Raw genomic sequence first — 57247 nt, forward strand, 5'->3', positions numbered from 1 at the left:
CAGCTGTCGATGAGCATTTGCGTCAGCTCGCGTTGCGCGCGCCAGCCCAGTTCGCGCCCGGCCTTGCTCGCATCGGCGCGGCACTCGGCGACATCACCGGCGCGGCGCGGGGCGAAGCGGTAGGGAATGCGCAGGCCGGTGACGTCTTCGAAAGCGCTGATGATCTGCAACACGCTATAGCCGCTGCCGGTGCCGAGGTTCCATACGTGCAGGCCATGTTCATCGTCCTGCAAAACCTGTAGGGCCTTGAGATGACCTTCGGCCAGATCCAGCACATGGATGTAGTCGCGAATACAGGTGCCGTCGACGGTTGGATAGTCGTTGCCGTAAACAGTCAACGCCGCGCGCTGGCCGCTGGCAACTTCGCTCAGGCACGGCAGCAGGTTGTTAGGTCGACCATTGGGCGCTTCACCGATCAATCCACTTTGGTGCGCGCCGATCGGGTTGAAGTACCGCAGCACGGCGATGTTCCAGCGCGCATCCGCGAGGGCGAGGTCGCTGAGCAGTTCTTCGATCACCAGCTTCGAGCGCCCGTACGGGTTAGCCGGTTTGCCGGTGCCATGCGATTCCACGATCGGCATCACAGTCGGCTCGCCATAGACAGTGGCCGAGGAACTGAACACCAGATTGAACACCTGCGCGCGCGCCATCGCCTGACACAGGTTCAGCGTGCCGAACACATTGTTGGCGTAGTAATCCATCGGCCGGCGCACGCTTTGCGCAACGGCTTTGAGCCCGGCGAAATGCAGCACGGCGTCGATCGCGTAGGTGCTGAAAATCTCGTCCAGCAGTGCGGCGTCGCGGATATCGCCCTCGATGAAATCGACGTGCGAATGACTCAACAGCTCCAGCCGTGCGATTGCTTCGCGGCTGCTGTTGCACAGATTGTCGAGGATCAGTACCGAGTGTCCGGACTCGATCAGTTGCAATGCCGTGTGCGAACCGATGTAGCCGGCACCGCCCGTGATCAATGTGGTTTTGCGCATGACGACGTGCTCCATTGCGAGGAAATGCAGCTCAGCGGGCGGTAAACACCAACTTGAATTCTTGCGGCCAGCGCGGGTGCAGCAGGCTGTAGGCCAAGGCGTAGGTCAGCGCGCCGATGGCAATATCGCCGGCCAGGTGCGCGTATCCGGACAGGCTCGTTTGCCGCGACGTCCACATCACCACGACGACCATCAGCAGCGAGGCGAACAGGCTGCGGTAACTGGACTGAAAGAAGCTGCGCCAGTCGTAACCGATCGCGGCGTGCAGGCCGCGTACCTGCAACGGCGTGATCAGCAGCATGCGCAGCAGCAATGCCAGCGCCGCCGCCATGCCGCCGTAGGTCGCGCCGAGCAGATAGACCAGCGCCAGCGCGAGCAGAGTGGTGGCAACTTCGGCCTTGAGCGTCAGGTGCGTGCGATTGACCGCCACCAGCGCGGTGGTCGCGTACAGCGCCAGATTGCCCAGCGCTGCCGTGCAGGCGAGCACTTGCAGCAAGGGAATCGCATCGGCCCATTTCGCGCCGAAGATCAGCAGGATGATGTCTTCGGCGGTCAGGGCGATGCCGAAGAACAGCGGTGTCAGTACGAAACCGCTGATCGCCGTGGAATCACCTATCACGCCGATCAGCCGCGCCGGTTCGGCACTGCGCCGGGCGAACACCGGTAGGGCGTAACTCATCAAGCCGTTGTAGATCGCCGAGCGCGGCAGATCGATGATGCGCATCGCCAGATTGAACATGCCCACCGCATGCGCCCCGGCAGTCAGGCCGAGAATCAGGTTGACGCCGCGTTGCAGGGTTTGCGAACTCATCACGTTGACGCAGACCGGGAGACCGGCGCGCAGCAGTTCGCCTAGCACCTGGCGATCAATCAGAAAAGCAATGCGCCGCCGATCGCCGCGCATCAGTACCAGTGTGGAGATGCCGTCCATGATCAGCGCCTGAGCAACCACCGCCCACGGGCCGAAACCCAGCATCGCCACAGCCACACCGCCGACACCGCCCGCGACTTTGCCGAGCAATGTGCGCGAGGCCAGCAACTTGAAATTGCCGCTGCGGCGCATCTGCGCCACATACACCCGCGCCATCAGGGTGAAGAGGATTTTCACCGAGGCCACGGCGGTCATCCAGCGCAGCGCGGTGGATGGCGTATACAGCACCACCGCCAGCGAAATCAACGCAATCGATAGCAGACTGACCAGCACGGCAAACCAGAACACGCTGCTGATGTGTTTGTCCTCGACACGTTGCAGGCGCACCAGCGGGTCTTCCAGCATCGACGAGAACAGAATGCCGACCACTTCGACCACAGCGATGATCAGCGTGCCGATGCCCAGCTCCGTCGGCGTCAGCAGATGCGCGTAGACGACAAAAGTAATCATCGAAAGAAAGATCAGGCCGAACTTCTCGGTGAAAATCCATACGAGGGTCATCAGGCGACGGTTGGCCATGGCGCGATCCCTGAAATTCAGCGGCTGTTGCCCAGGCTTTTAAAGCAGGCGTAGAGGTAGCGCAGGGTCGGTTTGCCCTGGAAGAAAAACAGCGTCTGCCACGAATGCCCGAGCATCTGCCGGAACACCTCGATGACCCGGCGATGATCGCCGCGCCGGGAAAACGCATTGAGAAATTCGGCGTGGTTGGCGAGGACGAAATAGATCCGTTGCTGTTTGTTCAGCCGCGTGCCGTAACGCGCCAGATAAAGCTGGATGAAGCGCAGCTTGTGCGGGTAATACTTGTGCGGTTGCGCGGTGATGTTGGCGGCGTTGACGGCGCGCCAGTGGAGGATCTGCGGCACGCTGTGGATCTCGCTGATTTCGGCGATGCGCGTCCACAGCAGGCGATCCTCGGCAAAGCGCAGGCTCTGATCGAAGCCGCCAATGGCGACGATGATCTCGCGCAGGGCGAGTACGCCGGAGGTGCCGTTGATGATGTTCTCGCGCATGAAATCGGCAAAGTGCTCGCCGTGTTTGCAGCGATCTTCCAATTGGCGTTTGCCGTCGCTGAATTCGCTCATCTGAAAGCAATCGATCAAACCGACTTTGCGTCCCTGTCGGGTCAACTCCGCGTGCAGCGCCAGTTGTTTTTGCAGTTTCTCCGGATGCCAGCGGTCATCGGCATCGAGGAAGGCGATAAAGGTTTCTTCGGCGCTGAACACGCCGCGATTGCGCGCACTCGCCGGGCCTTGGTTGGGCTGCTGTAACAGGACGATGGGCAAGGGCGCGGCGTAGTGCTTGACGATCTCCGGCCCGGCATCGCTGGAACCGTCATCGACGACAATGACTTTGTCCGGCAGGCGGGTCTGTGCGCACACCGAGTCGAGTGTGCGTTGGATGCTGGCGGCGGCGTTGTACAGCGGAATCACCACGCACACGGTGACGGCGGAGGGATCATTCAGCACGGGCGTTGCTCCCGGAAAGTGCCGCGCATTGGCCGAGCATTCGCCGCTGGCAGCGGCTGCGGACGGGCGACGAGGTGATGGCGGAAAGTCAGGCTGAGCACACAGAAAATCAGGAACTCGCCCGAGCGGTAGTTGGGAATCACATAGGCGACGTAATTGGTAACGACGAACAGGCCGATGATCACCAGCGCACAGGCCTGATAGCGCGCCGACTGATCCGCCGTGATTGCGCGATAGCGCTTGCTCAGAGTCTGGGCAAACATCAGCAGCAGGGCGATCAACTGGATCAAACCGCCGTTGAGCAGGGTTTCGACGTAGCCGCTGTGGGCATTGCCTATGTAACCCCAGCGCGTGATGAACGCATCGGCATCGGCACTGGCCCAGAACGCGCCGAAACCGTAGCCCTTGAGAAATTGCGCATCGATCAGCGGTTGCAACAGTTCCCAGATCAGCGTGCGGTCGGTCAGCGACGGGTCACGGCCAACCAGTTCCAGCAGCATCGCGTAGTTGGCGTAGAGCACGCCACACAGAAGGAAGAACACCAGCGTCGCCGCCGTGAACGCCAACAGTGAGCGGTTGATGCGCAAGCGGATCAGCGTGATGAAGTAGGCGTAACTGGCGGTGCCGGCGACGATCAGCGCAATCGCCGTGGCTGACTGCGCCAGGCCAATGGCAATTAGCGCGAACAGGCCGTAGAGCATGGCCATTGGGTTGCGCTGGCGGATCATCGGCAGCAGCAACAGGATCGCAATAGCGTTCAGGCGTGCACCGGCATTCTTTTCCGCGAACACCCCGCGAAACGCACCGTCACGGATGCCGCCGGAAATAAAGGCGATGTCCGGGCGAATCAGGGCGAAGATCAAGCCGACCAACGCCGCCGCACCGATCACACAGCCGAACAGAAACGCAATGCGTTCCAGGCTGTAGCGCCAGGCAATGAAACCGGCGAAGAACACCACACTGAGCAGCGCGACGAAACGCTTGAAGCTGAGGATCGGCTCGCTCGACCAACTGATCGACGCCGCCACGCAGCCCAGAAACAGCAGCAGAAACAGGTTCTGCCGGTAGAAGCTCTTGCTGAGGAACACCTTGTGCCGGATGAAGAAAAACAGCGGCACCAGTAAGGTCAGCAAGCCGCAGACCTGATTGGCCAGATTGCCTTCCAGGTCCTGCTGGGCATCGTCCAGCGTGCTCACATTGCCCAGGCGCAAAAAGAAGCCGATCACTTGCGTATAGAACAGCACACCGAACAGGGTGAAGGCGTCGGCCAGCGTCGAATAACGCACTTGCAGGCGGTTCATCTCAGCGCCTCCCGAGTAACGCCTTGAGGTAGGTCTGCACCGCGCGAGCATTGACAAAGCGCGCGGCAGCATCAATGCGGCGCTGGCGATGCACGGCTCGCGGCGTCGCCAGTTGTTGGCTGATCGCGGCGGCGAGCGCGGCCGGATCGTCAACCTCGACCAAGGGCGCGACCGCACCATCGGCGAGAATTTCCTGCGGGCCATACGGGCAGCGGGTCGCTACCACCGGCGTGCCGGTCGACAGGGCTTCGACCAGGGCGTTGGGGCTGCCTTCGAAACGTGATGACAAAACAAAGCAATCGGCCCGAGCGATCTCGGCGATTGGATCACTGGCGTAGCCCGGCAGATCGCAACGCTGTGCAACGCCGAGCGCTGTCGCCTGGGCCAGCAGTTCGCCGCGCAAGGCGCCTTCGCCGAAGATGATCAGCCGCGCATCACCTTGCGGCAGGCGGGCGAAGGCGTCGATCAGGGTGTCGAAGCCTTTTTGTTGCGCCAGGCGTCCTACAGCGACGATCACCGGAGTGGTTTTGTCCTTCAGCCAGGGATGGCTGGGCGCGGCGGCGGGTTTGTCGCGAAAATCGTTGTCGAGCACCGGGTTGTCAGCGGTCGTCACATCGCGCGGGCGGGTGATGGTGGTGTCGACCAGATCTTCGGCGACGCCTTGCGACACGCAGATCACCGGGTTGGGAATCAGCCGGTACAGCCACGGCGCCAGCCAGTAGGCGAGCTTGACCGACAGGGCCGGGTTGACATGCTTGTCCCGCGAAAAGGCATTGCGCTCGCTGACATGCAGCCGCGCCAGCGTCCCGGACAGCGCGGCGGCGGCAATCGCCACGACGTTGACATGAGTGAGCACCGCCAGTTGCGCGTCGTAGCGATTGCTGCGCAAAAAGCGCATCAGCGCGGGCACGGCGGCGGCACTGCGCGGGCTGTCGAGCAACACTTGCCTGACCCGAGGATCGAGCGCCGGCTGATTGATGCCGGCACCGGTGAGCATCAGCAGCGTGACTTCATTGCCGGCCTCAACCAAGGCGCCGGCGAGGCGCACCATCATTTTCTCCGCGCCACCGGCGCCGAGGTCCTGGAGGATGATCAGCAGCTTTTTCATCGGTTCCACACCTGGTAATAGGCCTGGGCGGCGTACTGGCTGGTATAGGGCAGGATCGCTTCGCTGACTGAATGTCGGGCTGGAGCTGCCGGTTCGCGGTTGGCCAGACTGTCGAGCATTGCCTCGGTCAGGGCCGGCACATCATTGACCTTGACCAAACGCCCGAGGCGCCCATCATCGAGCAACTCGCGCGGCCCGCTGCCGCAGTCGGTGGAGATCACCGGTGTGCCCAGCGCCAGCGCCTCGACCAGCACCGTCGGCAAGCCTTCGTGCAAAGAGCTGAGCACCAACAGTTGCGAATGGCGGATCAGCGGATAGGGATTGCGCAGATGCCCGGTGAAATGCACCAGACGTTCGATGCCCAGCCGTTGCGCCTGCGCTTCAAGCGCTGCGCGCAACGGGCCGTCGCCGGCAATCACCAGATACGGCAGCGGGCGTTGTTGCGCCGCCAGCGCGTAGGCGTCGAGCAGCAAATCGAAGCCTTTGGTGTGCACCAATCGGCCGATGCCCAGCCAGTAATGATGGGGCACACCACCGGGCAACGGCGCTTGTGCCGCACGCATCAGTTGTTCGCTGATCACTGCGTTCGGGCAATAACGAATGCGCGGTTGGCCCCAAGGCATCAACCCGGCAAGCGACTGGCGCAGACCGTGGGACACCGCGACCACCTTGCCGCTGCCGCACAGGTACAGCGCGTACAACAGCCGCAGGCTGGCGCGCCCGGTGTTCTGCTCGGCACAATCCAGCGCGGCGTGGCGGGTGTAAATGACTTTGCAGGAAGTGCCCAGCGTGGCGAACCAGGTGCAGAGGTTGGCCTGCTCCTTGGCGCCAATCAGATGCGTCACGCCCTCACGGCGAATCAGCCGGCGCAGCAGCACGATCGATTTCAGCCAGCCCGCGAGCCCACTACCGCCACCGGCCATGCTCGGCGCGCCGTCGACGTTGGGCGAATCGCCGTTCATGACGAAGAAACTCACCCGCCGACCGTCCGCCAGAAACTGCTCGGCGAGGCGTTGCTGCACGCACTCGACGCCGCCGCCAGTCTGATAATCCTTGAGCGTGAACAGAATATGCATCGGCACAATCCTCATGGGGCAGTGACATTGATTGCCACTTGCTGGCGCAGAATCAATTCGGTCAGGCGCAGGGCATTGCTCGGGTAGTCGAGCAAGTAACGCTTGATCGTGTGCGGCTCGCGGTACATGCGGTAGAAGGCGCGCAGGTGCAGACGGTTGATCGCGTCGGGGTAGTAACGCTCGCTGGCATTGGCCTCCTGACGAATGAAACCGCCGCAGGTGAACGCCACGCCGCTGAAACCACCGCGCAGCGCATCGAGGACAAAGCGTTCCTGCAGACCGGCGCCGAGGCCGACCAGCAGCAGATTGGTCCGCTGCCGGCGGATGTCAGCTTGAAGCGCGGCGCCTTGCTCGACATCGAAGAAACCGTTGTGCGCGCCGACCAGTTGCAGGTGCGGGTACTGCATGCCGAGCTTTTCCACGAAACGATCAAGCTCGGCCTGCCGCGCACCGACCACATAGACGCGTTTGCCGCGCTGCTCGGACTCGCGCAACACCGGGTCGGCTATCGAGGTGAAATCGAAACTGACCCGCTGCACGGCGCGCCCGGTGATGCGCGACATGAACCCGGACATCAGCATGCCGTCGCAGAAATACGCCAGCGACGGCGGCGGCTGGCGGATGAAACTGCCGATCGAGGCGAAGTTGAGAAAGGAGAAGGCCCGGTTGGAGTCCAGCAGGGCTGGCGAATAACGGTCGAGCAATTCCAGGCGGATCATGACGCGAGATCCTGTGCTTCGGCGGCGCAGGTCGGCCGACCAACGCTGATGTAGGTGAAGCCGCGTGCGCTGAGGCGTTGCGGATCGAACAGATTGCGGCCATCGAAGATCAGCGGATTTTTCAACTGGCGGGCGAGCAGTTCGAAGTCCGGCGCGCGAAACGCTTGCCACTCGGTGACGATCACCAGCGCGTCGGCATTTTTCAGCGCCGCCTCTTTGGTCCCGGCCAGCGTCAGGTCATCGCGCGGGCCGTAAAGCTGCTGGGCTTGTTCCATGGCTTTCGGGTCGAATGCCTGCACGCTGGCGCCGGCCCGCCACAACGCCTCCATCAACACGCGGCTGGGGGCTTCGCGCATGTCGTCGGTGTTGGGCTTGAAGCTCAGGCCCCACAACGCGAAGGTTTTGCCTTCCAGCGCGCCGTTGAAGTGCTCAGCGATCTTGTGGAACAGCGTGCTCTTCTGCTCGTTGTTGCGTGACTCCACCGCGCGGAGCAGGCGCGCATCGATGTCGACGCCGTGGGCGGCGTGGATCAGCGCCCGCACATCCTTGGGGAAACAGGAGCCGCCATAACCGATGCCGGGGTAGATGAACTGATAGCCGATGCGTGGATCCGAGCCGATGCCGTGGCGAACCATTTCGATGTCGGCGCCAAGCTTTTCCGCGAGCCCGGCCATTTCGTTCATGAAGCTGATCTTGGTCGCGAGCATGCAGTTGGCCGCGTACTTGGTCAGCTCGGCGCTGCGCACATCCATGACGATGATTTTTTCGCGGTTGCGATTGAACGGTTCGTACAGCTCACGCATCAGCGCTTCGGCGCGCGGGCTATCGGTGCCGATGATGATCCGGTCGGGGCGCATGCAGTCGTCGACCGCGCAACCTTCCTTGAGAAATTCCGGGTTGGAAACCACATCGAAGGTCAGTGCACCACGGCCGCTTTCGCCGAGGATGGCGCTGATGCATTCGCGCACCCGGTCCGCCGTGCCCACCGGCACCGTGGATTTGTCGACGATGATCTGCTCGCCGCGCAAGTGCTCGCCGATGGTGCGGGCGACGCTGAGGACATGTTTGAGATCCGCCGAGCCGTCCTCGTCCGGCGGCGTGCCGACGGCGATCAGCAACACGTCGCCGTGTTTTACCGCAGCGGCCAGATCACTGCCGAATTGCAGGCGACCGCTGTGATGATTGTCCCGCACCAGGCTTTTCAGACCCGGCTCGTAGATGGGCAGGCTGCCGTCATTCAAGGCTTGCACCTTGGCCGCGTCGACATCCACACACAGCACGTTGTGGCCAACCTCGGCCAGCGCGGCGCCCTGGACCAGTCCGACATAACCGATACCGAATACACTCACATTCATGGGAAAACCTCATGCGTGGCGGGGTGGGCCAGAGCGCTGGCCGCTGTCAGTAGATGTTTTTCGAGAACAGGGTGAAGGGCGTCTTCAGCAGGATCTTGATGTCCAGCCACAGCGACCATTGATTGATGTAATTGAGGTCCTGGGCGACCCGGCGCTGCATCTTTTCCACGGTCTCGGTTTCGCCGCGATGCCCGGTGATCTGTGCCAGCCCGGTGATGCCAGGCTTGAGCCGATGCCGCGCCATGTAGGCGCGCACCTTGCCGGTGTAATAGATGTTGTGAGTGACTGCGTGCGGGCGCGGGCCGACCAGCGCCATGTGGCCGAACAGCACGTTGAATAGCTGCGGCAGCTCATCGATCGAGCTGCGTCGCAGAAAGCGTCCCAGCGGTGTGACGCGGTCGTCGTCGCGGGTGGCCTGACGCACTTGCTGATCGTCGTGCACGCGCATTGAGCGGAATTTCCACACGCGGATCACTTCGCCGTCGCAGCCATGGCGGTTCTGCTTGAACAGCACCGGCCCCGGCGACGTCAGCTTGACCGCAATGGCCACGCCGAGCAGCAGCGGGCTGAGCAGAATCAGCGCCACCGCAGCGACGCTGCGTTCGAACAGGTCCTTGCAGAACAGGCTGCCGGGATGCGAGGTGAGCAGGCTTTCGTTGAGGTAAATCGCCGGCATCCGCTCGATCTCGGAGATCGAATGATTGAGCAGGACCATGCTGCCCAGATCCGGAATCCACACCACGTCGACGTTCATGTCGAGCAGGTTGATGTACAGCGCTTCGATGGTCGCTGCCTCGGCCATCGGCAGCACGATGTACACGCGCCGCGCCTGCAACCGCGTGATGATTTCGCGAATGTCCTCGACCTCACCGAGCAGCGGCAGGATGCTCGGCGCCGGGCCGCTGTCGGCTTTCGCCGCGACAAACCCGAGCAGCAGCGCGCGATCCGGGTCGAGCAGTTTGCGTGCCAGTTCATGGGCGGTCGGGCAGGTGCCGATGATCACCGCGCGGCGCTCGTTGCAAATCATTTTGGTGTACATGCGCACGAACAGATGCAGCGGCAGAAACGTCGCCGCCTGGGCGAGAAAACCGACGACGGCCCAGACAATCACCACTTGCCGCGAGAACAACGCGCTGGTCTGGGTGACGAAGGCGATGCTCATCAGCAGCCCGAGCAGAATCAGCCAGCCGGCCAGCAACCGCCCCAGTCCGACCAGCAGACCATGGCGCTTGTGGTAGACCTGCACCAGGCCGTAAACCGGCATCGAACCGAGCACCGTGAGGATGATCAGCAGCCGATATTCACTGGGCAACTCGCCGATGCGCCAGTGCACCAGCACGATCAGCAACAGGTTGACCAAAGTCATTGCGCACAACCATTGCACCCAGAAGGTGAGGCCGCGACGCTGTGCCATTTGCGCGGAATATTGCGAGGTCATCGGCGCGATCTCCGATTCGTCGAACAGGGAAGGATTTGCTGTTGCCGGGCGGCACGGCTCGAAGGATCAGCGCGGGGCGAAGTCGTAGTCGTAGAAGGAACGGGAATGGCCATGGCCGTACTTGCGCGCCTTGCGCAGATCGACCTGATTGAGCACCACGCCGAATACCGGTGCCTGGCTCTGCTGCAACACGGCGATGCTTTTGCGCACCTGGCCGACCGGCGTGCTCTGCGCCTTGACCACGTAGATCACCGCATCGGAATGCTGGGCCAGCAACAGTGCGTCGCTGACGATTTCTGCCGGCGGCGAATCGATGATGATGTGCCGGTAGCGCGACTTGAGAATCTGCAACAGCCGACCGAGGCGCGGTGAACTGAGCAAGTCCTGGGCGGGGGCCACGGCATTGCTTGAACTGCTCGAGGCTTTCAAACGCGGTGCCTCGAACGGGTCCAGCGCCGATGGCGACAGGCAGCCGGCCGGGAGCATGTCGAGATTGCCGACGCTGCGGATACAGTCTTCCAGCCGCGCGCTGCCGGCCATGAGGTTGGCGAGGCCGGGGCTCTGCGGCGGAAAATCGAAGTTCAGCGACAGCGTCGGCTGACGCATGTCGGCATCGATCAGCAGCACCCGTTCCAGCGGCGCCAGCGACGAAGCGAGATTGTTGGCGATGGTGCTCTTGCCTTCGCCGGACACCGAAGACGTGACCAGCACCACCTGCGCTGGGCGTTCGTTGTTTTGCAGCATCAGCCAGGTGCGCAGGTTGCGAATGGTTTCGCAGAAACGCGGGTGGTCGTTGTCCTCGAACAGCCGCGCCAGCTGCCGCCGGCTCTTCTTCATCACCAGCGGCACGACACTGAGCAACGGCACATTGAGCAGACTCTCGACGGTGTCGTCGGTCTTGAAGGTGTTGCTCAAGGTATCGAAGAGGAAGGCGAGGGCGACGCCGACGATCGCTGCGACCAGCGCGACAATGGCGAGAATCAGGTTCTTGCGCGGTTTGCTCGCTTCCAGCGGTGCGATCGCCGGGTCGACGATGCGCGCCTTGGCTGAGTCCATGTCCGAGGTGGCGGCGGTTTCCTTGAGGCGGGTGACGAAGGTTTCGTAGAGCGCTCGGGTGCTGTCGACTTCACGCTGGAACTCGCGCAACTGGAATTCCTTGCGCGAAATGTCCTGAATCTGCGCCTTGTTGCTGTTGAAGGATTTGCGCAGGGCGTCTTCGCTGGCCACTGCCAGTTGATACTGGCGCTCGATACCGGCAACCACTTGCTGCACTTGCAAGCGCAGGCTGTTGGCCGCCGTACGTTGTTCGGAGCGGGCGGAGATCAGCGCCGGGTGTTTCGGCCCGTAGCGGCCCGACAACTCTTCGACTTTGGCCTGGGCCTTGGCCAGATCGGCCTGGAACTGCTGAATCAGCGGATTGCTCAGCACTGCCGGCACGCTGGACAAACGACTGATGTCGCCGTTGCTCAAGGCTTGCGCCTGACGGAACTGGCTCTCCGCTTCGGCACGGTCGCGGCGCGCGTCGATCATGCGGTTGCCGGTCATCTGCAGTTCGTTGGCACTGATGGTGGCGACGCCGTCGACATCGACCAGACCCTGTTCCTCGCGGTAGGCCTGCAACTTGTTTTCGGCGACGCGCAGGTTGTCGCGCAACTCGAACAGGCGGGTGTTCATCCAACTGGTGTTGTTTTGCGAAGACTTCAGGCTGGTGTCCTGCTGGCTGTCGATGAAACCTTGGGCGAGGGCGTTGGCCACCGCCGCAGCGAGGGTCGGGTCGGGCAGTTCGACGTCGATTTCCAGCAACTGACTTTTGCCAACAAACTTGACGCTGGTATGCAGCATCAGGTTTTGCGTAACGTCGTTGAACACTTGTTCTTCGGTCGCTGGCGGCTTCGGCGGCGGCAGCAGATCCAGCCATGGCAGCCACTGGTCACGATTGAGGTCGGCCAGCCATTGGCGCGGGGTGAACCAACTCTGCGCCTGCTGGCGTGGATCGGTGATCGGGTTGGTAGTCAGGCCAAGTTTGCGCACGGCGCGCTCGGCCAGTTCCCTCGATTGCAGCAACGCCTGCTGGGTCTGCAAGTAATCAGTGGTGGTGGCGCCGCCGGATTCGGCGGCTTGCTGAAAACTCAACACCGGCGGCGTCTTGTCCTTGATCAGCAGTGTCGCACTGCCGACGTACTGCGGCGTGATGAACGACAGCGCCGCCACGGCCAGCGCGCAACTGAGCAGCACCAGCCAGGCGATGTTCCACTTCGCCGACCAGATCACCCGCCACAGGTGCAGCAGATCAAGGGTGTCCGACTCATCGGCGGCTTGCGTTGGCAAGTGGCCCTGGAGCGGACGTTCGAGGTAGGTGCTTGGGCTGTTGTCCATGATCAGAAAAAGCCTTGTGCAATGGAAATGGTGTCGCCGGGGGCGATGACGGTGGTGCGCGAGATGTTCTCGGTGACCGGTGGGCCGCCACTGCCGCGCAAAATCGTCACGCGTTTCATTGAGGCGCGTTCGGTCAGGCCGCCACCCAGGGCGATGGCTTTTTCCAGAGTGAGCCCGGGCTGGAAGGGGTAGCTGCCGGGCTTCTGCACCTCGCCGTTGATGTAGAACGGGCGGTATTCGATCTGGCTGAGGCTGACTTTCGGATCGACCAGATAGCCTTGCCTGAGGCCATCGACGATTTTTTGTTCGACCTGATTGGGCGTCAGGCCCTTGGCGACGATTTCGCCGAGAAACGGGTAGGAGAAGGTGCCGGCATCGTTGAGGCGGATCTTCTTGAAGCTCAGTTCCGGCTCGCCGAACACGATGATGCGCAAGACATCGCCAGCGGCCAGGCGGTAATTGGTGTCGGTGTCCGCCGCCTCGACCGTGGGCACTGTCCAGAGCAGCAACAACAATAAAATCAGGCGCGTGTGCATGGCCCAACCCTCCTACAGACTGACGTCGAACGTGATCTGGAAAACATTGCGGGTGAAGCTTTCGTTGTCGGCATCGGAGTCGTTATCGCGGTGGCGGTAGGCGACTTCGACGTCCAGCCAGCGGCGCATTGCGTAATTCACGCCGAGTTTGTAGTCCTGCAAATCGTCGCTACGGTCCTGGCCTTCGTAGACGTAATGGCCCATGCCGACTTCGGCAACGCTGGTGATGCGTTCTGTCCAGCCGTGGCGCCAACCGATCTGGGTGAAGGTGGCTTTCACCGCGTCGGAGCCGTCGTCGCCTTCGGCCATGGCCTGGCGGGCGAGAAAGGTAAAGGTTGAGTAGGTGCGCGGCTTCCACGCCAGATCCACTTGCCAGGTCGGGTTGCTCAGATCGTCGGAACCGCTCTGGTCGAAGTTCTTGCGTTCGTAACCGACGCGCAATTTGCCGGTGGTTTTCGCCGTCATGTCCCACTCGGCACCGGCCAGCACTGCGTCGGAGCGACTGCTGCGTGGGCTGTTCGATTGCAGGTAGTCGAAGCGGGTGTGGTCGTATTCGAGCAAGCCACGGGTTTTGCTGCCGAGGCGGTGATACCAGGTGCTGGTCAGATTGCTGGTGTTGCGCTCCTTGTCATCGTTGATGCCGTCGGAGTTGTCATAGCGCAGTTGTGCGTAACTGGCGCCGAGGTCGATCTGGTTCAGCGCACTGCGCGCGCCGAAGGTGTAGACGCCGCCGACGCGCTGGCTCTCGATCTTGTCGTTGATGCCGTCGACGGCGGTCGAGGTGGTGCGCTCGTACTTGCGTGCCTCGGCTTCAAGCTTCAGCCGGTGCCGGTCGGTGAACTCCATGATGCTGTCGGCGCGCAGGCGCTGGGCGGTGTTCGAAGCGTCCGAGGCGCTGTGATAGATGTAGCGGGTCGGTTCCCAGATCACCCGCGTGGCGCTGTTGCGGTCCTCCGCCTTGAGCTCGAAGGCCGGCGCCAGACGGGTGACCATGGTCGATTCGACATCGTGTTCGACTTCGCGAAAGTTGTCGTCGTAGCTTTCCGACAAGGCAAAGGTCGGGGTGAAATCGAAGCCGTAGACATTGATCGCTTGCGGCTCAACGCTCCAGGCAGCTTCGGGGGCACAGCAGGCGACGACTAAAACCAGGGAACAGCGAGGCTTCAGAGCCATGGATCACGCTCCTGATTAAGGGGGTCGGGGTCAGGGCGAAGCGGATCCGGACTATTGTCGCTGGCGTTCGAGGTAACTCAGCGGGACGCTGACGTGCTGTTGGCGGTTGAGAAAATTGAGCAGGATCATCACGCGCTCATCGCCCTGCATGGACAGGAACACGCCTTCGAGCGGGGACAGTGGGCCCTGGACGATTTGCAGAGGTTCGCCGGGCTTGAGTGTCGGTTCGGCAGGAAAACCGAGCGACTCCTGGCTGCGTTCGCGCAGTTGCGCAATCACGTCTTCGTCGACCCGGGCGGGCACATGGTTGAATTCGACGATGCGGCTGACACCGCGGGTCGAGCGAATCGGTGCCCAGTTATCGTCTCGGCTCAGTTCAATGAACACGTAGCCGGGGAACAGCGATTCCAGTGTTCGTTGGCGTTTGCCACGAATACTTCGCTCGCTCATCAGCTGCGGCCGAAAGGTCGAATAGTTCTGTTGCTGCAGATTGAGTTGTGCCCGTTCATCCTGGCGGGGCTTGCACTGCAATAAATACCAGTTAGAACCGTTGCGGCAAACCGTTAGCATGCTGGAGTACTCCATACATAGCGATCGTGTAAGCAGGGCGGCCGATAACGTGGGACTAGCCGTCATGCTGCTAGTAGGTAGTAGGCTGATCAAGGCAAAGTGCCGAGCCAGATGCATCAATGTTTATTGGCAGAAGAAGTGTTTCAAAAATGAATCAATCGGGTTCGGTTATTGTTATATCCGTGGCCGTCTTGGCTATAACGAGTCCGTGCTTTTGTTTGAGCAAAGCTACCGCACGGTTCGCAGTTGCGACCTTCAGGATCCAATTACATAAGTAGCCAGAAAGCAGAAAAGTGCGCGTCGGCGCGAGCTCATCGGGCAGTGCTAAGTTATCGGCCAGTCTGCGCTAGCTGTCAATTGATAACAGTCAAAAACATTACCTTTCATCCGCTGATGATGGCCATGTTTTGTAGGTCATTGATTCACAGGGGCAAATTCTGTTCGTCGGATTTTTTAAACTTTTATAAGTTATTGAAGTCGTGCCAGCTAGATGAGGCGGGTGATAGCAAATTAGTTTCAACTGTACATCTTTCGGTTCGTAAGAAGTTGGTTTATTAAACACCTTGCGTCGGATGCCGCTGGCCCTGGCAACTAAGCTCGTCTATGAATAGTTTCCGTCTTTTACGGGCAAATGTTCGACGGTGTGTATCCCCCTGAAGTAAAACCGGTGAGCCGAGGTAATCATGAGTGTTCTGGTAACGGGCGCAGCAGGCTTTATCGGTTACCACACGGTCATGCGTTTATGTTGCGAAGGTTTTCAGGTTGTTTGTGTCGACAATCTCAACGCTTACTACGACGTCGAACTTAAACAGGCGCGTGTACAGAGATTGCAAACGCTGGCCAACTTCACTTTCCATCGGCTGGACATTGTCGACCAGGCTGCGTTGACCGCGTTGTTCGCGCACGGCCACTTCAAACAGGTCATTCACCTCGCTGCGCAGGCCGGAGTGCGCTACTCGCTGGACAATCCCGATGCCTATGCGCAGTCGAATCTGGTCGGGTTTCTCAACGTTCTGGAAGCGTGCCGTCGTCACCCTCCAGAGCACTTGATCTATGCATCGAGCAGTTCGGTGTATGGCGCCAATACCAAGATGCCGTTTGCAGAAGACGATCCGGTCGATCAACCGGTTTCGTTGTACGCCGCGAGCAAACGCGCCAACGAACTGATCGCGCACAGTTACTGCCATCTCTACGGCTTGCAGGCCACCGGCCTGCGCTTCTTTACCGTGTACGGCCCGTGGGGTCGACCGGACATGGCGCTGTTCAAATTCACCGAAGCGATGCTCAACGGGCGCGCCATCGACCTCTACAACCAAGGCGAAATGGCGCGCGACTTCACCTTTATCGATGACATCGTCGAAGCGGTTTTCCGACTGCTCGACAAACCGCCCGCAATCAGCGCCGAGCGCGGCACCAATCGCTTGTTCAATATTGGCCGCGGCAGTCCAGTAGCGCTGATGAGCTTCGTCGAATGCCTGGAGCAGGCACTGGGCATCAAGGCTCAGCGCCGTTATTTGCCGATGCAGGAGGGTGACGTGCTGAAGACCTGGGCCGACGTGTCGGCGCTGGCACGCTGCATCGACTTCAGCCCGCAGGTGCCGATCGAGCAGGGCGTGCAAGCGTTCGTGCAGTGGTATCGCGAGTTTTACCAGGTCTGATTCAGTGCAGCGTGACGGCCCTGCGACTTTCCCCGATGCGGATCCGGTCGAGGGCGCGGTTCAGCGCATCCAGCGCATCGAGCAACGCCTTGGCCTCGGCTTCACGCCCGTCGCCCCACAGGCGTTCGGCCATTTTGTTCAAGGCCAGAATGGCGCGTTCGATGTCGGCTGCACTGGCGGTGTTGTTACTGGCTGGTGGTTTCTTCGGCATTCGGGATTTCTCGGCGGACGGCAAACCACCATACCGCCAAGGCACCAAGCAATATAGTCAGGAAGTGATCCTTGCCTCAGCCAAACAGGCAGTCTTGAAGCCGGCTATGGAGTTACTTCCCACTGGTAGAGCAAGCCAACCGGTATTGCTCATAGTTCAAGCCTTCGACCTTTTCCGGCAGCTTGTATGGCACGGGGCAGCTTTTGCCCTGCCACTTGATGGTGATGACACCGTGATCTTTGGTCACCAGCGCCAGGGCCTTGCCCGTCGGATCTGACAATGCCAGTTGTTTGCCGTCGCTATCCAACAGCACCGCGCCGAATGGAATCGGCTGGCCGTTGGCATCGTACAGTTCGAACTGGACGCGTCTGCCTTTGCTGCCTTCGAAGCGTGCAAGAACCACCGAACCGCGTCTTGGCACCAGTTGCTGAGTGGCGTTGTCCAGCTCGATCTCACCGCCCAGGTTCCGCGTGTCCAGGGTTACCCAGTTGACGCGATACGGTTGCGCGTTAGGCAGCACCGCATAGCCGTTGAAGCCGGTTTTCACACCTGAATAGCTGCTGATTTCAACGCCCGATATGCCGGGCACTTCGACCAGGCCGAACGTTTCACCGACGGTCTGGCCCATATTGATGCCGCCGGCATGAGCCACGATCGATCCGGCCGCACTCAGGTTCTGCGACTCATAGCCGCTGCCTCGGTTGTAGCCAAAGCCCAGATCGCCCATTGACGTACGGGTACTCAGACTGAGTGAGCCAGAGCGCTCGCCCTGGACGCTGCGCCCGGTCTGCACGGAGTAGTAGGTGTCGCTGTCCTCAGTCAGATAACCATTGATCCCGGCTTGCGTGCTGGTACCGGCGTTCTGATGGTTACTGGAAACGTAGGCACGCGGTGCGCGTGGTGTCGATCCGAGCGGGAAAGAAATTGAAACGCTTAATTGCGTGTCGTTGGTGGTGTCACCGCGTGCGCCGAATTCCTGGGTTTTGCTCAGGCTGATGTTGTAGTTCAGGTCGCGCCAATTGTTGTTGTAGCCGGCGGAAAAGCTGCGCGAGCCACCGCGATCCCAATAGCGCTGGTCACTGGCATTCAAATACAGCGAGCCGAACTGGCGCGCTTCGCCAAGGGTCTGGTTTACCGTGAGGTCGGTACGGGTCTTGGCATTGCCCGCGCGCCGCGTAGCGCCGGCGCTGGTGTCCTGCACATGGTCGGTCAGCGTGCGGTAACCCTCGGTCGAATAACGATAGGCGGCGAGGGTGAAGCTGGTATCGGTACCGGTGAAGGTCTTTGCATAGAGCGCGCGTACGCTGCTGCCCTGGGTGGTTTTGCCGAATGCCTTGCTGGACGATTGCGTAAGGTCCAGGGACATCGCGCCAATCGAGGTGTTCTTCGCCGCACCGATGGACAGCGCCTTGAAGCCGTTGCTCGCCTGAATGCCGGCAATGCCCGTCAGATTGCTGGTCAGGCCGTAGGCAAAAGTGCCGCCGAGAAAGGCTGGTTTGTCATAACCCTCGCTGTTGTTGTTGAATTTGCCGCTCGACAGGCTGTACTTCAGTTGCCCCTCACGCACCATCGTCGGCAGGGCGGAGAACGCCTGCCGGGTGACCTTGCGCCGACCATCCGCTTCGACAATGGTGATCTCCAGATCACCGTTGGAGCCCGATGGATAGATATCACTGATCTCGAACGGACCCGGCGGTACATTGGTGGTGTAGAGAATGTAGTTATCCTGGCGGACTTCGATCTTCGCATTGGTTTCCGCCACGCCACGAATAATCGGCGCGTAGCCGCGCTCACTGTCTGCACGCATGCCTTCATCAGAGGCGATCTTGACGCCTTGGTAGCGCACGCTGTCGAACAGATCCGAGTCGGAAAAGATTTCACCCGCGCTCAGTTGCCCCTTGATCGCCGTGAGGTCGCGCTGGATGAACGTGCGGTTGCTGACAAAACGATTGGGCCGGCCGGTGGAGCTGCTCAGATTGGACTCGTTGCGCAGACGCCAGGCTCCAAAGTTAATGCCGTTGCGCAGCCCCAGATTATTGGAGATTTGCGTGGCGTAATCGGTTTTGCTGCGGGTGCTGCTCAACTGGTAGTTGATGAACCCGGCGGCCACACCTTGGTCCCAAAGCTCTGGATCTACATAGCCGCGCATGCCACGCGCCATGGCGACCTGCGGCACGCTGATATTGAGGCGCAGGCGGTTGGCATCGAAATTGAGACTCGCTTGCTCGATCATCGCAGGCAGGTCGTAGTGATCGGCAGGGTGTTGCTCGTCAACCAGACCTTGCTCACGCAGTTTGCGCATGTCCACACCCAACTGCTGCAACAGTTCCAGGGTGATGCGTGGCTCGACTTTGCCGTTGACCGGGTTGGCCGCGAAATCGATGTCGCGACGACCGACCAGCGTGCCGTTGCTGAACACGTCGACGCGGTATTGGCCTGGCAAGACGCTGTTGGCATTCAGCAACGGTTGCAGATCGACCGCCGATGAACCTTCAAGGAACAGCGTATTGAAAGATTCACTCGCCACTGCGGCCTGGGCTTCGGCGCCCGCGGCGAATCCGCAAATGGCCATGTTGATAGCAAAGCACAATGGATGCAGGCAGCCCAACGCCGCTTTGTTTTTCTGGCGCGCAACATGATGCTTAACACAACTTTCAGATGTGTGGTGTTGGGAGGAAAACATGCAATTTGCCTTATCAGTCCGTGTTGCTTCAACCGGAGTCCGGAACTTGTGAATAGCTTGTAAGTTGGCAGGGTGGGGCGGGGGATTTACTGGGCGGAGGCATCTTTCACGCGCTCGGCATGGCTTTCGGCAACGCTTAGTGGTGCATCGAATCGTTGTTGTGCGCCGTAATCGTTAATTGCTGAAAAACTCAAATGCGAAGTACCCGCTGGCAGATCTTTCAGATTGAATGAGCGAACTTCCCCTGGAACGATCATTGTCGAATCAATTACCAACTCCGCTTTTTTTCCTGCAACGACTTTCAGATCCGCCAGCGACACATGGTAGTTGCTTTGGTTTTTTACTTTCAGCACCGACTTGCCAGCCTGAGTGACCAATTGCCATGCAAGTTGCTCCGGTGCCTTTGCGGCATCACCGGTGAGTCCGTCCGGGCGGAAGAAGACCTTGATACGCTGACGTACCGCCAATTGCAGCGTGTTGACATCGGCAGCACTGGCCTGGGGGATTTCCTGCACGTTCAGCCATACCACCGACTCCTTGTCCGCAGGCATGCCGCGGCCTTCATAAAGAATCCTCAGTAATTGCTGTTGATTGGGCTCAAGTTTGGCCAGTGGTGGAGTAACTGCGAAAGGCGGTGCGCTGCCAGCCGTGTCGCCGGCATCCAGCCACGATTGCGCCAGAATGGTTTGTCCGCCGTTGCGCACGGTGACATTCGCCTCTTTGTGCGCACCATCGAAGATAATCCGGGTGGAGCTCAAGGAGATGCTGGCGAATGCCGAGTGCGTCATCAACACCCCGGCAAGCCCCAGGCAAAGCGGAAAGTAGCGACTTAACATAGATTTCACCGATTAATCTGGTCGGGAAGGACGAGGCACAGCGGCCCCGTCCAGGTATTGCGGGCTGCTTATTCGTATTCGAGAACGAACGGCAGAGTGGCGTTACCGGTACCGGCAGTAGCGGTGGTCTTGTCGCCGGTGGTGACGTAAGCGGCTGCGAACGACAGGGTGCCGTCACCGCCTGTGGTTGCGTCGCCAGTCAGGTTGGTCTGCACTTTGGCAGTGGCTTCGGAGCTCAGGTCGATCAACTGGCCATTGCTGTCCAGCAGTGCGATACCAACGCCTTTGGCCGCGTCTGCACCCTGCAGCTTGAGAACTTTCTTGCCATCAACCAGGCCCGAACCGCCGTTTACGGTTGGTTTGAACAGCATCGAAACCTTGGTGCCAGCGTTGCAGTTCACTTTCAGGTTGAAATCGTTGGCGGCCACACGACCGGCGCCCGGAGCGGAGTCGGTGCCCATGTCTTTGATCGACACGCTGCCCATGTCCACGGCAATCATCTTGTCGTTACCCAAGGCGCCATCTACCGAGCAAGCGTCGTTATTGATAACGCCGGTGAAGCTGATTTGACCGCTGCCGCCCTTGACAGCTTTGGCGGCTTCTTCAGCCACTGCACCAGTGGAGGCAGCCAGTACGGAAAGAGTGAGTACTGCGAAAGCGAACTTTTTCATGTTTATATCCGAAGTTATTGTGAAGTGCTGCATTGAAATGCCAGGCCATATTAGGTGTGCGGTGGTGGCGGGTCTTTGGGATTTGTCTTAAAGCGATAAAGGTGCGAGCCAGTCAGTAATATGGCAGTGGCGTATTCATATTTGCGGTAATGGTGCAGCGAACCAAATGAGACAATTCTCAAAGTCGTGCGGTCTTTGTCTGGCTAGTATTCGCGGATGCAGAAATTCTCAGTCAACGCAAAGTTTGTGAGCGGGCGTCCTGCTTGAAAGATTATTCAGACTTTCGCTATTAACGACTGATAGAAAGAGGTTCCAGGTTTGTGAACACGCTTCGTATATTGGTCTTGGAAGATCACGCCTTTCAGCGCACGGCGGCAGTCAGTGCGCTTAATAGTCTGGGGTACAAAAATATCTTTCAGGCGGCTGACGGCAAGGATGCGCTGGCTGTGATATCCCAGGCTGGAGGCGTGGACGTTGCATTGTGTGACTTGAGCATGGCCGGGATGGATGGTTTGACGTTCTTGCGCCTGGCGAGAGAGGCCGGTTTGATTCGTGCAGTGATCATCTGCAGTTCACTGCCTGAAGATTTGTTGCGCACGGTTGATCGAATCGTCACGTTGCAGGGGCTTGAGTTGCTTGGCAGTGTCGGAAAACCGTTGATGGTCGATGTGCTGGCGCCGTTGTTGGCTCGCTACCGGCCGCACAATCAGATCGATGCCAAAGTGGTGGAGAGTCATCTCGATCAGCCTTCGGAGAACGAAGTGCTCGAAGCGATACGCCGTCAGGAATTTCGCGCCTACTTCCAGCCCAAATTTCATCTGCGCAGTGGTGAAGTGGATGGCGCCGAGGTGCTGGTGCGATGGCAGAGTCCCAGTCGCGGTTTGCTTTCACCTGGCATGTTCTTGCCGACGATCGAGCGCTGCGGGTTGCTCGATGAGATGTTTTTCAGCCTGCTCACGCAAGGCTTGAGTCTGCAGCGCTTCGTCCAGTCTCACGGCAAGCCGTTCAAGCTGGCGTTCAATCTCGACGTGACGCAGATGGCCAATCCGAATCTTGTCGACCGGATCAAGGCGCTGTTGCGCATCCATGGCGCCTCGCCAGCTGGGCTCATTTTCGAGCTCACGGAAACCGGCCTGCTGCAGATGCCCGAGATCAGCATGGAAAACATGGTGCGTCTGCGCATGCTCGGCTTCAGTCTGGCAATCGATGATTTCGGTGTCGGCTATTCTTCACTTGAGCGGCTGTGCCAGATGCCGTTCAACGAAATTAAACTCGACGCCGGCTTCGTGCAGAATTTCCATCAGGCGCGCTACAGCGCGGTCATCCACGGGGCGTTGGCCCTGGCGCGGGAATTGGACATGCGCGTGGTGGCAGAGGGTATTGAAACCGCAGATCAGGTTCAGCATCTGGCGCGGCTTGGTTGTCAGTGGGGGCAGGGCTTCTTCTATGCTCGCCCGATGAATTGGGCGCATTTGGTCGACTGGCGTTTCGAGGGTCAGAAGTCATCCTGGCGCCGCGCAATAGGCACATCCGACCGCTGATGTGAGCGGGCAATCTGACTTTTGGGACAAAGCCCTATTTCGTCGCACCTTTAAAACACTCATGATGTGCCCTGAAATCAATCAGATGCACCTGAATGCTTCGGTGATGCCCGGGATTTGCTGCGGTTGCCAAGTGCTGATGGTCCTCCAACCCTCCTCATCATGGAGCTGTTCATGCATTGGTCAGTCGTGAATCCGTTACGCGTTGCCATCCTTGATGATCACTCGCTCATACGTCTGGCGATGAAATCACGGCTGACGCGTGAAGCCGAGTTCAGTGTGGTGGGCGTGTACGGCAGCAGCGCGCAGTTGCTCGCCGGGTTGCGCGAGGTCGACATCGACCTGCTGATCCTCGACTACAAGCTGCACGATGGAGAGCTGGACGGGCTCAATCTGATCCGCCTGCTGCGCAAGCAATATCCGGACATGCGCATTCTCGTTTCGTCCTCTGAAGAGCGTCCGGCAGTGGTGAACATGGCGATCGGGGCGGGCGTCAGCGGATTCTTTGGCAAATCCCAGTCGGTCGATGACCTGATCACTGCCATCCGCAGTGCCGCGTCCGGGCAGTTGTACCTGTCGCCGGCAATGGCCTTCGAGCTTGACGTGCTGCCTGCGTCGGTCGAAGAACCGTCGGGCGTCAGTGATGACGGCGCGGCGCACAGCGACGATTTCCTCAGTAATCCTTTGCTCTCACCGAAAGAAAAAGAAGTCTTGCGCTGCTGTCTCGAGGGTATGGGCGTGACTCAGATCGCTTTGAAGTTCTCCCGCAGTCGCAAAACCATCAGTGGGCAAAAACAGGCCGCTTTCAAAAAGCTTGGCATTCGTGGTGACGCAGAGCTGTTCAAGTTGCAGCACAGCCTGACAGCCGACAACCAGGGATAACTCGCTTATGTTTCATCTGTTGCGCGGTGTTTTGCTAGTCAGTGTGCTTTTCGTGTTCGGTAGCGGGTCGTTGTGGGCAGCAGAGCCGCGCACGCTGCAGGTGTTCGGTCGATCGGACTGCAAGGAACTGCAAGTCGATCTGGCCAATGAAGACTGGAGTTGGTTGCGGCAGAAGCGCAGCCTGGTGTTGGGCTCGGCGCTCCCGGATTTCCCGCCTTATGTCATGACCGCCAGCGGTACGCGCTATGAGGGGATTGCCGCCGATATCGCCTGCATTATCGGTCAGGCCCTGCACGTTGAAATCACCGTCAAGGCCTACCCCGACAGGCGTGACGCAATGGCCGCACTCGAACGCGGTGACATTGACTTGTTGGGCAGCTCGAACAGTTTCGAATTGATCGATGGCCTCGTCACACTGAGCAAACCTTATGTCGACGACGTGCCGGCGATATTCATGCGCGGCGATGATCGGCGACCGATGCCGGCCAATCTGGCCGGTTTGCGTATTGCGGTTGCCGACGATTACCTGCCATCCAGTCAATTGCACGGGTTATACCCCAACGCCGAGTTCGTGCTTTTTCCGTCCAATGAGTTGGCACTGGCTGCGCTGGCTTTTGGCAAGGTCGACCTGTTTCTCGGCGATACGGTGTCGAGCAATTACCTGATCAACCTCAACTACTTCAACTATGTGCGCCTGCACTCTTTCGTCAAAACCCAAACCAGCGGTTTCAGCTTTGCCTTGCGCCGGGGCAACGACCAATTGTTGCGTCTGATCGATTCGACCCTCGAGTCGCTGGGTGATGCGAAGATTGCCGAAATTACCAAGCGCTGGTCGGGCGGCGGCGGGGCGCTGACGCCCAAACGCATTGACCTGACACCCGGCGAAGCACGTTGGCTTGAGCTGCATCCGGTCGCGCGGTTCGTGATCAATGACGATCAGGCACCGTTTGCATTCTTTGATGGTGACGGCAACTTTGGCGGGATCGGCGCTGATCTGCTCGAGCTCATCCAGCGGCGTACCGGCTTGCAGATCAATGTCGAGCGCACCGACAGCTTTTCCAGTCTGAGCACGCGTCTGCTGGATGGCAGCGCGGATATTTCTCTGCTGACACCAACGGTCTCGCGGGAAGTCGGCATGCGTTTCACTCATCCGTTCCTTGCCAGCCCCTTTGTGATCGTCACCACCAAGGACGCAGGCGCGCCTTCAAGCCTGCAGGAGCTGCGCGGCAAGCGCGTCGCAGTGCCCGAAAGTTCGGCTGAGCGTGAGCTGCTCAAGGACTACCCCGACATCGAGATCGTTGATAACGAAACAGTTCTGGGCGCCTTGGCTGACGTGAAGGGCGGTCGAGCGGACGCGATGATTACCACGTTGCACAGTGCGCGCTACTACATCGCCCACATCTACAGCGACAGCTTGCGTATCTCCAACATCGTCGGCATGAACAAAGGCTTCCTCGCTTTCGCCGCGCGGCGTGCCGATACCGAACTGATCAGCATTCTGAACAAGGCGTTGCTGAGCATTCCGCCGGATGAGCTGGACGTGATTCTCAACCGGTGGCGTCCCATTGCAGCGTTTTCGGGGTTGTCGTGGCGCGATTACAAGGCGCTGATCTACCAGATCAGCGCTGGCGCGTTCCTGATTATCCTGGGATCGCTGGCGTGGAATTTCTATATTCGCCGGCAGATCCGCGAACGCAGCCGGGCAGAGCGCTTGCTGGGCGATCAGTTGAAGTTCATGGGCGCGTTGATCAACGGCACGCCGCATCCCATCTACGTACGTGATCGCGAAGGTCGACTCGTCACCTGCAATAACAACTATCTGCAGACATTTGGCCTGATAGAAAAGGATGTGATCGGCAAGACCGTGCTCGAAAGCGGCAAGCGCAATCGCCAGGAGGCGTTGCAATTTCACGACGACTACCTGCGCGTCATCGAGCAGGACGAACCTTACGAGGTGGATCGCACGCTGCATGTCGGTGATACGCGGCTGATCATTTACCACTGGATCCAGCCTTATCACGACACCGCCGGTGAAGTCAGAGGCGTGATCTGCGGCTGGATCGATATCAGCGAACGCCGTGAACTGATCGAGGAGTTGCGTGCGGCGAAAGAGCTCGCTGACGAGTCGAGCCGCGCCAAAACCACGTTCCTGGCGACCATGAGCCACGAGATCCGTACACCGATGAGTGCCGTGATCGGCATGCTCGAACTTACCCTCAAGCGTGCCGAGCAGGGACACTTCGATCGGCCGGCGATTGAGGTGGCGTATGACTCGGCAAAAGGCCTGCTGGAACTGATCGGCGATATTCTCGATGTGGTTCGCATCGAGTCCGGCCATGTCAGCCTTTCGCCCAAGCGTGCCAACCTGCGCGAACTGGTCGAATCGGTAGCGCGGGTGTTCGACGGCTTGGCCAGGCAGAAGAGTCTGGTGTTGAAGCTCGACATCGACGCCAATGTCGGCTGTGACGTGTTGGTTGATCCGATGCGCTTTCAGCAGGTGCTCTCGAACCTGGTGGGTAACGCGATCAAGTTTACCGACACCGGTCATGTCAGCGTCTCGATTCGCGGCCAACGTCTCGCTGACGAACGCTTACAGGTCGACCTCAAGGTCGAGGACACCGGTATCGGCATTTCCAGCGCCGATCTGCAGAATCTGTTTCAGCCGTTTTCCCAAGCCAACCATGGTCCGTCCAACAGGGGCGGCACCGGTCTGGGGCTGGCCATCTCGCGTTCGTTGTGTGAACTGATGGGCGGGCGGCTGAACATCACCAGTACGCTGGGCAAAGGCACCTGCCTGGAAGTGTCGCTGTTCTTCAACATTCTCAGCCCGCTCGGCGGCAAGGTGCTGCCTGTTTCGGTTGTTCAGGACAAACCGGTCCCGACACTCAGGATTCTCGTAGTCGATGACCAGAGCGCCAATCGCCTGCTGCTCACGCAGCAGCTGAGTTTCCTTGGCCAGGCGGTGCGTGATGCCGCTGATGGCGCCCAGGCATTGGCATTGTGGCGGTCGGAGCCGTTCGACATTGTGATCACGGACTGCAACATGCCGGTCATGAACGGCTACGAACTGGCCCGCACCATTCGCCACGACGAACGCGAAAGCGGTGCAACGCCATGTGTCCTGCTGGGCTTTACCGCCAACGCGCAGCCGGAAGAAAAAGTGAAGTGCCGAGAGGCCGGCATGGATGATTGTCTGTTCAAGCCGATCAGCCTCAGCACATTGTCGACCCTGCTTGCAGGCTGGGAAAAGAACCTCGAAACCGAGCCTGTCGAAAGCCTGCCTGCGGCGAGTAGCAAGGAGCTGGGATCGATTCGTGAGCGCTTGAACGAGCTCACCGGGGGCGACCTCGACATGATGAAAGAACTCCTGCGTGAGGCGTTGTCGAGTTGCGAAAAGGATCTGGAGGAGTTGCATTCGCTGATACCCGAAAGCGATCCCGGGCTGTTGGCTGACCTGGCACACCGGATCAAGGGGGCGGCGCGCATTGTTGCCGAGCATCAGGTCATCGAGGCGTGTAACGAGCTTGAGGCCGAATGCGAAGCGCCGGTCATCGATGCTCTGGATCTCAATCGCAGCGCAGCGAAGCTGGAGCATGCACAGGCTGATCTGATCAAGAAAATCAAAAGGGTCGAGTTGTAAGCGTCTCGGCTCATGCCCCTGAAGCTGGCCGCGCATTGAAGAGGGCATTAAAGATCATTTCGCCACGGGCGATACCTTGGTTAATAACCATGGAGTTTCGCGATGATCATTCGACGTCCTTTATTGATTGCCTGCCTTTGCCTGCTCGGTGTCGACACCGTCAGCGCAGCCCAGTCTGCGCCGGTCAGCGGAGTGATTCGCTTCAGCGGACAGATTGTCGAGACGAGTTGCATGGCGAGTGGCAGCAGCCATTTTTCTGTCGATCTGCTTGACTGCCCGCAGGCAAGCACCGGGCAGATTTTCACGGTAAAAAACGTCAGTGCGGCAGAGCGTGGTCAGCCGCGCCAGCAGGTGTTCGTGAAAATGATTGCCGATACCCATGAACAGGAAAAATACTACGACCAGCGTCTGCTGCTGACGGACAACAAGGGCCACCAGATAACGACCGGTAACTACGTCGTGACGATGACGCTGCCTTGATGGCTTGGAAAGAATGAATCTGCGCCCCTTGTTTCAAGGTTACTGACAAAAAGGGGCGTCACTAATGAGAATTGTCTGGTTCGTGCAGAACCGTCCCGCGCTTCAGGCTTGCCGCCGCTCCCCTGCGTTGCAAAATCCCCCCTTCAACACTCTCTGAACCAGACCATGCGTCGCTGCCATGGGCTGTCGTCCAGGTGTGGCTTTTCGTTCGGCGATCCTTGCCGTCATTTTGAGACAAGTCTCATTTCAGCCAGACGCGCCCTTGGTTATTTTCTTGAAAGGAAGAATGGAGCTGCCAAAGGTGTCCGATGTTTCTTGAAAATAACCGCAGTCGATCCTTGCGGATCCTGATCGCTGACAGCGATGTGCGCAGAGGCCAGTCGATCGAACAGCAGTTCAACAAGCTGGGCTGTCTCAGCGTATTGAACGTGTGTACCTATCGTGACCTGAGAGTCCTGACGTATTACTGCCCTCAACGGTTGAGCCTGGTCGTCGTCAATGCTCAGTTGCTCAGCGAGATGGCGATGGATCCGCTCGACTTTTTCGGGGAAAACCCGCTGATTCGTCATCTGCTGATTTTCAATCCCAACGATGATCACCAGTGGTCGAAGACCTTCTTCAACCCGCATCCCCAGCGCTGGATGCGCCTGGTGTCGAAAATCGATCTGCCGCGATTGGCAGACTTTCTGATGCTGGCCGACCCGGCGCTCAAGGAGCTCGCGGAGCCGGCCTCAACCGACCCTTCGCTTTCCTCGTGCGCCAACCGCTAGCTACCGCACCTTCCCGCGATGATCCACGCAGGCGCTGAGGTGCTGCTGCCCAGCGCCTGCTTTGCTGCCCACTCGTTTGCCCCATTGTCTTGAATACACTCTAAGGTAAGGCATCATGCTGCTTCGTAAACTCAATCTCGCGCCGCGTTCGGCGCTGTGTTTTGGCTTGTTCTGTCTCATGATTATCGCGATAGGATTGATCGCCCTGCAGCAAGTCGACTTGCTCAACAAGGCAGAAACGTACGTCGAGACGACGATCGTGCCGAGTATCAAACTACTCGGCCAACTGGATCGTGAATTCGTCGAAATCAAGGGCAACAACGCCCGCTTGCGCAATCCCATCGAAACCCCCGAGCGCAAGGCGCAGGCCCTGATGGACATTCAGCAGTCCCGTCAGCTCATCAAGAAACATCAGCGAGCGCTCATTGAACTGCTGGCCACCGACGCTGGACGCGAGGCGTTCGAGGAGTTTGCCAAAGCGCAAAAGGTCAATGATCTGGCGCAGGACCAGTACCTTGAAACAGTGGCGAGCGGGCAGCTCGAGGCGGCCATTGCGCTGTCCAGGAATCAGATGCGTGCGGCGTCGGATGGCGTACAGGTCGCGCTCAAAAAGTTGATTGCTCTCAACGAGATAGAAGCTTATGAGGCGGGCAAGCAGGCCGACAATGTCTATGAGCACACGCTGTTGATCGTCAGTGTGTTCATTCTCATCGCGATCGGTGCTTCGTTGGCCCTGGCCGTGTTGTATACCCGCAGCCTGACGGTACCGATTGCAGGCTCGCTGAGGGTGGCCGAATGCATCGCCGCCAATGATCTGAGCGAAACCATTGCGCTGGATGGCTCCGATGAGGCGGCGCAAATGCTGTCGTCATTGGCGGCGATGCAAACCAGTCTGCGAGATGCCTTGATCATGATCCGTGATTCGTCCACGCAGTTGGCCGAAACCTCGGAGGTCATGCACGGCGTCACTGAAGATATATCGCGTATCACTCAGCGTCAGAGCCATGAAATCGAAATGGCCGCCACCGCCGTCACTGAAATGAGTGCAGCGGTGGAGCAGGTTGCAGACAACGCCGCATCGACCTCGCAACTGACGTCGGAATCCAGTGCCGCTGCCGTTGCCGGTCGTACCCGGGTCAGTGAAACGGTCGCAGCAATCAATCTGATGGTCTCCAGTGTGCACAGCACCTCGGCTGAGGTGCAGGCGCTATCGACCATGGCGAGCGATATCAGCAGCGTGCTGGACGTTATCCGAGAGGTTGCCGAACAAACCAATCTGCTTGCCTTGAACGCAGCGATCGAAGCGGCGCGGGCGGGGGAGGCGGGTCGCGGTTTTGCCGTGGTTGCCGATGAGGTGAGAGGGCTGGCGCAGCGTACTCAGAAGTCGACCGAGGACATCGAGTCCATGGTCAGCTCCATTCAGTCGGGCACCAGCCGTGCAGTTTCCTCCATGAGCCACACCCGCGCTCAGGCCGAGAGAACGCTCGAAATGGCCAATATCGCCGGCGAAGTGCTGACTGACATCACTGGTTCGCTGAATCTCATCAACGAGCGAAACCTGCTGATGGCAACCGCTGCCGAGGAGCAGGCTCAGGTTGCGCGGGAAGTCGACCGCAGCCTGATCAGCATTCGTGACCTGTCATGTGAAACCGCTGAGGGATCGAAACAGACCGCAGTCGCATCGGCGGAGCTGTCGCAATTGGCGGCGTCGCTGAACAAATTGACCAAGGAATTCAAACTTTAATCAGTAAACGTAAAGCCCTGGCTACCAGGGCTTTTTGATCAGCGCTCGATCGGCGCAGCAAAGTCCTGCGCATGGGGTGCAGAGTCAGATTGTGCTGGCGATGCGGTTTGTGCTGTCAGCTGCTCAATGCAGCTGGCGAGTTGTTTTTCATAGCTTTCAAGTACCGCTTCGGCTTCAGCTTCGCGCTCATCGCGCAGGCGGAAGAAATCGTCGCGATTGAGTTGGTCCGCAACAAGTCGGATGTTTTGCTCGATGATCGCGCACAGTGAATCTTCATCTTCTAACGCCGCGCTGGTCAGGGCTGCCTGTCGATTGTTTTCGAGTTCGGTTTTTGCGTGCTCAGCGGCCTTCGCCTGTTCCTTTGCGCTAAGCAGGTCGGTTTCCAAAACCTGTTTCTGTTCCGCCAGGCGCTTCAGTTCTGCGCTCATCGACTGGATTGCATCGGCGCGCTGGGTGAGTTGGACCTCCTGTTGTTGCACCACAGCCTTCAGTGGAAACAGTTCATTGAGTTGGTAGCCGGCGACCACAGTCATGGCGATCAGTGCCAGCGCAAGAATGGTCAGGCAGTAGATGGCGGCGTTGCTCTGGGGTTTTGAGCTATTGAGGGTATCGAGTGCTCTCACGGAATCGTTTCTCCTATCAAGAGTAGACAGTGTAATAACCTCGATTCGCTGGGCCTTTAAGACGAGTCTTAAATTGTGCTCTATTTGCGTATATCGATAACGGCTAACATTTGTTAACGAATTCGCAGAAGGCTTCTTGTTTAAACCGACTATCTAAAGTTTCTTGTGGGTCCATGAGAATTGTCTTGTTCGCGAATAAATAAACTTTTTGCTCAAGCTCCTTTTTTTCATTATCGTCTGCTGCCGCTTTGGTGGCGTTACTGCTGATAGTTCACGCAATCGTCCGCCATTCAATTGTTTGCAAACACGGCGAGTTCAGAGAGATTGCTATGAAGTTTTCCCATGTTTTAATTGTCGGTTTTTTGTATTTACTGCCATTTAACGCAATGGCGGCAATTTGCGAATTTTATCCGGACCATTCCAAGGGCAGTGTCAGGGTGGTTCTTCCAGCCACGATCTCGGTGCCTCGTGACACGCCCAACGGCACGGTTATCTATGAAAGCCCGATCGTGACCCTGGGCGCCATACCCAGCTCATTCAGGTGCTCTGCGGTACACAACGAAGGTGTACGCAATACTGTCGGCGCTACTCAGCCGGGCGCGGAAATTTTTCCTATCGGAAATACCGGAATCGGCTGGCAATGGATCCGACCGCCATCGGGGAAAGCGTGGAAAGGCTTCCCAGGAACTACCGACACTGCTGGCGGTTGGGGTTGGAATGGTTCTGAGCACATCTTGCGTTTTGTAAAGACGGGCACTATTTCCGGCAGTGCGACGATACCCTCAGGCCAACTTGGGACCTTCGTCGCTGCAGAAATCGAGCCTCTGGCAATGAATACAAATGGCACGCGGATCGTCTCGCAGTCTTGTGAAACACCTGATGTGAAAGTGGATATGGGCAGCTACACCATGAGCGATTTTCTGCAGAACGGTGACTATGCCAAGGAGAAATACTTCTTTCTTGATATGAAAAACTGTCCTCCCGGAATCAATAACTTCAGGTACTCCTTTTCGCCCACTGCGGGCAGCCCTGCATGGAGCGCTGATACCGGCGTGGTACACCTCAACAGTAACTCCACTGCCAAAGGGCTGGCATTGCAAATGCGCTTCAGTGACAGGACGATACTCAAGCTGAACCAGAATTACATAATGAAAGCGCCAACATCGAGCGGCGGAAATGCATCCGTTTCCTTGCAAGCCCGCTTCGTGCGCATCGAGCCTTCCAATGCGCAAATGCGAGCGGGCGATGCCAATGCCGAAATTGCCTTTGTCGTCGAGTATCTATGAGCCCAACAGCCTCTTCACCTCAGCCACAATCACCGCAATATCAAACGGCTTGGGCACTACCACATCAAACAGATCCGAGCGCTGCATGCCGATGTGCGCTTGCGCGCCACTCATGAGAATGATCGGCAAGTGTTTGACGGACGGCTGGGCACGCACGGCTTCGGCGAATTCGAGGCCGTCCATGACTGGCATCATGAAGTCGGTAATAACCAGCGCCGGGCGTTCTCTTTCCAGCACCTCGAGCGCTTTCTTGCCGTTGCTCGCGGTCACGGTCATGAAGCCCTCATCCTCAAGCGCAAAGCCAAGAATGTCAGCAATCAGATACTCGTCGTCGACTACCAGAATGGTGGTCATGTTATTTCAACCCGCTTGAAGACTTACGAAATTGAACCAGGCAATGACTCAGCTGCGACTGAAGGTTCATTTTTCAAAGCCTTTTCCAGGAACACATCTTGATCGCGTACAACCACCTCGAACCGCGACGGGTTGTAGGAGCTATCGCGTACCTTAAGAATGGAAAGCGTCCTGCGAAGTTCAGCGTGATTCTCAAAGAAACGCATGAGGATCAGGTTGTCGACAATACTGGACAGGTCAGAGTTCGGCGCGCTGACCTCGGAACCGAACAAATCGCGCATTTCCCAGGAGGCAAAGACCGTCACGCCTCTGGACCGCAGTTCGTTCATCAATGCACTGAAAAAGTCGGTGATGCGTTCCGGTGTGGTTGACACCCGTGTCATGCCGCTCAGGCTATCGATGAACAGGCGCTTGATGCCTCTCTCATCGACCAGGCTCAGCAGGCGTGCGCCGAGGCCATCGAGCAAACCCTCCGTTGTTGGCTGCCAGGCAATGCTCAATGCGCCGCTGTATTCCATGTGTTCAATATCGATGCCCAGCGAACGGCCTTTCAGGCGCAGGCGCTGCGGGCTTTCATAGAAGCCGAAGTGCAGGCCCGGCGCTTCGGCCGTAGATTGCGCGAGAAACTTCAGGCCCAGCGTGGTTTTGCCGATGCCGGAAGGGCCCATGACCAGCGTGACGCTGGAGCTGTGCAAGCCGCCACCGAAGATCTCGTCGAGCGACGCAATGCCGCTTGGAATGCGCGTCATGTCCGCGCTGTCAGGGGCGGAAGGGCGCTTGTAGAGACTTTCGAGGCGCGGGTAGACGACCAGGCCGTTATCGGTGATTTCGCATTCGTGAAGACCGGTCAACGCGCCGCTGCCGCGGGTCTTGCGCAAATGAATGCGGCGCACCGAACGGGTACCGAACAGCTCTTCGCCCATTTCGATGACGCCGTCGACCATCGTGTGCTCGGGGCTGCCGTCGTCCAGGCGCGAGCTGGTCAGGAACAGCACGGTGCAACCGGCAAATGCGGCATGGCCTTGCAGTTCGGAAATGAATTTTTTCGTGTCGATCGGCGAGTCGGCTTTGGAGCGTGCATTGAGCAGGCCGTCGACGACCATGACGGTCGCCTTCTGCCGGGTGATTTCGCGTCGCAGCAGCTTCACGACTTCATCGAGGCCTTCGTTTTCCAGCGTATCGAATGCGCTGACAAACTGAATTTCGGCGCCGACTCGCGATGCGTCGAAAAAACTCATGGTCGACAGGAACTGGAACAGGCGGTCGTGGGACTCGGCCAGCAACGTGGCGACCAGCACACGACCGCCATTACGGGCATGGTGAAACCCTAGCTGGTTGGCAAGGATGGTCTTGCCGGAGCCCGGGCGCCCTTGAATGATGTATGAAGCGCCGGCGACAAAGCCCCCCTGAAGCAGCGCGTCGAGCCCTTCGATCCCGCTTTGAAGGCGTTTTAGCTTTTCCACAATGCGACCCTGATCTGAATAAACAGGCTTGTTCAGCCGAATGAGTGAAATGCTAACGCCATTTCCGGTTGAGGGCCATAAAGGCTGGGGAAAAGCAGCGTTTTTGCAATGTGAACCTGGCACGTGACTGCTCGGGATCAGGGGGTAGTGACAAGCCCGGCACGAGAAGATTCGATTTTTTGAAACCCGGAAGCCGATTACGTCCATAGGCGCTGCTGCGGACCATGAGGGTAACGCTTGCCACTTTGCTTTCATGAAATCGTCACAAAACTGCTGCAGAGTTCGGGAGCCCGTAATCACTAGGTGTCATTTAATGAAAAGTTTGATGAAGTCTGCTGCGCTCGCCATTGCGGTATCTCTTTGTGCCACCTCGGCCTCCTTTGCAGCAGAAAATGTTCGCCTGACGGGGTCCGGAGCAAGTTTCCCGGCGCCGATCTATCTGACCTGGTTCAAGGATTTCAGCAAGAAATCCGATGACGTCACTGTCGATTACCAATCCAAGGGCAGTGGCGCGGGCGTACAGGACTTCTTGAACAAAACCGTGGATTTCGCTGCCAGTGACTCGGCAATGAAAGACGAAGATATCGCCAAGGTCGCCGAAGGCGTGCAGTTGCTGCCAATGACCGCCGGGGAAATCGTGCTGGCCTATAACCTGCCGGGCAATCCCAAGGGGCTGAAGCTGCCACGCGACGTCTACTCCAACATTTTCCTGGGCAAGATCACGCGCTGGAACGATCCGCAGATCGTCGCAGCCAACCCGGACCTGAAACTCTCCGATACGCCGATCACCGTTGTCGTGCGTGCAGATTCCAGCGGTACGACCGCGGTATTCACCAAGCACCTGGCAACCGTCAACGCCGAGTTCAAGCAGGCGTTGGGTGAGGGCAACACCGTCAACTGGCCGGCCAGTGACAAGTTCATCAAGTCGCCGAAAAACGATGGCGTGACGGCGACCGTACGCCAGACCCCTGGAGCGATTGGTTACATCGAATATGGCTTCGCCAAGCTGGCCAAGGTCGACTTCGCCCAGTTGCAGAACAAGGCTGGCAATTACGTCGTGCCAAACGCCGAAAGCGGCGCCGAGGCCCTGGCGGCGGTGAAGATGCCGGAAAACCTGGTGGCCTGGCTGCCTGATCCGGATGGTGCCAAGTCCTATCCGATCACCTCTTATACCTGGATGATTTTCCGCAAGGACAATGGCAACCCGGCCAAGGCCAAGGCCATGCGTGAAATGGTCGAATACAGCCTGACCGAGGGGCAGAAGATTGCCGATTCGATGGGTTACATCCCGTTGCCGCAATCGGTCGTCGAACAGGTTCGCAAAGCGTCCGCCAACATTCAGTAACGCCGTGAGGTCTCTCTCGGCGTGTGCGTCTGCGCCACGCCGGGAGAGTTTTCCCCCTGTTCCGGACTTAGCCCATGAACAAACCTTTTGTCGTACCGGTTAATCCCGACTCTGCCTGCCAGCCACCCTCGACGAAGGATTTTCTGGTTGATCGCACCTTCCGCGCGCTCGCACGCATCGGTGTGGTACTGATTCTGGCGCTGGTATTTGCACTGGTGTTCGAAGTCGGACGCAAGGCACTTCCCGGTATGGAGAAGCACGGCTTCGATGTGCTTCTGGGCAGCGTGTGGGACGTCAACCAAGGCAAATACGGCATCCTGCCGGCCATCTGGGGCACGCTTTACAGCGCCTTCATCGCTTTGCTGATCGCCGGTGTCTTTGGCGTGAGCATGGCGATTTTCCTGACCCAGGATTTCCTGCCGACCAAGCTCGCTGCGCTGTTTCGCACCATCGTCGAACTGCTCGCGGCCATCCCCAGCGTGGTCTATGGGCTGTGGGGGATTTATGTAGTGATTCCGGCGATTCGGCCGCTGACGACCTGGTTGAACAGCGAACTGGGCTGGATACCCTTTTTCGGCACGTCCCTGAGCGGTCCGGGCCTGCTGCCCGCAGCGCTGGTGCTCGCGATCATGATTCTGCCGACCATTGCCGCCGTGTCGCAGGACGCGCTGACGGCTGTGCCGATGAAAACCAAACAGGCCGCGTACGGCATGGGCACAACCCATTGGGAAGCGATTCTCAAGGTGATGGTGCCTTCGGCCGCCACCGGCATTTTCGGCTCGCTGGTGCTGGGCCTGGGGCGCGCGCTGGGTGAAACGATGGCGCTGGCCATGCTGGTCGGCAATGCCAACAACATTTCCCTCTCGTTGTTTGCACCGGCCAACACGCTTGCCGCTCTGCTGGCGCTGAACTTCCCCGAAGCCGGGCCGAACGAGATCGAGGTGTTGATGTATGCCGCGCTCGTACTGATGTTGATTACGCTGATCGTGAACATTTTCGGCTCGATGATCATGATGTACGCCCAACGGGGTAACAAGTGATGACTGATCTGACCGCAGCAACAGACCTGACTGCGCCAACCGGTGCGATGCCCAGCTTGCAACGCAGGTTCGAAGGCCGCGCGCTGCGCAGCCTGATCCTGACCACCCTGGTCTGGGCAGGTGCTTTGCTGGCCAGCGTGCCGCTGATTTCCGTGCTCTACATGCTGATCACCCGCGGTGGCGCGCGTCTGAACCTGGAAGTCTTCACCGAACTGCCGCCGACCGGCTTCGAGATGGGTGGCGGTTTCGGCAATGCGATGGCGGGTACCTTTGTGATGGTCGGTATCGCGGCAGCGATCGCGGTGCCGGTCGGAATCATGGCGGCGATCTTCCTGGCTGAGCTGGGGCCGGACAGCAAGCTGGGGAACGCCGCGCGTTTTGCCGCCAAGATGCTTACGGGCCTGCCATCAATCCTGGCAGGTGTATTTGCCTACGCCTTGGTAGTCATGACCACCGGCACGTATTCGGCACCGGCAGGTGGCGTGGCGCTCGCCGTCCTGATGCTGCCTATCGTGGTGCTGACCGCCGAAGAGTCGATGCGGATGGTGCCCAAGATCATGAAAGATGCTGCTTATGGCATGGGCTGCACGCGCTCGCAGGTCATCTGGAAAATCATCTTGCCGACCGGCATGCCGGCGATCCTGACTGGCGTGATGCTCGCCGTGGCGCGTGCCGCAGGCGAGACGGCACCGTTGTTGTTTACCGCGCTGTTCAGCAACTACTGGATCTACCACCAGGGCAATCTCGATGTCATGAATCCGACTGCCTCACTGGCGGTGCTGATCTACAACTTCTCCGGCATGCCTTTCGATAACCAGCTCGAGCTCGCATGGGCGGCCTCGCTGGTGCTGGTGATGATCGTGCTGTTCGTGAACATCATCAGCCGGATTTTCGGCAAGCCCAAGTATTAAGAACGGGAGCATCTGATTTTGAACGTATCCACTGCGCAAATTGCCGCTCCGTTTGTCACCCAGGCGCCTGTAGTCATGGACTGCAAACTGGACAAGATTTTCTACGGCAACTTCATGGCAGTACGTGACAGCCACGTGCCCATCGAGAAAAACAAGATCACCGGATTCATCGGTCCCTCAGGCTGCGGCAAAAGCACCGTGCTGCGCAGCCTCAACCGGATGAACGATCTGGTGAAGGGCTTTCGTTTCGAGGGCCATGTGCATTTCCTCGGGCAGGACGTCTACGGCAAGGGCGTCGATCCGGTGGTCGTACGTCGCTACATCGGCATGGTGTTTCAACAGCCTAACCCGTTCTCGATGAGCATCTTCGACAACGTCGCGTTTGGTCTTCGCCTCAATCGCTACAAGGGCGATATCGGCGACCGCGTCAAGCATGCGCTGCAAGGCGCCGCGCTGTGGGACGAAGTCAAGGACAAGCTCAAGGTCAGCGGCCTGTCGCTCTCCGGTGGCCAGCAACAACGCCTGTGTATCGCCCGGGCGATCGCCACTGAGCCGGAAGTCCTGCTGCTGGATGAGCCTTGTTCGGCACTGGACCCGATCGCCACCCGACGCGTCGAAGAATTGATGGTCGAGTTGAAGAAGGACTATACCATCGCACTGGTGACCCACAACATGCAGCAAGCCATCCGTGTTGCTGACACCACGGCGTTTTTCTCGGTGGATATTTCCCAGGGCACACGCACCGGTTATCTGGTCGAGATGGGCCCGACCGCGCAGATCTTCGACAACCCGCGTGAACAGATGACCGGCGATTACATCAGCGGCAAGTTCAGCTGAGCCTTGCCACCGGTCACGGCCGCCTACCTGCACAAGCCAAATGGATTTGGCGGGCATCGGTGGACATTTACCAAGCGTTTCCAAGGAGCTCCAATGCCTGCCACGCATCGCCTTGATTTGCCTGCGATTGAACGCGCACTGCGGAAAGTGCAGAGCCGTTTCGCCGAACTCAGCCGGCACTTCACCGAGCCTCGGGACCCGTTCACTGACGAAGTTCTGCACAATGTGCTTGAAGGCTATGCGTTGGTTGATGAATATGTTGCCCGCGGCGTCGACCTGTTCGATCTGCAGCAACTGAACCTGATGCTGGAGATCAATGCCACAGTGCTGTGTGGCCGGGATCCGGCGCGCCGGCTGGAATACGCCCAGCATCTGGCAGCTACCGAGGCGCATTTCTTCAACAATGTTGAGGGAGGCATCAAGGACTTGTACAACTGGTATTGCGCGTATCGCAGTGAGTCAGTCTGGAAGCGTGCAGCGGGTGTCTATGTGCGCATTCTGAGCAAGCCGCAGCTGTTTATCGAAGGCAACAACCGCAGTGGCTCGCTGATTGTCAGCTACTTGCTCATGCGCGCGGGGCTGCCTCCATTCGTGTTGACCCTGGAAAACGCCGAGGGCTATTTCAACCCGTCTTCGGTCATCCGCAACTCCGCCAAGCATGGCGTCAAGGCGTTGTACGAATTGCCCAAGATCAAGAAAAAATATGCAGCATTCCTGGAAGAACAGGCGCCCGATCCAATGAAGTTCTTTCTCAAAGGCAAGCCTTTGCCTCTCTCTCAAGGTGGCCATTGATGAACTGGGCACCAGCATTTGCCAGATTGAGAACCTTCGGCAGCCGGGCAGGGCAGGCTATCCGCTGCGCTTTGCCGCAGTTGTTCGAACGTCAGCGCATACGAATTTCGTTCGATATCGATGACACGCTCGCCTGCCAGCTCCACCACTGCGCAGTCGAGAACAGTCGACTACCGGCCTGTATTCATCGTTGGCTGGGTGAACCGTTGCGGATGGGCACACGATCACTTATCCGAGAGCTGCGTCGCCAGAATTGCAGTGTCTGGGTCTACACCTCATCCGGGCGCACGCCGTCCTATATCAGGCGCTGGTTGGCGCTGTACGGTATCCGCGTCGACGGCGTGGTCAACAGCGTGCTGCACAACCGTGCCCTGACGGCGCACGGAATGTCGAATGCGCCTTCCAAGTATCCGCCAGCGTTCGATATCGACTTGCATGTCGATGATTCGGAGGGCGTGCAGATTGAAGGCAAGGATCATGGCTTCCGAGTGGTCGTGGTGCATCCCGAGGATGATCGCTGGGCGCAGAAAGTGCTCGATTCGGTGGCCAAGGTCCAGGCGCAGCTCGCCTGGCAGCAAATGCGCAGGCCTCAGGCGCCGGTGCAACAGCGTGCGGAGGCTGTCTTTGAGTCGCTTGGCTGAGCGGGTACGCATTGGCTATTCGGGCAGCAGCGCCCCAAGTGTACGAGGCACTGCTGTGAAATGACTCAATGGATGCGCAAACGCTGCTGCGCAAAACATGTCTGGCAGAAACGACAAAGCCCTGAATAATCAGGGCTTTGTCGGTACAAAATATGGCGGAGGCGATGGGATTCGAACCCTTATCCAAGGTACCCTCTGTTAAATGGGGTAATTCCAAGGATCGCTCAACCTCGTGCAATTGACTGCAGCCTAACATATCCGGAGCTTTCCGGGAACTCCCAATCACTTAAACAAGCATGCAGCCGGTTGCATGCTTGTCTGATACTCATACCGCCAGTTCGCAGCCCTTAACCACGAATCCCGAGCCTCTACTTAATGCAAAGCGAAGAGCACAATCCGGCACCCCGGCGATAGTTTCGGGAGGTGGGCGAGCATGACGTGCCCGCCATACTGCCCCACCAAGCGATGTAATGCTGTAGCGTTTCGCTCGGATGTGTCAGGCCCCACAACCGCTGCTGAGCGTCTATCTCTCCTGGCCTAGATTTAGCAGCCCAATTCAGTAAGGCAATTACTGCGCTGCGCGACGCGCGAATTAGCGCCGCTCCGCACGAATGTACTTGCGCAACTCGATCCCGATGTCGCACAGCTGAGCGAAGGCATGAAGCATCTCGCCTTGCAGCTTTTCGCTGATCAGCTGCATTGCAAGAAGCGCATATAAGAATCCAGCAAACTGCGGTCGGATGTCGTTTTGAGACCATTCGAGAGTTAGGTTGTGCAAAATATTTCTCAAGATTGTTTCGGCGTTAGGGCCTTTCATCGTCCCCATCGCGGTAGTCAGTGAGTTGATTATCTCAGAGCGCTTGGCTTCGTAGCGCTCACCGACTTCCACGACCTTCTGCAGGCGGAATTCCTCGTCAGAGGGTCTTTCTGTGTTGCGGTCGTAGATAGGTGCACTGGTTCCGTCTGGCAGGTGCGCGGTAAGGCCACGAATTTCGATGCCGTCATACCATGCCGACGGAAGCTCTTCAAAACCTCGGCCGCGGGGAAGGTGAAGCTTACCTTCCACCGCTTGGCGACCGTTACTGCGGCCATTGATATGGCCATTGGCAGGTGCGGGGCAGACTTTTCCGTCATGGAGCAATAGGTGGTGCAGCAAAGGGTGGTCGATGCGGTAGTATTTTTCCGAGTCCATTTTTTTCTGCATGGTGATTCCTTTACTGTTGATACGGCCCACTGATTCAGCACGTTGTAGCTGTTGCGGGCAATGATTGATCGATATGGCTTGATCCAACTAATTGTGATGCAGATTTTTTGGCAGCAAAGCTGCGAGAGAGGTTATCAAGCCGGGAAGCCTTTTGATGCCTTCATCGCTTCTAAGCGAACCGAGAAATAGCTTCTGGCGCGCAACTAGATGCATTACTCACACGTCCTGCCGAGCGCTCTTCGGCGTTCTGAAGAGCGCTCGGTAATCGCCTTAGTTTTGCTTGCGGTGCTTCAATCGGGCGCTACGTGCCTTCACGACAATGGAGGCGTAAGCAATGGAGAGCGAGATAGGGTTTTCCTGCTCCGCCAGAAGCAGCAAGTGACGGCCAATAGTCTCTGGATCAAAGCCTCTAATGGCTTCATTGGTGAGCATGTCCAAATCCAGAGAGGAGACGATGGGCTCCTCTTGGGCAGCCCAATCTGAGTCTACTGGGAGGGGATCAATTCTCGACTCGTTAGGGTTTGACGAATGAGCTGAGCTGGGCGCAGCTGCCTGGCTAGTCAGAGGCTCAACCAATGCTGAGGGCCGTGCGTCATGGTGCAACGGAGCGCTATCCACGAATTTTGGCTGAGCGCGTTCGGATTGCTTGAACATGTCCGGGGTATCCATCCCAGCGGAGGGGAGCGTCTTCACATTTTCCGACTCTAAGCCATTGTCTGCTCGATATCGAATGAGTACAGACTGTCCAAAATCCAGCGTGAACCATCGCCACGCCGTATTCTTTTGCAAGCCACGGTACGGCTCTCCCGAGGCAACGGCATTGCCCAAACCTTCGACTGACGTTTGCCCCCTCTTGATAGACAACATATCAATAGCTGCCCGTGGCGGTTGCCAGTAGAGGGTATCTGGGTAATTGAAGGTCGCAGCCGATTCGCCTTGGCTGATCTCGTACATGCGCGTCGCTTCGTCGGTAATGTAAACGCTGTCTTGAATAGGCCCCAAAAATCGAGCATCAGGATTAGCTGCTCCCAACAGCGCGCCTGCCATGGTTGCAATCGTGTCGGTGTCGCTATCGAGCAGATTGGCCACCACTTCGATGACCTCCTGGGAACCGTATCGCTTTCCGATGAAGGCCGCGAAGTTTGCAAACAGGGCGCATTTGAGCCCAGAACCGCGCTCCTCTTTACTCAGTCCATTCTCTAGCGCAATCAGCCGGGAGTAGATGCCCACCCCATCTGATTGGTAGTTGGTTTCGATCAAATCGAATGCGTGGCGAGTTGATTGCCGCCACTCATTGGCGGTTTCAGAAATGGCGGTGCTCAGTGACCGACCCGACTTCTCTTCCCAGGTAGGCAACCAGAAAGTCGACAACTCGTTGTCGTTGGCGATGATTTGATGGATGCCTTCGATATCCTTCGCGAAGTTAAGCCATTCCTCAGGCCCAGGAACCCTTCCTGTCTCAAGAGTATGGGCCAGGCTCAACGCGTGAACGACGGCACCGGCAACCCCCCGCATGTGACCGTGGGTGCACAGGGAGTTTCGAACCACGTCTGGAAGAAAGGACTGTTTGTTCCTCAGGTCAGCGGCGGCCCAGACATGTGGCTGGACTCGCATGGCCGCACCATTGCCGCCGCCGTTTTCATAGTTAGGGAAAAAGTTGCTAAACCAGCTGTTACTTCGATTACAGAGAGCCCCGGCAGCAGATTTACTGCCCCGGCCCGCACCTAATGCGTAGGCTTGCCATACAGGCAGCTCAATCTTGGCGAATGCTTCAACGTCGAAGTAGCCCTGTCCTGTGATGGCCCTACAAGTCGATAGGCGCAGCTGGGTGTCGTCGGAATATGCACCGGCGGGTAGTTGCACTTTTGCTCCAAAGCGGCCACCGATAAGGCGCTTCCAGCTCTCCGTACGAGTTACGCGAGAATGTCCAAGACGCTGTTGCACGGTCTTATCAGAGGCAAGTTCTGTAGGAAAGCCCAGCGCATCCCCATAGGCCGACCATAGGGCTGAGGAAACTGTACGTTTGAGTCGATTTTCTGACATTGAATGGCTCACTTAATCTCGTCAAACAGGTCTGGGTTCACGATGACGGGGACTACTCGGTGACCCATTGCATACATTTGTGCAGCGATCTCATTGCTGTCCGAGTCGCATCGGGCATACACACGCTGTAGGTAATCCGTTGAGACCTCACCTGGATACAAAATCTCAGCTTGAGGGCAGGTTGGGAGGCACAGTGGATGGTCATTAGATCGGGTGATTACGTTGCCTGACCAGAGCATAGTGCTTTCCTTGAATGCATCACCAAGGCCATCGGCACCCTGAGCGCGGCGAACGCCTGAGTAGATGTTGTTTGTCGTAGTGAACCAGACCCCATCGTGCTGCATTATCTCAGGTGAAAAATCAAAAATGCACCAGAAAAAATCCTGTTCACGATGCCAATTGCCGGAGTATTTAAAGAAGGTAGTGTTAATACGACTTATCGAGAGGTTGGCATAATCCAACCAAGCCGCGTCCTTGTTCCGACTTTGCGCATTGGGTTGGAAAATGTGTTTGAGCTGCTCGTCTGCATCGAGGCGTTGGCGAGATTTGAGTGCGCTGGAGGCAAAGATGCCGAGAGCACCACGGTTGGTGGTGAAGTGGACAATGGACTCAATGCCCCGATCTTTGCAGAGCTGCTCGATGCTCATACCTTCACTTCCGTGTACAGGTCGTTGTCGATGAAGCGCATGATATCGGGAGCGTCAAAAGTTTTGAACCCGATTGCTACGCTTTCCCTTGCGCGGCCTATCCCCATGGCGATGAGCCTGCGCAGGCGAGAAGACAACTCATATTCATCGCTTCCCTGTCCATCGTCGGCATCGTCTTGAGGAGTGGACACATCCAAGATGCTGCCATCCAGGCCAATCATGATGACGTGATCGAATTCAAGGCCTTTGCTCGAATGCACGCTGCAGAGCGCGATATTCTCGGGGCCTTGGGGCCAATTAGGCTCACCAGTTAATTCGACATAGCCCAGTCCTAGCGACTGTAACGCTCGCCTGAGATCCCGGAAATAGAGTCTGGGGTGGAGAAACGCCACCGAGTCCTTCTCCAGATCGATCTGACTCAGATAGTCCAACGCCCAACGCAACTGGTGAGGGTAATCCCCCATCACTACGAAGGGCTTGATGCCATTCGATCGGGCGCTTCCGAAATCAGGCATGGTGCCATTATCGTCCAGTGTTAGGCCGGCGAGCATCGCGCTGGCGAATTGTGCGATTTCACGAGTATTTCGGTAATTTGTCTGAAGCCGGCTGCTTTTTTCGGGCCGCAGGGTGACCCCTACCTCGCTCCAGGTAAAATTTCGGCTGTAGATGCGTTGTGCGCTGTCCAGGACAAATGTGATGGTTGCGTCCTCGGACTTCTGGTTCAGAACCGCGCGGATTTCATTGGCTGAAAAGTCTTGGGTTTCGTCCACGACGATAACATCGTACTGACGAAGCTTCTGAGTTGAAAGCATTGCAGCCAGGTCATTCCAGTCCACCAGATTCTTAGCCCGCTTCATTTCCATATAGGGGCGGATGACCTGATCCAGCAATCGTTGGCGAGCAGGGCGCTCCATCCGTGGGGTGATCCCGCGACCATCCCGCCGAGTGGTTAAGTAGTCATCCAGGTCGTCCGGCGCAAATCGGCCAAGAACGTACACTGCCTCGTCGACAACAAAGTCGGCATTCATCTTCATGCGGCTCGCGAGGGCTCTAAGGTGAGCCTCCGTACCTGTGATGTTGATGATGCCTTGGGCGCCTGTTAGGTGTTGGGCCCACTTGTTGAAGGTGTAGAAATCGAGATTGACCAGGGGTTCGTTGGCGAACTGCCGTTCCGTGAGCTCAGCAATGTAGCCGCGCAACGTCCGGTTGAAGGTCAGCACCAAGATTTCAACCGAGCCTGGAACGGGACGTTTCTTCTCACGGTTCAGGTAGAAACCTGCTGCGGAGCGCAGCTTGAGCAGCGCCGTGGTGGTCTTGCCGCTGCCGGCAGCCCCTCGAATCACCTCGACGCCCGCGCTGCTGCGAGAGAAAAGGGCCAGCTGTTCTGGGCTGGGCCTCACGTTGATCAACGCTTTCATACTGCAATCCCTGGCAATAAAGGGCTAAATGCTATCACTGAACGACTGACATTGCTGTAGGGCCAGCGCATCAATAAACGCAGCCATTTTGCGCTTTTTGCAGATGCAGCCCGGGCGAGATAGGCGAGCAGCGCCACTGACTTCGTTCAAGTTTGTCCTTTCGCCTCGTCGAGCTTTGGAGGAAGCATCGAAAATGTTCAGCGTGGAGGCAAACTGATATCATTAGGTGCTAGCATCTGTATGCAGGACACGCCACCTCCAACGGACGGGGAAAAACCGCGTCGCGCCGGTGGGAAACGTTGGGTATTCGAGTAAGGAAGATCGATGTACATAGGTTTCGAGCTGAATGATTACCAGCCCCTCCGTAAGGTTCATTCCTATGAAACCGATGCGTTGGAAGAACAGGCAAAAGGCGCCTTCGACAAGCTGTCCGAATACATGGTGGGCAAATTCCAGGGCAAAGACGTCATTGACGCGGGACAGCTGGCTGACCATCTGTTCCCGACTAAGAGGGCCCATGTGTTCCTGTCACATTCGCACCGGGACGCTGACCAGGCTATCGAGCTGGCTGTTGCCCTGCAGGACAAAGGGCTAAACGTGTTCGTCGACTCCTGTGTATGGGGCTATTTTCCTAAACTGCTTGACGCCCTCAACGAGGTGTACGCCGAGCCTAAGAGAAAGCCCGAGGGTGGAGTCGTCTACGACTATAGAAAAGCGACTGACCTGGCCGCCGGCGTTCACATGATGCTCGCGGGCGCACTTCAGGCGATGATCGACCGGTCAGAGCTTTTCGTGTTCCTGAACACCAGTAACTCGGTACCCATGACTAACTTCGCGGGTGTGGATCAGACGTTTTCCCCATGGATCTACTCCGAGCTCCAGTTTAGTGCGACTGCTCGTACCCGGGTTCCACCTCGACACCAGATCACAATGGACTCGGTGTCGATCGAAGAGCAGCGTCATTTCAAAGCGATCGCGAGTAGTGAAGCATTGCTGTCCTTCAAGGCTTTCAACAAGCATTTGCCCAAAGTTAACGGTGGCGAATTGAAAACCTGGTTCACAGGTACCCACGAGCGCGAAACCCGTGCCTTGGATAGCTTGTACGGTGCTTCGGATATTCCCGAAAACTTCTTCAGGCTGCGTAACGCGCTGGAGAAGCAAGAGCTACTGGGCTCCTGATCGCGCTGCGATTATCGGCTACCAAGGCCCCCTTATAGAGGCAGCCTAGCCAGTCGATCGGCTCAGCCTTGGGATAGTCGCGACGAGGGGGGCAGTAGTTTGTCGAACGCAGGGAACGCCTCGGTGAGGCCATCAACCGGTTCACCCACCGCTGATAGCGAGCCTTCTCAGGTTGAAATCCTTGAGGTACTGCGGGAGGCCAAGGTGCTTGCCCGTCGATATTATGACCTCACCGGTAAACCCTTGGGTATCACGGGCGAAGTGGCCGAATACGAAGCCGCCATGAAGCTGAATCTTTCTTCATCCGCCGAGGCAAGCGGGCTATGACGCCACGGAGGTTCGCCAGGAAGGGGAGGTGAAAATCCAAATAAAAGGTCGTTGCATCACCGACCCTCAAAAAATATCGGGCCGCATGGGATCTATCGATTTGCGGCAAGCCTTCGATACCGTGCTCTTGGTGCTACTAGACTCCGACTTCAATGCATTCGCTATGTATGAAGCCAGTCGTGCCCAAGTGGGCGCAGCCCTGAGTATTCCTGGATCGAAGGCCAGAAATGAGCGGGGTGCGTTGGCCATCAAGCAGTTCATGGCCATCGGCGCTGTGCGATGGGTTCGTGAGCAAGAAGCCCCCATCGAAGATACTGACGCTTGGCCAGAGACATCCACTGAGCGTAAGAGGTGCCGGGGTAGCGGCCGTATAAATCATCCTGCGCCTGCCTTAGGAGGAGGCGTACTCTAGATGTTATCGAGTAATCTGGTCGGATTCTTTTTACTCCGTCCAGGCGCCCTCCAAGCAGCTACCCTCTGATCAAACCTTGCTTCGCAAGATGCTGCCCCCATGCAGCCTGGAAAGCGACTCAAGGATTTCCATTGAGTTGGGTCGTATCACTTGCTCATCGATCCACTCTCGCAGCCTTATATCTGTCAGCGGCTTAAGGTGATCTGTTTTGGCCTCATGGAAGACGGGCACCGAGTCGAAAGCCCACGATTCATTGGCGACCACCAACTCTTTGGCATGCTTGGCTTGCCAAATAAAATGGCTAAACATCAGCTCCATATGAATCCAAGGAGACCCAGTTTTATCCTCGTCTTCGATTGAGTGCTGCGTTGATAAGGAATGGTCGGTGTTCAAGAAAAACAACGCGGTGGATTCGCTGATCATTTGCTGCAAAGCTGTCGCTAGGATCATGTACACATGGGCGGTCGAGCGATTGCGCAGGTCGTAGTGATAACGAGTGGTACCCACGATTTTGCAATGCTTCTCATCGATTGCCTTCAGGAGTTCGTACGCCGAACCCCAAACCGTAGAGTCGATGAATGCTGTTATCCCTTTCTTTTTCAGATCCAGCGCGAGCTGGATCGCCAAGGCTTGATCCTGGTAGGAATGGGATATGAAAATGTCGCATCGCTGCGCTGGGAACAATTGCTTGATGACGGTTTTGGCATCAATGCTAACGTTGTCTTTCAATAAGTAATTTTTAAGCTTGACCGTTGAGGCTTTAAGATTGCTCTTGAAGTCACTTACGTCCTTGGTAATAGGGAAATGTTCGGGGTTGATGTCAATGTTGAAGCCGTATTCCATTTTGTGGTTATCCTTTACCGAAAGTATTGTCCGGATCGTGTCTTGGTTTCGAGGGTTTCACTGACAGCTTGCGTTCGCTGTTTAGCCCGATCCCCAGGCCATGGGTGAACAGACCAACGTAGTCGAGCAGCTCGTCGTAATCCTTTTCGTCGGGTGTGAGCCAGGACTCAATTGAGGCAGAAGCGCCACCAGGGCTGCGGAGCGCTATCACATTTGCTCGGGGATGATCCCTTTTGAACTGCTTGTGTTCGTCGAGGATACCTTGTTGCCCGCCGATGAAGACCGCGGCCTCAAACTTGTGGTGGCTGAACATGGCTCTTCTCATGAGTTCCAGACTCGACTGCCGGTCGCCAGTTGAATCTACTTCAATCAAGTTTTCAAATCTGAGGTTCACCTTTGGAGCTACCTTTGCGAAGTATTTCGACTGGTAGATCGTCACGGCAGCTCTGTTGTCGACTCCTAGATCCTCGCAGACCGCGAGAATGAGAGGGGAGATTGTGGGATGACCACCAAATACGAGATGTTTACGACCCACTACGGTGTACAGGAATGTTCGAAGCGATGCCTGAATCAGCATCGGATCACATTGTTCATAGAAACTGTTATGACTGCTTGGAACGCTGGCAGAAAGGAATATTTTGCCCATATCGTTGGCCTCAGATTTAGCTGTATGGAGGGATGCGCTGGTTCAGACGTGTGCCCGATCTCTGACTATCGAGTGATCATTCACCATGATTGCCGGCGGAGACGCTTGCAGGTCAATCTCTGGAAGGAACGTTTCGAACGGGCACGCGGTTCCTAATACCAATCTTGGAATCGATGGCCAGCGGCGTTCGCCTTCACCAAGCGCGCATGCCCATCAAGCCTGTCTCCGAGCCATTGCATGTGGGCTTTCCAGGTTCTTTCTTCGATCCCTTCTTCGTTATAAATCACGGCAACTGGAGGCGAGTGCTCCTCCAGCGATGCTTCATAGAATGACTCGCTGGTTGGTACGCGAAGCTCTGGGTAGACAACGATTTCTTCATTTTTTACTGAGACCACCAATCCTCTTCGGGACGAAGCGCCCAGCACTTTACCGCCGGCGGCCTCTACCGAAGACGTTAGCTTCCCGACAAGATCCCGGTACCTGATCGATACGCTTTTGCTTCGATAGAGCTCGATTTTCTCGAGAATCTCGGTCAAAGCGTCCGACTGAATCAGCCGATCTGCACCGAGATCAGAATCCTCCAACTGGACTTGTCCGCTGATCAAATGGATGTTGGTTGCTTCAACGCGTGGCCACCCAACGCGAAGCATGGCGAGTTTCCTCAACGAAGCCCTTTCGAACTCCAGCTCAGTCCAGCGGCCTTTGAAGTACCCTGAGCTATCGAGGTAGACGAGTACGTCGGAGTCGCAGAGGCGCTGCCATAGCACCTCTTGGAAGTGCTCTCCAGGTAAAATCCCGTGCGTGTCGAGGAAAACGTCGTACTGCCTCGCACACAGTTCTGAATACAGTTGCAGAGCGGCCTCTGTGGACTCTTTGCGTCGATAGCTGAGGAACACCCGGCGCTGACGTGGGATCAGCGAGCTTGCCTCCAGGAGACAGCTCGCAAGGATAGCTGGGCTTTGGGTCATCGCAACGCCGTTCAATGCTCCAAGCTTTCCAGGAAATTCGGCTTTAAAAGTGTCTGGATCCCGCGCAACCGGAACCAGTGGTACTCGGCGGTCAATGAAATGCTCAATGGCCGCCTCATCAGTGGCATTGATGCTTGCGCAAAGGGCTGCGCAGCAGCGATCAAACTTGGGTCGGAAGCGCCTGGGATCTCCCCGAAACAGTGTCACGTCTTCATGAAGCACTAACCCGAGTTCCGAAATTCGCTCCTCTAGAGCGGCCTCGATCTCATCGGCAATAGCGGTGGGAAAGTCGCCTAGTAGGGCGAGGGAGTAGCGGGCGTCCATGAAGCTTCCGAGCCTCTCTATATCGTTGGCGTACAAGTGGCGGGCCGGGGACTCCGCACACCCAGTCGCTTGGGTGGGCTCAGTTCTACCGGTCAACATGCTATAAGTGGCGATAAGCTATCATGTATCCAACGCACATGCTCTTGAATGCTGCTAGAAAGGTGCAGCCCTTTCCGTGCTTTCGTCCAGTAATCGGCAGTAGACAGATCAGAGTTTCTGGTGGCTTGCGGGGCTCAGAAATGGAAACCATAAAATCCGAGATGACCAGGCATGCTCCGTGTGAACATTGCCGCATCACAGCCCTCTATCTCAAGGAAATCCAATGCTGATGAGATTCGACCCTCCAACCCGAATCACCTACATTGCGTTGACCTACGCGATACCATGCTTGGCGATGTTCGCGCTATGGATGCAAGACGATTTGACGAATCTAACTGCAGCTCTGACGCTGGGTGTGGCTGCAACCTTGTTTCTTCGAATGGAGTGGATACAGAACTTCGTCCGGGCGAGGTGGCAACGTGAGTATGAACAAAAACTGGCCGCCACGGATGCGGCATTGGCTCGGGATGATCTAAGCGCCATAGAGCGTCGTCGGCTTCAGCGCTATCGTAACCAACTGGCTGATCGCTACCATCTGGTTACCTCTCCCGCGGTAACCTACAAGCCGATCAATGTCATGGGGTATGTGCTCAAATTCAGTGTTTACGCGTTCAAGAACTAGGTTGAGTTTGCTGGATTCTTAGCCTGCGGTTTTTTCGCGAGATCGCTATGCTGCTGGATCACGACTTCAAGCGCCGCCGCCGGCTACAGGGCATGCTTTGAGAGTCAGGGGCAAGGTCAATTGAGTCACGCACTCAGTGTTCGAGATGGGCAACAATGCTCACCTCGGCACGCTCAAGCTTTGAAGGAGCAGGGAATGAGCATTTTTAGTTGGCTGTTCAAAAGGCCCAAGGCCGTCAACGCTGAAGCCGACCCCGGGTTTCCAAAGGGGCGTCGCTCAACGCTCCAGGTTTCGCGTGATAAACATTTTTTGACGGTGGAGTCGCTCGACTTTTACGGGTTATATCAGCTGTCTAAGTCAAAGCACTGGGCGATTGGGTGGCGCGACTCAGACCCTGCGGCGGGCCGAGGAGGACATCGGGAGTCGGGCCTTGGAGCCTACGTACTGGCGGATCTGAGCAGCGGTACAGTCAGTTGCAACGGAAGCATGGCTAGGCCGAACAACGGTCACGTTTCCGACTCCGGTGTTTTCTGCTTGGAGAACTGGCATTTTGGCAGCTCTCTTTCTGGAACATTCAGTGTCTTCGATCCCGCGGGAGCTGTAATCATCACGAAAGAGCTGACGGCCAATATCTTCACCAGCGACATTTCTAGGAATGGGAAGTACGCTTTCTGCGCCACAGCAAACAGCCCCAGTGAGCATGGCAACAAGGTCTTCCTGTTCGACCTGCTCAAGCGGGTAGAGCTGTATTGCGTCACTCCAAAAGCCGGATGGCCCGAAAGCTATGAGGTCGATGAGAAAACGGGAGAACTGATTGCACATTTCAAGGAGGTCGGGAGCTTCCGGTACGACATTGATGGCCAATTCCTAGGTGGTGATCAACTCGAGGATGCGAATCTCACCTCGTCTCGGTTTGAGCGCATTCTCCTCTCAGCAGAGAAGGTGCTAGGGGAGGTCAATCTAACAGACGAGCGCGTCGTTGAAGTCCTGGATGCTGTCCAGCGTGCCAGGTCGCTTGGCGCAGACCAATATCCTGCTTGGAGAGCCACTGCCTTGAAAGTAAAGGGGCTCGCGCACGAGCACCTGAGCCAGTACGCCGAGGCAGTCCAGGTTTACGAAGAAGCGCTTTCTTTGAACCCTAAAATCGGTGTGAAACGTAGGCTCGCTTCTGTGGCGAAGCGGATCAACGCTGGATAGCAGGCACTGAATCCCGGGGTTCAAGCTCTGTAGGCTGGCCGTGGTGCGGTCAGTAATCGACAAGAAACGAAAGAGCCCCAGAGGGGCTCTATGACACATTACAATCATCCAGTTTGTAATGTGGTTCTACCGCGGCACATCGCAGAGGTTGTGTTGCTCACCGAGTGGAGAGGGAACCGTCGGTAGATGCTTTTTACTGTATGCATATACAGTTATCCTGTCAATCATAATTTGATGAATTATTGGGCTTTGTTCATTGGGTTCATCATATGACAAGGCAGCGAGATGCGACTCGGAGAACCTTGAGCAGCCCATACTTCCATCGCACGCTGAACGATCCGGTGTGTACTGGCTAGATTGAGCGTATTCCGTTTAGGATGCGGTCATGCGGAGTCCTCGATCAATAGCGAAATACGCCCTTGGGTAATCGTCCAAGTCAGACCTTCGGTGCCGAGCCGGCGTAGGCATGAGCTCCAAGCCACTAGGATGCTCGCCTCAGTTCGTACCCGTCTAGGCCCAATGCTGGCAATTTGCCGTTTTTGCGTTCAGAGTGCAGTTGCCTACTGAACTGGCCTAATAATTCCGGACACCTCTTAAGGGCGATATGATTTCGCCAATCTGGAGGTTTCATGAACGAAAGAAAGATTTATACCCGCGAATTCAAGCTACGTGCTGCCAGCATGGTGCTTGACGACAACTGCCCGGTTCCAGACGTTTGCGCATCGCTGGATATAGGCCCTACTGCCTTAAGGCGGTGGGTGGACCAAGTTCGCAAAGAGCGCGAAGGACAGCCGGTCAATGGCACTAAAGCGATTACCGAAGACAAGCGCGAGATTCAGGAGCTGAAAGCCAAGATCAAACGCATGGAGATGGAAGCCGATATCTTAAAAAAGGCTACTGCTCTCTTGATGTCGGATCCCGATCGTTTTCGATGATCGCGGAGCTAAGAGAGTCTTTTCCGACTGCCACTCTGTGTCGTGTTTTCGATGTGAAGCGCAGCAGCTTTTACGAGTGGCTTCAGCGGCTAGCCAAGCCACAGATAAAACGCGAAGAACTCAAGCTGAAAGTGGTTGAACTGCACAGCGAAAGCCGGGGTGCCATGGGCTCCAGAATGATCAGCAAAGGTCTGCAGGCCCAAAACATAGCGGCGGGAAGGAGTCTTGTCAGAGCGCTAATGAGAGAGGCAAACATTGTCAGCAAACAGCGCCAACCGCATCCATTTAGATCCAGGGGAGTTGAAGCATTTGTCGCACCCAATCTACTCAAGCGAAATTTCAAGCCAACGGCGGTTAATCAGGTCTGGTGTGGAGACGTTACCAGTCTGATGGTGGGCAAGCGCTGGGTTCATCTAGCCATTGTGATCGACTTGTTTGCTCGCCGGGTCATTGGTTGGGCGTTCTCGCTGGTCAATGACGCTAACTTGGTCAGCAAGGCGTTACGCATGGCGACACAGATACGAACATGCCCGCCGGGACTGATGTTTCACTCGGATCAGGGTTGCCAATACACCAGTCGCAAGTTTCAACAGGAACTAATGAGCCATGGCATCTTGCAAAGCATGAGTCATCGTGGCCAGTGCTGGGATAACGCTCCGACAGAGCGTTTTTTTGGAACCTTGAAATCAGAATGGGTGCCTCGCAGCGGCTACAGCCTGATCGATGAAGCAGAAACCGACATGGTGCGTTTCTTCGTGTATTACAACCGCACCCGGCTCCACAGCTACAACAGTTATCTGTCGCCAATAGCGATGGAGCAGAAAGCTGCCTAAAACACCGTAACCGGTGTCTGGGATTACTTGACCAGTTCATACCTGCTCCTACAGGGGTGTGCTTAGCATTGCCCGCTATGCGGATCAGGTACAGGACGTCTCAAATACCTCGCAGAAACTACAGATCAGAAGGGATTCAGTATGTATGTAGGGTTTGAATTGACCGGCTATAAAAGCTATAGCTCGGTACCCCCGTCGGAAATTCAGAAGTTCAAGGAACAGGTGCAAGGTCAGTTCGGTGAGGTTTCCGACTACCTGGTTGATGTATTCGAAGGCAAGCGTCTAATCGACGCTGACCGACTGTCGAGGCATATCTTCCCTCAGCAGCACAGGACACATGTGTTTCTCTCGCACTCCCATGCTGACGAGGAAAGGGCTGTCGAGCTTGCAGTTAGGCTCCGTGATTGTGGCATCAACGTATTCGTTGATTCCTGTGTCTGGGGGGCGTCACAGCATCTTCTTGAGAAGCTGATGGCTTATTACGCAGACCAGAAAACAGACGGAAAGCCACTCAGTGAGCTGGAAGTTAGCGATCTTTCGGCTGGCGTGCATCTGATGCTGGTAGGTGCGCTTCAAGAAATGATCGATAGAACGGAGCTTTTCGTGTTCTTGAACACTGAAAGATCCGTTCCCTTGAAGGCTTACGAAGGTTCAGATCGTACATTCTCGCCCTGGATCTATTCGGAGCTTCAGTTCAGTGCAATGGTGAGACGTCGAGTGCCGGCTCGTCGTAGACGTCGTAGCCGAGAAGTTTTGTCGTTGGAACACGAGCAGGCCAAACGCTTGCTGCCAAATTTTGCTCACAAGGCACTCAACTCTCACCTGCCCAAAGTCGACGGCTCAGAGTTCAGTGGCTGGATTGAGCTTTTGCTCGAAAAGGGTGAGCACGCTCTTGACAGCTTGTATGGGCACTTCGAGATACCAGGCCAGTTCAGAAGGCTTCGGGCTCAGGCGGCTGCTAAGAGCAAAAAGCTCTTGTAAGAAGGCTCTTGGCGCCTTCCCAACACCTACATGGATTGAAAAATGGCATTTTTTACGAAATCTGAGGCACGGGCCGCAGCAAAACGAGCGATGAGGAATCGCAGCCTCGGCGAGATGATGAGCGAATCGATGGAGTCCAGTAAGCGGGCGACCAGGTTCGACGTTTTCCTGTCCCACTCGATCAACGATGCTGAGCTAGTACTCGGGGTGAAGGTGCTGCTGGAGGAAATGGGCAAAAAGGTTTATGTCGATTGGGTAGACGATCCTGAACTGGATCGTAGCCAGGTGAACAAACATACGGCGGAACGGCTGCGAGGTCGGATGAAGCAGTCCGATACGCTCCTCTACATCGCTACCGAGAACGCTACGAGTTCGAAGTGGATGCCATGGGAGCTGGGCTATTTCGATGGCCACAAACCCAAAAAAGTCGCCATCCTCCCTGTCCTGGAAAAGGAAAACCAGAAATTTGAAGGGCAGGAGTACCTGGGTTTGTATCCGACGGTAGACAAAGACAGCTTGAGCGGGCCACCTCGGCAAAGTGGAGACCCGTTCAAAGATTTAGAGGAGCTGCGCAGGGGGCTTCAGGGAGGGTTACTCCCGTGGAACGGTAGGATCTATCTTTGATCAATGACATAATTTCCACAATGCGCAGCGTAGGTTGAGTCCGCTCCTGAATGATTGAGTCAAGCCCGCTTCCCCCATCGCGGGCTTTTTTGCCTTCTATTTCATACCCCGGGAAGGTTCCCGTTCTGTAGGCACGCAGAAGGCGTTATGTTTTCAAGGCTGCTTGGCCGCATTCGACTTGCTGACGCCTGAGCCCCACGATCATGACTGGATCCGTACTTCAGCTTGAGAACGAGTGAGCTGACGCTACCTTTTGATGCAGTGATAGACCTGTGATTAGGCTAGGGCTCGTTCGACATCACGAGCCCTGGTCGATCCAATTATGCTGCGCAAGACTTGATGAAGTAGACCACGACTACTGCAGTGATGGCCGCAAATGCTGCCCCATGGAAGGCAACCAGTGTTTTGGAGCGCGAAGCGTTGAACCAGTTTTTCCAGCCCTGACCTTTGTCGATCACCATGATGAAATCGATCTTGTCTTTGTCCGTCGATCGGACTTTGTCGTAGAGCTTCCGGTAACAGCGCTCGAGCGCCAGGAAGTAGCCATCCAGACCCCAGAAGGCGATGCCTGGGATGTAGGCCAGCAGCGCAAAACCTTTGTCAGAGTCCTTGGCGGACAGCGCGAACAGCGCCGAGATCAGGATGATCGACCAGCCTTTGAGCAGGAAAGAATTTGTAGAAAGGCGATTGACTACGCCTTGAACGAATTCGAGGTGTTTGAGTTTGGCATCCATGGGGATTATCCGTCAGAAGTCACTATATAAAAGATCGATTGCTTTTGAGCCTCTAAGGGTGGACGCCTGCAGCATCCACTTTCGGAAATCGCTTTCTGTAATAGAGGTTAGGTGGCCGGTGGGGGCGTCATGTGCGACGTTAAACTGCTCGTTTGAAAAAGCTTCATCCATCGCACGCTCGCTTTTTATCAACATCTTGTAGCGAGTGCGGCGCCGTACCATAGTACTGAAATTGAGCTCCATATGTATCCATGGCGACAGCGTCTTTTGCTCTTCATTCACTGAGTGTTTGAGAGAAATAGACTGTTCTGTGTTCATGAAGATGATCGTGTGCGTCTGATCAATCATGCGCTGCAGCGCGGTGGTCAGGATCATATGTACGTGAGCCGTGGTGCGGTTGCGCTCATCGTAATCGTAAGTCGTCTGGCCCTCACGACGACAGTACTTGTTATCGATCGCTTTCAGTAAGTCGTAGATCGGGCCCCAGATGCATGAGTCGATGAAGACATTCAGGCCGCATTTTTCCCGGAGCTCCAGCGCGATTTGTATCGCTTCGTTTGCATCTTTGGACGAGTGTGACAGGAAGATGTCTGCGTTCACTGCAGGAAACAGTGTATTCAGAATGAGCGATGCATCAAATGTGTCTTCATCGATCATTAGCTGAGCCAAGTCGTCGACGCGTTTCTGATTGGCAGCTTTGTAGGCATGGACTTTCGGAAAATCGACAGGGTAAGGGCCGGTATTTATACTGAGGTTAAAGCCGCGATCCATCTAAAACCTCCTTAATTTTCGAAAGTCCGTTCGGCATTCGGGTCGATGCTTAGAACGCTGTTATAAAGTGAGAAATAGTCACCGGACTCTTCAAGCGCCTGCATGGCTGGGTCTGAATGCGTGCAAGGGAGGGTTGCCGTAGCGCCGCCGCCAGCCCGTACAGCGATCACTTTTGCCTCAGGAGCTTTTTCTCTGAATATTTCATATTCCTCGATGATGCCCTTCATGCCGCCTATGAAAATACCGACCTCAAATTCGTTATCTTCCAGCATCCGTCGGCGCATTGACAAAATACTGTCTTTCAGCTCTTCTTCCTTGGGGACTATCCGGATGTCAGCAAATCCCTGGTTCTCGAGAGGGAATTTGTCTTCAAAAAATGCGGATTGGTAAATGGTCACGCATTCAATGGTGTTGAGCCCAAAGCTCCTGCCCGCGGCATAAACCATTGGCGTGATTGAAGGGTGCCCGCCAAATACCAAGCGTTGTCGGCCCAGTGCCAGGAGCAATAGAGACCTTACCGCTATTTGTATTTGATAGGGATGGCAAGAATCAAAAAATTCTCTGCCATAGGTTGGCACGCTGGCTGATAGAAATATTGATTTTTTCATTTTCGCCAGTCCATGAATCTCCAGCCCGAATTGTAGGGTTCGACTAATCGGACATCCTTTTCTAGATAGTCGCTGATCCATTCCATATGTGACTGCCACCTACGTTCTTCAATACCCGCGTTATCGTATACTACGGCTACAGGCGCAGGGTGATTGTCAAGGGTGGCGTCGTGTAGGGTATAGGTTGTCGGCACGCCGAGCGCTGGATAGACGTAGATCGGCTCTCCACGTTTAGGCTTAACGGTTAGGCTGCGTCGGAGTGAATAGCCCTCGATTGTCGCTTGGGCACGCTCCAAGGAGGTACCGAATGCGTTCATCAGTAGGCGATAGCGGGTAGCGACGCCTTCTGCGCGCAAATCCTCAGCCGATCGACAAATGCAAGCGAGGCA

At 57.1% G+C, this 57247-nt stretch carries 53 protein-coding genes (2 of these 53 only partly in view); 22 read left to right on the forward strand and 31 right to left on the reverse strand.

Annotation, left to right across the window (positions count from 1 at the left end):
* From galE to rfaH, 13 genes are all read right to left on the reverse strand, one after another.
* Positions 1-986 carry the 5' portion of a UDP-glucose 4-epimerase GalE gene (galE, locus tag HU724_RS13305; protein WP_186567097.1) on the reverse strand. It extends 70 nt beyond the left edge of the window, so only the first 986 of its 1056 coding nucleotides appear in the window; the start codon lies at positions 984-986; its stop codon lies beyond the left edge, outside the window.
* Between the two features lie 31 nt (positions 987-1017).
* The gene (locus HU724_RS13310) at positions 1018-2436 is read right to left on the reverse strand and encodes an oligosaccharide flippase family protein (protein ID WP_186567095.1); all 1419 of its coding nucleotides are present in this window, start codon (positions 2434-2436) and stop codon (positions 1018-1020) included.
* A 17-nt stretch (positions 2437-2453) separates the two neighbouring features.
* A complete protein-coding gene (locus tag HU724_RS13315; RefSeq protein ID WP_186567093.1) occupies positions 2454-3383 on the reverse strand; it encodes a glycosyltransferase family 2 protein in 930 nt (309 codons plus the stop codon).
* Positions 3377-4684: an O-antigen ligase family protein gene (locus HU724_RS13320; RefSeq protein WP_186567091.1), complete on the reverse strand. Its 1308-nt coding sequence runs from the start codon at positions 4682-4684 to the stop codon at positions 3377-3379. The genes HU724_RS13315 and HU724_RS13320 overlap by 7 nt, the downstream gene beginning before the upstream one ends.
* 1 nt (position 4685) lies before the next feature.
* A complete protein-coding gene (locus tag HU724_RS13325; protein ID WP_186567089.1) occupies positions 4686-5792 on the reverse strand; it encodes a glycosyltransferase in 1107 nt (368 codons plus the stop codon).
* Positions 5789-6868 carry a glycosyltransferase gene (locus HU724_RS13330; RefSeq protein ID WP_186567087.1) on the reverse strand — a complete coding sequence of 360 codons (1080 nt, stop codon included), beginning with the start codon at positions 6866-6868 and terminating at the stop codon, positions 5789-5791. Before HU724_RS13330 ends, HU724_RS13325 begins: the two co-directional genes overlap by 4 nt.
* 11 nt (positions 6869-6879) lie before the next feature.
* Positions 6880-7587, reverse strand: coding sequence for a WecB/TagA/CpsF family glycosyltransferase (locus HU724_RS13335; RefSeq protein WP_110599466.1), 708 nt, complete (start codon positions 7585-7587; stop codon positions 6880-6882).
* Entirely contained in the window at positions 7584-8942 is a 1359-nt protein-coding gene (locus HU724_RS13340) for a UDP-glucose dehydrogenase family protein (protein ID WP_024012818.1), read from the reverse strand. Before HU724_RS13340 ends, HU724_RS13335 begins: the two co-directional genes overlap by 4 nt.
* A gap of 46 nt (positions 8943-8988) precedes the next feature.
* Complete coding sequence (locus HU724_RS13345; RefSeq protein ID WP_186567085.1) at positions 8989-10380, reverse strand: undecaprenyl-phosphate glucose phosphotransferase; 1392 nt, start codon at positions 10378-10380, stop codon at positions 8989-8991.
* 66 nt (positions 10381-10446) lie between these two features.
* Entirely contained in the window at positions 10447-12756 is a 2310-nt protein-coding gene (locus HU724_RS13350) for a GumC family protein (protein ID WP_186567083.1), read from the reverse strand.
* Between the two features lie 2 nt (positions 12757-12758).
* The gene (locus tag HU724_RS13355; protein WP_071172312.1) at positions 12759-13292 is read right to left on the reverse strand and encodes a polysaccharide biosynthesis/export family protein; all 534 of its coding nucleotides are present in this window, start codon (positions 13290-13292) and stop codon (positions 12759-12761) included.
* A 12-nt stretch (positions 13293-13304) separates the two neighbouring features.
* The gene (locus HU724_RS13360) at positions 13305-14465 is read right to left on the reverse strand and encodes an outer membrane beta-barrel protein (protein ID WP_122699309.1); all 1161 of its coding nucleotides are present in this window, start codon (positions 14463-14465) and stop codon (positions 13305-13307) included.
* A gap of 51 nt (positions 14466-14516) precedes the next feature.
* Positions 14517-15035, reverse strand: coding sequence for a transcription/translation regulatory transformer protein RfaH (gene rfaH / locus HU724_RS13365; RefSeq protein ID WP_110599474.1), 519 nt, complete (start codon positions 15033-15035; stop codon positions 14517-14519).
* A gap of 683 nt (positions 15036-15718) precedes the next feature.
* Between rfaH and HU724_RS13370 the strand changes: the two genes are divergently transcribed.
* On the forward strand, positions 15719-16693 hold the full coding sequence (locus HU724_RS13370; RefSeq protein ID WP_186567081.1) for an SDR family NAD(P)-dependent oxidoreductase: 975 nt from the start codon (positions 15719-15721) through the stop codon (positions 16691-16693).
* Between the two features lies 1 nt (position 16694).
* On the opposite strand, the gene HU724_RS13375 is transcribed toward HU724_RS13370, so the two are convergent.
* The 4 genes from HU724_RS13375 to HU724_RS13390 form a co-directional block, all read right to left on the reverse strand.
* Complete coding sequence (locus HU724_RS13375) at positions 16695-16904, reverse strand: hypothetical protein (RefSeq protein WP_039760340.1); 210 nt, start codon at positions 16902-16904, stop codon at positions 16695-16697.
* Positions 16905-17016: 112 nt separating this feature from the next.
* Entirely contained in the window at positions 17017-19476 is a 2460-nt protein-coding gene (locus HU724_RS13380) for a fimbria/pilus outer membrane usher protein (RefSeq protein WP_225927687.1), read from the reverse strand.
* Between the two features lie 197 nt (positions 19477-19673).
* The gene (locus tag HU724_RS13385) at positions 19674-20423 is read right to left on the reverse strand and encodes a fimbrial biogenesis chaperone (protein WP_041478776.1); all 750 of its coding nucleotides are present in this window, start codon (positions 20421-20423) and stop codon (positions 19674-19676) included.
* Positions 20424-20491: 68 nt separating this feature from the next.
* Positions 20492-21094, reverse strand: a complete 603-nt coding sequence (locus HU724_RS13390; protein WP_101159472.1) for a fimbrial protein — start codon at positions 21092-21094, stop codon at positions 20492-20494.
* 320 nt (positions 21095-21414) lie between these two features.
* On the opposite strand from HU724_RS13390, the gene HU724_RS13395 reads away from it, so the two are divergent.
* The 6 genes from HU724_RS13395 (at position 21415) to HU724_RS13420 (ending at position 30151) form a co-directional block, all read left to right on the forward strand.
* On the forward strand, positions 21415-22635 hold the full coding sequence (locus HU724_RS13395; RefSeq protein ID WP_130909797.1) for an EAL domain-containing response regulator: 1221 nt from the start codon (positions 21415-21417) through the stop codon (positions 22633-22635).
* Positions 22636-22809: 174 nt separating this feature from the next.
* Positions 22810-23517 carry a response regulator transcription factor gene (locus HU724_RS13400; protein WP_110599491.1) on the forward strand — a complete coding sequence of 236 codons (708 nt, stop codon included), beginning with the start codon at positions 22810-22812 and terminating at the stop codon, positions 23515-23517.
* Between the two features lie 7 nt (positions 23518-23524).
* On the forward strand, positions 23525-27157 hold the full coding sequence (locus HU724_RS13405; RefSeq protein WP_186567077.1) for a transporter substrate-binding domain-containing protein: 3633 nt from the start codon (positions 23525-23527) through the stop codon (positions 27155-27157).
* Between the two features lie 102 nt (positions 27158-27259).
* On the forward strand, positions 27260-27637 hold the full coding sequence (locus HU724_RS13410) for a type 1 fimbrial protein (RefSeq protein WP_186567075.1): 378 nt from the start codon (positions 27260-27262) through the stop codon (positions 27635-27637).
* 308 nt (positions 27638-27945) lie between these two features.
* Positions 27946-28407 (forward strand): hypothetical protein, encoded by a 462-nt coding sequence (locus HU724_RS13415; protein WP_186567073.1) that lies wholly within the window; start codon positions 27946-27948, stop codon positions 28405-28407.
* A gap of 115 nt (positions 28408-28522) precedes the next feature.
* Positions 28523-30151, forward strand: coding sequence for a methyl-accepting chemotaxis protein (locus HU724_RS13420; protein ID WP_186567071.1), 1629 nt, complete (start codon positions 28523-28525; stop codon positions 30149-30151).
* Positions 30152-30189: 38 nt separating this feature from the next.
* Here the strand turns inward: HU724_RS13420 and HU724_RS13425 are convergent, their stop codons facing one another.
* On the reverse strand, positions 30190-30774 hold the full coding sequence (locus HU724_RS13425) for a hypothetical protein (RefSeq protein WP_186567069.1): 585 nt from the start codon (positions 30772-30774) through the stop codon (positions 30190-30192).
* Between the two features lie 329 nt (positions 30775-31103).
* Here HU724_RS13425 and HU724_RS13430 point away from each other — a divergent pair, with 329 nt between their 5' ends.
* Entirely contained in the window at positions 31104-32060 is a 957-nt protein-coding gene (locus HU724_RS13430) for a fimbrial protein (RefSeq protein WP_186567067.1), read from the forward strand.
* Here the strand turns inward: HU724_RS13430 and HU724_RS13435 are convergent.
* Entirely contained in the window at positions 32055-32414 is a 360-nt protein-coding gene (locus HU724_RS13435; RefSeq protein WP_016774585.1) for a response regulator, read from the reverse strand. The genes HU724_RS13430 and HU724_RS13435 overlap by 6 nt on opposite strands.
* A gap of 23 nt (positions 32415-32437) precedes the next feature.
* The gene (locus HU724_RS13440; protein ID WP_186567227.1) at positions 32438-33877 is read right to left on the reverse strand and encodes an ATPase domain-containing protein; all 1440 of its coding nucleotides are present in this window, start codon (positions 33875-33877) and stop codon (positions 32438-32440) included.
* 313 nt (positions 33878-34190) lie between these two features.
* Here HU724_RS13440 and pstS point away from each other — a divergent pair, with 313 nt between their 5' ends.
* The 6 genes from pstS to HU724_RS13470 all read left to right on the forward strand — a co-directional run bounded on the left by pstS (position 34191) and on the right by HU724_RS13470 (position 39443).
* Positions 34191-35222, forward strand: coding sequence for a phosphate ABC transporter substrate-binding protein PstS (pstS, locus tag HU724_RS13445; RefSeq protein ID WP_039760359.1), 1032 nt, complete (start codon positions 34191-34193; stop codon positions 35220-35222).
* A 74-nt stretch (positions 35223-35296) separates the two neighbouring features.
* Complete coding sequence (pstC, locus tag HU724_RS13450; RefSeq protein WP_024012838.1) at positions 35297-36262, forward strand: phosphate ABC transporter permease subunit PstC; 966 nt, start codon at positions 35297-35299, stop codon at positions 36260-36262.
* The gene (gene pstA / locus HU724_RS13455; protein WP_016774590.1) at positions 36262-37173 is read left to right on the forward strand and encodes a phosphate ABC transporter permease PstA; all 912 of its coding nucleotides are present in this window, start codon (positions 36262-36264) and stop codon (positions 37171-37173) included. Before pstC ends, pstA begins: the two co-directional genes overlap by 1 nt.
* A gap of 75 nt (positions 37174-37248) precedes the next feature.
* Complete coding sequence (gene pstB, locus HU724_RS13460; protein WP_016774591.1) at positions 37249-38010, forward strand: phosphate ABC transporter ATP-binding protein PstB; 762 nt, start codon at positions 37249-37251, stop codon at positions 38008-38010.
* Between the two features lie 93 nt (positions 38011-38103).
* Positions 38104-38802, forward strand: a complete 699-nt coding sequence (locus tag HU724_RS13465) for a hypothetical protein (protein WP_076563142.1) — start codon at positions 38104-38106, stop codon at positions 38800-38802.
* On the forward strand, positions 38802-39443 hold the full coding sequence (locus tag HU724_RS13470) for a hypothetical protein (protein WP_189691374.1): 642 nt from the start codon (positions 38802-38804) through the stop codon (positions 39441-39443). Before HU724_RS13465 ends, HU724_RS13470 begins: the two co-directional genes overlap by 1 nt.
* Positions 39444-40035: 592 nt before the next feature.
* On the opposite strand, the gene HU724_RS13475 is transcribed toward HU724_RS13470, so the two are convergent.
* From HU724_RS13475 to HU724_RS13490, 4 genes are all read right to left on the reverse strand, one after another.
* Positions 40036-40677: a hypothetical protein gene (locus HU724_RS13475; RefSeq protein WP_186567065.1), complete on the reverse strand. Its 642-nt coding sequence runs from the start codon at positions 40675-40677 to the stop codon at positions 40036-40038.
* A 240-nt stretch (positions 40678-40917) separates the two neighbouring features.
* Complete coding sequence (locus tag HU724_RS13480) at positions 40918-42702, reverse strand: ADP-ribosylglycohydrolase family protein (protein WP_225927688.1); 1785 nt, start codon at positions 42700-42702, stop codon at positions 40918-40920.
* On the reverse strand, positions 42699-43337 hold the full coding sequence (locus HU724_RS13485; protein WP_186567063.1) for a DarT ssDNA thymidine ADP-ribosyltransferase family protein: 639 nt from the start codon (positions 43335-43337) through the stop codon (positions 42699-42701). The genes HU724_RS13480 and HU724_RS13485 overlap by 4 nt, the downstream gene beginning before the upstream one ends.
* A complete protein-coding gene (locus HU724_RS13490; protein WP_186567061.1) occupies positions 43334-44755 on the reverse strand; it encodes an AAA family ATPase in 1422 nt (473 codons plus the stop codon). The genes HU724_RS13485 and HU724_RS13490 overlap by 4 nt, the downstream gene beginning before the upstream one ends.
* A gap of 324 nt (positions 44756-45079) precedes the next feature.
* Between HU724_RS13490 and HU724_RS13495 the strand changes: the two genes are divergently transcribed.
* Positions 45080-45934: a toll/interleukin-1 receptor domain-containing protein gene (locus HU724_RS13495; RefSeq protein ID WP_186567059.1), complete on the forward strand. Its 855-nt coding sequence runs from the start codon at positions 45080-45082 to the stop codon at positions 45932-45934.
* A gap of 123 nt (positions 45935-46057) precedes the next feature.
* The gene (locus HU724_RS27540) at positions 46058-46261 is read left to right on the forward strand and encodes a hypothetical protein (protein ID WP_225927689.1); all 204 of its coding nucleotides are present in this window, start codon (positions 46058-46060) and stop codon (positions 46259-46261) included.
* Positions 46262-46742: 481 nt separating this feature from the next.
* On the opposite strand, the gene HU724_RS13505 is transcribed toward HU724_RS27540, so the two are convergent.
* From HU724_RS13505 to thcB4 (HU724_RS13515), 3 genes are all read right to left on the reverse strand, one after another.
* A complete protein-coding gene (locus HU724_RS13505; protein WP_186567057.1) occupies positions 46743-47516 on the reverse strand; it encodes a toll/interleukin-1 receptor domain-containing protein in 774 nt (257 codons plus the stop codon).
* Positions 47517-47523: 7 nt separating this feature from the next.
* Entirely contained in the window at positions 47524-48162 is a 639-nt protein-coding gene (gene thcA / locus HU724_RS13510) for a Thoeris type III anti-phage system protein ThcA (protein ID WP_186567055.1), read from the reverse strand.
* 152 nt (positions 48163-48314) lie between these two features.
* Positions 48315-49454 (reverse strand): Thoeris type III anti-phage system protein ThcB4, encoded by a 1140-nt coding sequence (gene thcB4 / locus HU724_RS13515; protein ID WP_186567053.1) that lies wholly within the window; start codon positions 49452-49454, stop codon positions 48315-48317.
* A gap of 322 nt (positions 49455-49776) precedes the next feature.
* Between thcB4 (HU724_RS13515) and HU724_RS13520 the strand changes: the two genes are divergently transcribed.
* The 6 genes from HU724_RS13520 (at position 49777) to HU724_RS13540 (ending at position 54745) form a co-directional block, all read left to right on the forward strand.
* Entirely contained in the window at positions 49777-50175 is a 399-nt protein-coding gene (locus HU724_RS13520) for a hypothetical protein (RefSeq protein WP_186567051.1), read from the forward strand.
* Positions 50176-50370: 195 nt separating this feature from the next.
* Positions 50371-51372, forward strand: a complete 1002-nt coding sequence (locus HU724_RS13525) for a tetratricopeptide repeat protein (protein ID WP_186567049.1) — start codon at positions 50371-50373, stop codon at positions 51370-51372.
* 629 nt (positions 51373-52001) lie between these two features.
* The gene (locus HU724_RS27545; protein ID WP_225927690.1) at positions 52002-52307 is read left to right on the forward strand and encodes a transposase; all 306 of its coding nucleotides are present in this window, start codon (positions 52002-52004) and stop codon (positions 52305-52307) included.
* Positions 52304-53140 carry an IS3 family transposase gene (locus tag HU724_RS13530; protein WP_241196157.1) on the forward strand — a complete coding sequence of 279 codons (837 nt, stop codon included), beginning with the start codon at positions 52304-52306 and terminating at the stop codon, positions 53138-53140. Before HU724_RS27545 ends, HU724_RS13530 begins: the two co-directional genes overlap by 4 nt.
* Positions 53141-53281: 141 nt before the next feature.
* The gene (locus HU724_RS13535; RefSeq protein ID WP_186567047.1) at positions 53282-54121 is read left to right on the forward strand and encodes a hypothetical protein; all 840 of its coding nucleotides are present in this window, start codon (positions 53282-53284) and stop codon (positions 54119-54121) included.
* A gap of 42 nt (positions 54122-54163) precedes the next feature.
* On the forward strand, positions 54164-54745 hold the full coding sequence (locus tag HU724_RS13540; RefSeq protein ID WP_186567045.1) for a toll/interleukin-1 receptor domain-containing protein: 582 nt from the start codon (positions 54164-54166) through the stop codon (positions 54743-54745).
* A 320-nt stretch (positions 54746-55065) separates the two neighbouring features.
* On the opposite strand, the gene HU724_RS13545 is transcribed toward HU724_RS13540, so the two are convergent.
* The 4 genes in view from HU724_RS13545 to thcB4 (HU724_RS13560) are tightly spaced (at most 12 nt apart) and all read right to left on the reverse strand, a layout consistent with a single transcriptional unit that may run on beyond the window.
* Complete coding sequence (locus tag HU724_RS13545; protein ID WP_186567043.1) at positions 55066-55479, reverse strand: hypothetical protein; 414 nt, start codon at positions 55477-55479, stop codon at positions 55066-55068.
* A gap of 12 nt (positions 55480-55491) precedes the next feature.
* Positions 55492-56250, reverse strand: a complete 759-nt coding sequence (locus tag HU724_RS13550) for a toll/interleukin-1 receptor domain-containing protein (protein ID WP_186567041.1) — start codon at positions 56248-56250, stop codon at positions 55492-55494.
* Positions 56251-56261: 11 nt separating this feature from the next.
* Positions 56262-56858, reverse strand: coding sequence for a Thoeris type III anti-phage system protein ThcA (thcA, locus tag HU724_RS13555; RefSeq protein ID WP_186567039.1), 597 nt, complete (start codon positions 56856-56858; stop codon positions 56262-56264).
* Positions 56855-57247 carry the 3' portion of a Thoeris type III anti-phage system protein ThcB4 gene (thcB4, locus tag HU724_RS13560; RefSeq protein ID WP_186567037.1) on the reverse strand. 762 nt of this gene lie beyond the right edge of the window, so 393 of the gene's 1155 nt are visible here — the last part of the coding sequence; its start codon lies off the right edge, out of view; the stop codon is at positions 56855-56857. The genes thcA (HU724_RS13555) and thcB4 (HU724_RS13560) overlap by 4 nt, the downstream gene beginning before the upstream one ends.

Source organism: Pseudomonas iranensis (assembly GCF_014268585.2).
Classification (GTDB): Bacteria; Pseudomonadota; Gammaproteobacteria; order Pseudomonadales; family Pseudomonadaceae; genus Aquipseudomonas; species Aquipseudomonas iranensis.

Bases quoted from the DNA above. Each gene is read 5' to 3' on its own strand.
- HU724_RS27545 (WP_225927690.1), top strand. From the start codon at position 52,002: ATGAACGAAAGAAAGATTTATACCCGCGAATTCAAGCTACGTGCTGCC.
- HU724_RS13320 (WP_186567091.1), bottom strand. From the start codon at position 4,684: ATGAACCGCCTGCAAGTGCGTTATTCGACGCTGGCCGACGCCTTCACC.
- HU724_RS13375 (WP_039760340.1), bottom strand. From the start codon at position 16,904: ATGCCGAAGAAACCACCAGCCAGTAACAACACCGCCAGTGCAGCCGAC.
- HU724_RS13420 (WP_186567071.1), top strand. From the start codon at position 28,523: ATGCTGCTTCGTAAACTCAATCTCGCGCCGCGTTCGGCGCTGTGTTTT.
- thcA (WP_186567055.1), bottom strand. From the start codon at position 48,162: ATGGGCAAAATATTCCTTTCTGCCAGCGTTCCAAGCAGTCATAACAGT.
- HU724_RS13495 (WP_186567059.1), top strand. From the start codon at position 45,080: ATGTACATAGGTTTCGAGCTGAATGATTACCAGCCCCTCCGTAAGGTT.
- thcB4 (WP_186567053.1), bottom strand. From the start codon at position 49,454: ATGGACGCCCGCTACTCCCTCGCCCTACTAGGCGACTTTCCCACCGCT.
- HU724_RS13400 (WP_110599491.1), top strand. From the start codon at position 22,810: ATGCATTGGTCAGTCGTGAATCCGTTACGCGTTGCCATCCTTGATGAT.
- rfaH (WP_110599474.1), bottom strand. From the start codon at position 15,035: ATGCTAACGGTTTGCCGCAACGGTTCTAACTGGTATTTATTGCAGTGC.
- HU724_RS13335 (WP_110599466.1), bottom strand. From the start codon at position 7,587: ATGATCCGCCTGGAATTGCTCGACCGTTATTCGCCAGCCCTGCTGGAC.
- HU724_RS13370 (WP_186567081.1), top strand. From the start codon at position 15,719: ATGAGTGTTCTGGTAACGGGCGCAGCAGGCTTTATCGGTTACCACACG.
- HU724_RS13405 (WP_186567077.1), top strand. From the start codon at position 23,525: ATGTTTCATCTGTTGCGCGGTGTTTTGCTAGTCAGTGTGCTTTTCGTG.
- HU724_RS13345 (WP_186567085.1), bottom strand. From the start codon at position 10,380: ATGACCTCGCAATATTCCGCGCAAATGGCACAGCGTCGCGGCCTCACC.
- pstS (WP_039760359.1), top strand. From the start codon at position 34,191: ATGAAAAGTTTGATGAAGTCTGCTGCGCTCGCCATTGCGGTATCTCTT.
- HU724_RS13310 (WP_186567095.1), bottom strand. From the start codon at position 2,436: ATGGCCAACCGTCGCCTGATGACCCTCGTATGGATTTTCACCGAGAAG.
- HU724_RS13410 (WP_186567075.1), top strand. From the start codon at position 27,260: ATGATCATTCGACGTCCTTTATTGATTGCCTGCCTTTGCCTGCTCGGT.
- HU724_RS13360 (WP_122699309.1), bottom strand. From the start codon at position 14,465: ATGGCTCTGAAGCCTCGCTGTTCCCTGGTTTTAGTCGTCGCCTGCTGT.
- HU724_RS13430 (WP_186567067.1), top strand. From the start codon at position 31,104: ATGAAGTTTTCCCATGTTTTAATTGTCGGTTTTTTGTATTTACTGCCA.
- HU724_RS13520 (WP_186567051.1), top strand. From the start codon at position 49,777: ATGCTGATGAGATTCGACCCTCCAACCCGAATCACCTACATTGCGTTG.
- HU724_RS13535 (WP_186567047.1), top strand. From the start codon at position 53,282: ATGTATGTAGGGTTTGAATTGACCGGCTATAAAAGCTATAGCTCGGTA.
- HU724_RS13490 (WP_186567061.1), bottom strand. From the start codon at position 44,755: ATGAAAGCGTTGATCAACGTGAGGCCCAGCCCAGAACAGCTGGCCCTT.
- HU724_RS13470 (WP_189691374.1), top strand. From the start codon at position 38,802: ATGAACTGGGCACCAGCATTTGCCAGATTGAGAACCTTCGGCAGCCGG.
- pstC (WP_024012838.1), top strand. From the start codon at position 35,297: ATGAACAAACCTTTTGTCGTACCGGTTAATCCCGACTCTGCCTGCCAG.
- HU724_RS13540 (WP_186567045.1), top strand. From the start codon at position 54,164: ATGGCATTTTTTACGAAATCTGAGGCACGGGCCGCAGCAAAACGAGCG.
- HU724_RS13390 (WP_101159472.1), bottom strand. From the start codon at position 21,094: ATGAAAAAGTTCGCTTTCGCAGTACTCACTCTTTCCGTACTGGCTGCC.
- HU724_RS13505 (WP_186567057.1), bottom strand. From the start codon at position 47,516: ATGGAATACGGCTTCAACATTGACATCAACCCCGAACATTTCCCTATT.
- HU724_RS13545 (WP_186567043.1), bottom strand. From the start codon at position 55,479: ATGGATGCCAAACTCAAACACCTCGAATTCGTTCAAGGCGTAGTCAAT.
- HU724_RS13355 (WP_071172312.1), bottom strand. From the start codon at position 13,292: ATGCACACGCGCCTGATTTTATTGTTGTTGCTGCTCTGGACAGTGCCC.
- HU724_RS13550 (WP_186567041.1), bottom strand. From the start codon at position 56,250: ATGGATCGCGGCTTTAACCTCAGTATAAATACCGGCCCTTACCCTGTC.
- HU724_RS13485 (WP_186567063.1), bottom strand. From the start codon at position 43,337: ATGAGCATCGAGCAGCTCTGCAAAGATCGGGGCATTGAGTCCATTGTC.
- pstA (WP_016774590.1), top strand. From the start codon at position 36,262: ATGACTGATCTGACCGCAGCAACAGACCTGACTGCGCCAACCGGTGCG.
- HU724_RS13530 (WP_241196157.1), top strand. From the start codon at position 52,304: ATGATCGCGGAGCTAAGAGAGTCTTTTCCGACTGCCACTCTGTGTCGT.
- HU724_RS13415 (WP_186567073.1), top strand. From the start codon at position 27,946: ATGTTTCTTGAAAATAACCGCAGTCGATCCTTGCGGATCCTGATCGCT.
- HU724_RS13435 (WP_016774585.1), bottom strand. From the start codon at position 32,414: ATGACCACCATTCTGGTAGTCGACGACGAGTATCTGATTGCTGACATT.
- HU724_RS13385 (WP_041478776.1), bottom strand. From the start codon at position 20,423: ATGTTAAGTCGCTACTTTCCGCTTTGCCTGGGGCTTGCCGGGGTGTTG.
- HU724_RS13350 (WP_186567083.1), bottom strand. From the start codon at position 12,756: ATGGACAACAGCCCAAGCACCTACCTCGAACGTCCGCTCCAGGGCCAC.
- HU724_RS13325 (WP_186567089.1), bottom strand. From the start codon at position 5,792: ATGAAAAAGCTGCTGATCATCCTCCAGGACCTCGGCGCCGGTGGCGCG.
- HU724_RS13380 (WP_225927687.1), bottom strand. From the start codon at position 19,476: ATGGCCATTTGCGGATTCGCCGCGGGCGCCGAAGCCCAGGCCGCAGTG.
- HU724_RS13465 (WP_076563142.1), top strand. From the start codon at position 38,104: ATGCCTGCCACGCATCGCCTTGATTTGCCTGCGATTGAACGCGCACTG.
- HU724_RS13330 (WP_186567087.1), bottom strand. From the start codon at position 6,868: ATGCATATTCTGTTCACGCTCAAGGATTATCAGACTGGCGGCGGCGTC.
- HU724_RS13525 (WP_186567049.1), top strand. From the start codon at position 50,371: ATGAGCATTTTTAGTTGGCTGTTCAAAAGGCCCAAGGCCGTCAACGCT.
- HU724_RS13340 (WP_024012818.1), bottom strand. From the start codon at position 8,942: ATGAATGTGAGTGTATTCGGTATCGGTTATGTCGGACTGGTCCAGGGC.
- pstB (WP_016774591.1), top strand. From the start codon at position 37,249: ATGGACTGCAAACTGGACAAGATTTTCTACGGCAACTTCATGGCAGTA.
- thcA (WP_186567039.1), bottom strand. From the start codon at position 56,858: ATGAAAAAATCAATATTTCTATCAGCCAGCGTGCCAACCTATGGCAGA.